The 55,567-nt window shown below is 46.7% G+C and carries 49 protein-coding genes; 22 read left to right on the top strand and 27 right to left on the bottom strand.

Translation table 11 applies throughout. The features are described 5' to 3' along the window. From AWU56_RS10480 to AWU56_RS10470, 3 genes are all read right to left on the bottom strand, one after another. A partial coding sequence (locus tag AWU56_RS10480) for a YifB family Mg chelatase-like AAA ATPase (RefSeq protein WP_286682491.1) occupies positions 1-950 on the bottom strand: 950 nt, incomplete at its 3' end. An 85-nt stretch (positions 951-1,035) separates the two neighbouring features. Next, positions 1,036-1,776 (bottom strand): ferredoxin--NADP reductase, encoded by a 741-nt coding sequence (locus AWU56_RS10475; RefSeq protein ID WP_286682490.1) that lies wholly within the window; start codon positions 1,774-1,776, stop codon positions 1,036-1,038. A 14-nt stretch (positions 1,777-1,790) separates the two neighbouring features. After that, on the bottom strand, positions 1,791-2,042 hold the full coding sequence (locus tag AWU56_RS10470; protein WP_006953950.1) for an accessory factor UbiK family protein: 252 nt from the start codon (positions 2,040-2,042) through the stop codon (positions 1,791-1,793). Between the two features lie 95 nt (positions 2,043-2,137). Here AWU56_RS10470 and rep point away from each other — a divergent pair, with 95 nt between their 5' ends. Next, entirely contained in the window at positions 2,138-4,159 is a 2,022-nt protein-coding gene (gene rep / locus AWU56_RS10465; protein ID WP_416361532.1) for a DNA helicase Rep, read from the top strand. On the opposite strand, the gene AWU56_RS10460 is transcribed toward rep, so the two are convergent. Both AWU56_RS10460 and AWU56_RS10455 read right to left on the bottom strand, forming a co-directional pair. Then, a complete protein-coding gene (locus AWU56_RS10460) occupies positions 4,156-6,756 on the bottom strand; it encodes a sensor domain-containing phosphodiesterase (protein WP_286682488.1) in 2,601 nt (866 codons plus the stop codon). The two genes, rep and AWU56_RS10460, sit on opposite strands and share 4 nt — an antisense overlap. A 194-nt stretch (positions 6,757-6,950) precedes the next feature. Then, entirely contained in the window at positions 6,951-7,322 is a 372-nt protein-coding gene (locus tag AWU56_RS10455; protein WP_083773210.1) for a c-type cytochrome, read from the bottom strand. Between the two features lie 143 nt (positions 7,323-7,465). Between AWU56_RS10455 and dinB the strand changes: the two genes are divergently transcribed. Further along, complete coding sequence (gene dinB, locus AWU56_RS10450; protein WP_242603635.1) at positions 7,466-8,527, top strand: DNA polymerase IV; 1,062 nt, start codon at positions 7,466-7,468, stop codon at positions 8,525-8,527. On the opposite strand, the gene AWU56_RS10445 is transcribed toward dinB, so the two are convergent. The 6 genes from AWU56_RS10445 to AWU56_RS10420 are packed head-to-tail and all read right to left on the bottom strand — an operon-like array spanning position 8,524 to position 16,659. Further along, positions 8,524-8,961 carry a DUF4399 domain-containing protein gene (locus AWU56_RS10445; protein WP_006953955.1) on the bottom strand — a complete coding sequence of 146 codons (438 nt, stop codon included), beginning with the start codon at positions 8,959-8,961 and terminating at the stop codon, positions 8,524-8,526. The genes dinB and AWU56_RS10445 overlap by 4 nt on opposite strands. A gap of 19 nt (positions 8,962-8,980) precedes the next feature. Beyond that, a complete protein-coding gene (locus AWU56_RS10440) occupies positions 8,981-10,873 on the bottom strand; it encodes a methyl-accepting chemotaxis protein (RefSeq protein WP_286682487.1) in 1,893 nt (630 codons plus the stop codon). Between the two features lie 29 nt (positions 10,874-10,902). After that, the gene (locus AWU56_RS10435) at positions 10,903-12,273 is read right to left on the bottom strand and encodes a TrkH family potassium uptake protein (RefSeq protein WP_286682486.1); all 1,371 of its coding nucleotides are present in this window, start codon (positions 12,271-12,273) and stop codon (positions 10,903-10,905) included. Position 12,274: 1 nt separating this feature from the next. Then, entirely contained in the window at positions 12,275-12,928 is a 654-nt protein-coding gene (locus AWU56_RS10430) for a potassium channel family protein (RefSeq protein ID WP_006953958.1), read from the bottom strand. Continuing rightward, positions 12,928-13,959, bottom strand: a complete 1,032-nt coding sequence (locus AWU56_RS10425; RefSeq protein WP_272978316.1) for a GGDEF domain-containing protein — start codon at positions 13,957-13,959, stop codon at positions 12,928-12,930. Before AWU56_RS10425 ends, AWU56_RS10430 begins: the two co-directional genes overlap by 1 nt. A gap of 18 nt (positions 13,960-13,977) precedes the next feature. Beyond that, entirely contained in the window at positions 13,978-16,659 is a 2,682-nt protein-coding gene (locus AWU56_RS10420; protein ID WP_286682485.1) for a M14 family zinc carboxypeptidase, read from the bottom strand. Positions 16,660-16,751: 92 nt separating this feature from the next. Between AWU56_RS10420 and AWU56_RS10415 the strand changes: the two genes are divergently transcribed. From AWU56_RS10415 to AWU56_RS10395, 5 genes are all read left to right on the top strand, one after another. Next, the gene (locus AWU56_RS10415) at positions 16,752-17,234 is read left to right on the top strand and encodes a magnetosome magnetite crystal formation protein family (RefSeq protein ID WP_286682484.1); all 483 of its coding nucleotides are present in this window, start codon (positions 16,752-16,754) and stop codon (positions 17,232-17,234) included. Positions 17,235-17,298: 64 nt separating this feature from the next. Beyond that, positions 17,299-17,685, top strand: a complete 387-nt coding sequence (locus tag AWU56_RS10410; RefSeq protein WP_006953962.1) for a YbaN family protein — start codon at positions 17,299-17,301, stop codon at positions 17,683-17,685. Between the two features lie 99 nt (positions 17,686-17,784). Beyond that, positions 17,785-19,140, top strand: coding sequence for an oxygen-independent coproporphyrinogen III oxidase (hemN, locus tag AWU56_RS10405; protein ID WP_272978314.1), 1,356 nt, complete (start codon positions 17,785-17,787; stop codon positions 19,138-19,140). A gap of 161 nt (positions 19,141-19,301) precedes the next feature. Then, on the top strand, positions 19,302-19,991 hold the full coding sequence (locus tag AWU56_RS10400; protein WP_242603632.1) for a helix-turn-helix domain-containing protein: 690 nt from the start codon (positions 19,302-19,304) through the stop codon (positions 19,989-19,991). 17 nt (positions 19,992-20,008) lie between these two features. Beyond that, on the top strand, positions 20,009-21,181 hold the full coding sequence (locus AWU56_RS10395) for an acyl-CoA dehydrogenase (protein WP_286682483.1): 1,173 nt from the start codon (positions 20,009-20,011) through the stop codon (positions 21,179-21,181). Between the two features lie 24 nt (positions 21,182-21,205). Here the strand turns inward: AWU56_RS10395 and AWU56_RS10390 are convergent, their stop codons facing one another. From AWU56_RS10390 to AWU56_RS10370, 5 genes are all read right to left on the bottom strand, one after another. Further along, a complete protein-coding gene (locus tag AWU56_RS10390) occupies positions 21,206-22,906 on the bottom strand; it encodes a bacteriohemerythrin (RefSeq protein WP_272978312.1) in 1,701 nt (566 codons plus the stop codon). A gap of 139 nt (positions 22,907-23,045) precedes the next feature. Then, positions 23,046-24,560: a Ppx/GppA phosphatase family protein gene (locus AWU56_RS10385; RefSeq protein ID WP_286682482.1), complete on the bottom strand. Its 1,515-nt coding sequence runs from the start codon at positions 24,558-24,560 to the stop codon at positions 23,046-23,048. Beyond that, positions 24,544-26,619, bottom strand: coding sequence for a polyphosphate kinase 1 (gene ppk1, locus AWU56_RS10380; protein ID WP_272978310.1), 2,076 nt, complete (start codon positions 26,617-26,619; stop codon positions 24,544-24,546). Before ppk1 ends, AWU56_RS10385 begins: the two co-directional genes overlap by 17 nt. A gap of 80 nt (positions 26,620-26,699) precedes the next feature. Beyond that, the gene (locus AWU56_RS10375; RefSeq protein WP_272978309.1) at positions 26,700-27,398 is read right to left on the bottom strand and encodes an OmpW/AlkL family protein; all 699 of its coding nucleotides are present in this window, start codon (positions 27,396-27,398) and stop codon (positions 26,700-26,702) included. An 81-nt stretch (positions 27,399-27,479) separates the two neighbouring features. Further along, on the bottom strand, positions 27,480-28,196 hold the full coding sequence (locus tag AWU56_RS10370; RefSeq protein ID WP_286682481.1) for a YebC/PmpR family DNA-binding transcriptional regulator: 717 nt from the start codon (positions 28,194-28,196) through the stop codon (positions 27,480-27,482). Positions 28,197-28,356: 160 nt separating this feature from the next. On the opposite strand from AWU56_RS10370, the gene AWU56_RS10365 reads away from it, so the two are divergent. Then, the gene (locus tag AWU56_RS10365; RefSeq protein ID WP_286682480.1) at positions 28,357-29,166 is read left to right on the top strand and encodes a UDP-2,3-diacylglucosamine diphosphatase; all 810 of its coding nucleotides are present in this window, start codon (positions 28,357-28,359) and stop codon (positions 29,164-29,166) included. Here the strand turns inward: AWU56_RS10365 and AWU56_RS10360 are convergent. Beyond that, the gene (locus tag AWU56_RS10360) at positions 29,163-30,809 is read right to left on the bottom strand and encodes a GGDEF domain-containing protein (RefSeq protein ID WP_286682479.1); all 1,647 of its coding nucleotides are present in this window, start codon (positions 30,807-30,809) and stop codon (positions 29,163-29,165) included. The genes AWU56_RS10365 and AWU56_RS10360 overlap by 4 nt on opposite strands. Before the next feature lie 163 nt (positions 30,810-30,972). Here AWU56_RS10360 and AWU56_RS10355 point away from each other — a divergent pair, with 163 nt between their 5' ends. From AWU56_RS10355 to AWU56_RS10315, 9 genes are all read left to right on the top strand, one after another. Continuing rightward, positions 30,973-32,022: an isopenicillin N synthase family dioxygenase gene (locus AWU56_RS10355; protein WP_286682478.1), complete on the top strand. Its 1,050-nt coding sequence runs from the start codon at positions 30,973-30,975 to the stop codon at positions 32,020-32,022. Between the two features lie 16 nt (positions 32,023-32,038). Beyond that, on the top strand, positions 32,039-32,671 hold the full coding sequence (locus tag AWU56_RS10350) for a peroxiredoxin (protein ID WP_272978304.1): 633 nt from the start codon (positions 32,039-32,041) through the stop codon (positions 32,669-32,671). 214 nt (positions 32,672-32,885) lie between these two features. Further along, positions 32,886-34,322 carry a Fe-S cluster assembly protein SufB gene (gene sufB, locus AWU56_RS10345; protein WP_006953975.1) on the top strand — a complete coding sequence of 479 codons (1,437 nt, stop codon included), beginning with the start codon at positions 32,886-32,888 and terminating at the stop codon, positions 34,320-34,322. 3 nt (positions 34,323-34,325) lie between these two features. After that, complete coding sequence (gene sufC / locus AWU56_RS10340; protein ID WP_006953976.1) at positions 34,326-35,087, top strand: Fe-S cluster assembly ATPase SufC; 762 nt, start codon at positions 34,326-34,328, stop codon at positions 35,085-35,087. Then, on the top strand, positions 35,084-36,331 hold the full coding sequence (gene sufD, locus AWU56_RS10335; RefSeq protein WP_286682477.1) for a Fe-S cluster assembly protein SufD: 1,248 nt from the start codon (positions 35,084-35,086) through the stop codon (positions 36,329-36,331). Before sufC ends, sufD begins: the two co-directional genes overlap by 4 nt. Next, positions 36,328-37,545: an aminotransferase class V-fold PLP-dependent enzyme gene (locus AWU56_RS10330; protein WP_006953978.1), complete on the top strand. Its 1,218-nt coding sequence runs from the start codon at positions 36,328-36,330 to the stop codon at positions 37,543-37,545. The genes sufD and AWU56_RS10330 overlap by 4 nt, the downstream gene beginning before the upstream one ends. A 16-nt stretch (positions 37,546-37,561) precedes the next feature. After that, positions 37,562-37,921, top strand: a complete 360-nt coding sequence (locus AWU56_RS10325) for a HesB/IscA family protein (protein WP_286682476.1) — start codon at positions 37,562-37,564, stop codon at positions 37,919-37,921. Between the two features lie 10 nt (positions 37,922-37,931). Beyond that, on the top strand, positions 37,932-38,465 hold the full coding sequence (gene sufT, locus AWU56_RS10320) for a putative Fe-S cluster assembly protein SufT (RefSeq protein ID WP_272978301.1): 534 nt from the start codon (positions 37,932-37,934) through the stop codon (positions 38,463-38,465). A 31-nt stretch (positions 38,466-38,496) separates the two neighbouring features. Continuing rightward, positions 38,497-38,904, top strand: a complete 408-nt coding sequence (locus AWU56_RS10315) for a SufE family protein (RefSeq protein WP_006953982.1) — start codon at positions 38,497-38,499, stop codon at positions 38,902-38,904. On the opposite strand, the gene AWU56_RS10310 is transcribed toward AWU56_RS10315, so the two are convergent. From AWU56_RS10310 to AWU56_RS10300, 3 genes are read right to left on the bottom strand one after another with little or no spacing between them, the layout of a single operon-like run. Continuing rightward, positions 38,901-39,407, bottom strand: a complete 507-nt coding sequence (locus AWU56_RS10310) for a cytochrome b/b6 domain-containing protein (protein WP_286682475.1) — start codon at positions 39,405-39,407, stop codon at positions 38,901-38,903. The genes AWU56_RS10315 and AWU56_RS10310 overlap by 4 nt on opposite strands. A gap of 15 nt (positions 39,408-39,422) precedes the next feature. Further along, the gene (locus AWU56_RS10305) at positions 39,423-39,710 is read right to left on the bottom strand and encodes a PepSY domain-containing protein (protein ID WP_286682474.1); all 288 of its coding nucleotides are present in this window, start codon (positions 39,708-39,710) and stop codon (positions 39,423-39,425) included. An 8-nt stretch (positions 39,711-39,718) separates the two neighbouring features. Further along, positions 39,719-41,896, bottom strand: coding sequence for a prolyl oligopeptidase family serine peptidase (locus AWU56_RS10300; RefSeq protein WP_286682473.1), 2,178 nt, complete (start codon positions 41,894-41,896; stop codon positions 39,719-39,721). A 115-nt stretch (positions 41,897-42,011) separates the two neighbouring features. On the opposite strand from AWU56_RS10300, the gene AWU56_RS10295 reads away from it, so the two are divergent. Continuing rightward, the gene (locus AWU56_RS10295) at positions 42,012-43,913 is read left to right on the top strand and encodes a metallophosphoesterase family protein (protein ID WP_286682472.1); all 1,902 of its coding nucleotides are present in this window, start codon (positions 42,012-42,014) and stop codon (positions 43,911-43,913) included. Continuing rightward, a complete protein-coding gene (locus AWU56_RS10290; RefSeq protein ID WP_286682471.1) occupies positions 43,910-44,875 on the top strand; it encodes a hypothetical protein in 966 nt (321 codons plus the stop codon). The genes AWU56_RS10295 and AWU56_RS10290 overlap by 4 nt, the downstream gene beginning before the upstream one ends. A 10-nt stretch (positions 44,876-44,885) precedes the next feature. On the opposite strand, the gene AWU56_RS10285 is transcribed toward AWU56_RS10290, so the two are convergent. The 7 genes from AWU56_RS10285 to AWU56_RS10255 all read right to left on the bottom strand — a co-directional run bounded on the left by AWU56_RS10285 (position 44,886) and on the right by AWU56_RS10255 (position 50,705). Beyond that, entirely contained in the window at positions 44,886-47,114 is a 2,229-nt protein-coding gene (locus AWU56_RS10285) for a glycosyltransferase (RefSeq protein WP_286682470.1), read from the bottom strand. Next, complete coding sequence (locus AWU56_RS10280) at positions 47,111-48,160, bottom strand: lysylphosphatidylglycerol synthase transmembrane domain-containing protein (protein WP_272978124.1); 1,050 nt, start codon at positions 48,158-48,160, stop codon at positions 47,111-47,113. The genes AWU56_RS10285 and AWU56_RS10280 overlap by 4 nt, the downstream gene beginning before the upstream one ends. Further along, positions 48,160-48,834 (bottom strand): SDR family oxidoreductase, encoded by a 675-nt coding sequence (locus AWU56_RS10275; RefSeq protein WP_006954000.1) that lies wholly within the window; start codon positions 48,832-48,834, stop codon positions 48,160-48,162. The genes AWU56_RS10280 and AWU56_RS10275 overlap by 1 nt, the downstream gene beginning before the upstream one ends. A 58-nt stretch (positions 48,835-48,892) precedes the next feature. Next, positions 48,893-49,261, bottom strand: coding sequence for a diacylglycerol kinase (locus tag AWU56_RS10270; protein WP_006954002.1), 369 nt, complete (start codon positions 49,259-49,261; stop codon positions 48,893-48,895). A 16-nt stretch (positions 49,262-49,277) separates the two neighbouring features. Continuing rightward, the gene (locus AWU56_RS10265; RefSeq protein ID WP_286682469.1) at positions 49,278-49,982 is read right to left on the bottom strand and encodes a ZIP family metal transporter; all 705 of its coding nucleotides are present in this window, start codon (positions 49,980-49,982) and stop codon (positions 49,278-49,280) included. A gap of 83 nt (positions 49,983-50,065) precedes the next feature. Then, a complete protein-coding gene (locus AWU56_RS10260) occupies positions 50,066-50,284 on the bottom strand; it encodes a helix-turn-helix transcriptional regulator (RefSeq protein WP_006954006.1) in 219 nt (72 codons plus the stop codon). Position 50,285: 1 nt separating this feature from the next. After that, positions 50,286-50,705: a hypothetical protein gene (locus AWU56_RS10255; protein WP_286682468.1), complete on the bottom strand. Its 420-nt coding sequence runs from the start codon at positions 50,703-50,705 to the stop codon at positions 50,286-50,288. 176 nt (positions 50,706-50,881) lie between these two features. Between AWU56_RS10255 and AWU56_RS10250 the strand changes: the two genes are divergently transcribed. The 3 genes from AWU56_RS10250 (at position 50,882) to AWU56_RS10240 (ending at position 55,508) form a co-directional block, all read left to right on the top strand. Beyond that, positions 50,882-51,529, top strand: coding sequence for a cupin domain-containing protein (locus tag AWU56_RS10250; RefSeq protein WP_286682467.1), 648 nt, complete (start codon positions 50,882-50,884; stop codon positions 51,527-51,529). A 73-nt stretch (positions 51,530-51,602) separates the two neighbouring features. Next, positions 51,603-53,195 carry an ABC-F family ATPase gene (locus AWU56_RS10245; protein ID WP_006954012.1) on the top strand — a complete coding sequence of 531 codons (1,593 nt, stop codon included), beginning with the start codon at positions 51,603-51,605 and terminating at the stop codon, positions 53,193-53,195. Between the two features lie 138 nt (positions 53,196-53,333). Next, positions 53,334-55,508 (top strand): S41 family peptidase, encoded by a 2,175-nt coding sequence (locus tag AWU56_RS10240; protein WP_286682466.1) that lies wholly within the window; start codon positions 53,334-53,336, stop codon positions 55,506-55,508. Positions 55,509-55,567 lie beyond the last annotated feature (59 nt).

The raw sequence follows: 55,567 nt of genomic DNA, 5'->3' as shown, positions 1-55,567 counted from the left end.
AATGAATCAAGCACATAGCGAGAGAACTCAGCCAGTTCATCAAGGAACAACACGCCCTGATGAGCGAGACTGACTTCACCGGGTTTAGGGGGTGAGCCACCACCGACCAATGCCGCTGCCGAGCATGTATGATGAGGCATACGCAAATTGCGTTGAGTCAGTTGTTGCGGCGCAAGATGTGTCTCAACCAATGACTTAATACATGCGATCTGCATACCTTCACTGTGAGTCGGGGTGGGTAGGATAGTTAGAAAACGTTGCGCGAGCATTGTTTTACCAGTCCCAGGCGGCCCGACAAAGAGCAAGTGATGGCGACCTGCTGCAGCAATAAGTAAAGCACGTTTCGCTTGTGTTTGTCCGATAATATCCGCGAGATCGCCAACATCGTTTTCTTGCGATAAATACGGTTTATCACTTTCTGCGGCGTTGAGTTGATTGTGTCCCTGCAAATGTTCGAACAGCGCAGCTAAATCGGGCACTAAAAAGTGATTTTGCTGCGCCGCATATCCCGCTTCGGCGACATTAGTAGAGGGAACGAAAACAGTGCGATCTGCACGCTTAGCCGCTATTAATGCCGGTATAAGGCCAGACACTGCTTGCGTGTTTCCTGCTAAAGCGAGCTCTCCATAAAATTCGAATTTAGCCAGTTGATCCGTATCAATCTGATCGGAGGCGGCAAGAATACCTACGGCTATCGCCAAGTCGAAACGAGCCCCCTGCTTGGGAATTTCAGCGGGAGCTAAGTTGACGATAATACGCGTTGCCGCGGGGAATTCGAGACCTACATTGAGAATCGCTGATTTAACACGATCCCTCGCTTCTCTTACCGATGTCGCAGGCATTCCAACAATCGTGAATGACGGTAATCCACGAGCGAGATCAACTTCTACGCGAACTTCAGGAGCCTCAATACCAATACTGGCGCGGGTGAAAACAGTTGCTGTGGCCATACTCTCTCTCGCAAATAGAGAGAGCATAGCCCTAAACAAGGTTCATCGATGTCAGCTTGTACCGACTTTCATGTCGGTGCAGCTATTACCAATAATTCTCGGAGGTTACTTGTCCGGGTTTACGGCGCGTATTTTTCTCTAAACCGAGCGCTTTTAACTGTTCACGCGATGCTTGTATCATATCGGGATTACCACATAGCATGACCTGACTACGTTCGTTAAAATGAACACCACAGGCCTCTTGTAATTCATTACTCGCGATTAAGTCCGGAATCCGACCGGCCAATGCTTCCGGAAGCGCCTCGCGAGATACGATCGGCTGGTACACGAGCTGCCCAGGATAACGTTGCTGACATTCATTAATAAATTCCCGATACGTCAGATCTTGCGCTTCGCGGACACCTTGCACTATTACGATGCGTTTAAACCGACGCCAAGGTTGCTCAGTACGCAACATTGAAATAAAAGGGCCAATGCCCGTGCCTGTTGAGAGCATCCACAGATCATCGCCATCGGGTACCTCATCCAGCGTAAAAAAGCCCCCTGCCGGCTGAGTGAGATTGACTTCATCGCCTGGCTTTAGCTCTGCTAATAGTGGGCTCAATAATCCACCTTCGACCTTTGCAATCACAAAATCGAGAATAGACTCTTGCGGTGCACTGGCGACCGAATACGCACGTAGAACCTGCTCGCCACCCACATTTAAGCCGAGTCGCACAAACTGACCGGCTTTAAAGTCAAATGATTCAGTGATTACGCGTAGGCTAAAAACACTGTCACTCCATTGAAAGTTCTCAACGACTTTACCGCTAATCCATTGAATCATCGTGCTCTTTACCCTTACTCTTGAGTGTCGTCTTGCTTATTCTGTTCAGCTAATTGCTGCTCTAACTGCTCTACACGCTCTCGCAGACGTAGCAACAATTGTTGCTGAACATCCATCTCTTCGCGAGTGACGAGATCGAGTTTAGAAAGTTGTGATTGCAAGGTTTGTTTAACACGCTGCTCAACATTACCGGCTAACTCTTTAACGCCAGATGGCATGCTTTCACTAATTTGTTTAGCAATGTTTTCAATGGTCTTGTTGTCCATAAGGGGTCCTTAATTAATTTAACCGTTTGGGCTCAGACAAAAGTACGCTAAAATCGCCGCTCTTGATTTATTGTACCACTCCTAACCGAGCCTTAATAATGTTAAACGATCGACAGCGACAAGCCGTTCACTATGTGCAAGGTCCTTTACTCGTTTTAGCGGGCGCAGGCAGTGGTAAAACGCGCGTAATTACAGAAAAAATCGCTTATCTTATTCGTGAAAATATTTACACTGCCCGTCAAATCGCTGCGGTTACGTTCACCAATAAAGCCGCGCGCGAAATGCGTGAGCGTGTCAACCAAACTATGGGGGCCGGTGGTGCACGCGGCTTAACAGTATCCACGTTTCACACGCTCGGTCTGAATATTATCCGACGCGAGCTCAGCGCACTCGGTCTCAAGCCCGGATTTTCTTTGTTCGATGATCAAGATACCTATGCACTGCTCAATGGTCTTACCGAAGATGCGTGGGAAGGCGATAAAGCCGTCATTCAAAAATGTCAGCACCGTATCGGTCAATGGAAAAACGCCATGATATCGCCAGAGCAAGCGTTGCAAGAGGCTTCGACGGAAGATGACCGACAATTTGCTACGGTCTTTGCGCAATACGAGAAACACTTGCTGGCATGCAATGCAGTAGATTTCGATGATCTAATTCGCTTACCGAGTCAATTATTACAACGCAACGAACACGTTCGCGCTCGCTGGCAAAAGAAATTTCGCTACTTACTCGTTGATGAGTACCAAGACACTAATACGAGCCAGTACCTTTTGGTCAAACTACTGGTCGGTGAGCGTGCGCGCTTTACTGTAGTTGGCGACGACGATCAATCAATTTACTCATGGCGCGGCGCACAACCACAAAACCTAGCGCTTTTGCAGCAAGACTTCCCTACTTTGAAGGTCGTTAAGTTGGAGCAAAATTACCGCTCTCACGGTCGTATTCTAAAAGCGGCGAATATTCTGATAGAAAATAACCCTCACGTATTTGAGAAAAAATTATTTTCAGATAAAGAGTACGGTGAATCCCTGCGGGTTATTTTTGGCCGCAACGAGGAACATGAGGCGGAGCGTGTAGTCGCCGAAATCGTAAAGCAACGCTTTTTAAGCAAAACACCTTATCATCATTTTGCGATTTTATATCGGGGCAACCATCAGTCTCGTTTGTTCGAAAAGGCACTGATGAACAACCGGATTCCTTACAAAATTACTGGTGGACAGTCGTTTTTTGCGCGGGTGGAAGTCAAAGATATTATGGCGTATCTACGCCTACTGGTTAACCCTGCTGATGATACTGCGTTCCTACGCATCATAAATGTGCCACGTCGAGGGATAGGTCCGCAGACGGTGCAACGCATCGGTGAGCTGTCTAAGCAGCTAGGCTGTAGCCTGCTAGAAGCCTGCGACTCGATTCACTTGAAGACCTTACTGAATACGCAGACCTTTAACGCGGTTGATACCTTTGCTCAGATGATTAAAAACGCTGCGCGGGAAGCCGATCATAACGACAGTGCTGCCGTCGCTGTGCGCACTCTGCTTGCGGAAATTGGCTACGATGACTGGTTATTCGAAACCAGCCCAAGCGCTAAGGCCGCGGAAATGCGCGTTAAAAACGTGTATGAGTTGCATAAGTGGGTGTCCGATATGTTAGCGGGCAACGACGAATACGAGCCAATATCACTGGAGCAAGCAGTCGCCAAGCTGTGTTTGCGCGACATGATGTCCCGCAATGAAGATGACGAGCAGTTTGATCAAGTACAGCTAATGACATTACACGCATCCAAGGGCTTGGAATTTCCTTTTGTTTTTCTGGTTGGCATGGAAGAAGGCTTGCTTCCCCATCAAAGTAGTATTGAGGGTGATGATATTGAGGAGGAACGTCGACTTGCGTATGTAGGAATTACCCGTGCTCAACATCGTTTAGTGTTTACTCTAGCAAAAGAGCGGCGTCAGTTTGGCGAGGTATTTCAACCTCAACCGAGCCGGTTTTTGTTGGAACTTCCGCAAGATGATATTTCTTGGGAGCACGACAAACATAAACCGAGCGAGGAAGAGCGTGAAACAACCCGGCAGCGCGGTTTAGAAATGCTTAAAAACGCACTCAACAAACCCTCTTAACTTAGCGTGCCGTTAGCCTTGCTAGGTGCCTTGGATTCCAGCGACCTGAGTCGTTTTGTGACATAGTTACCTTGGCCAAACTCTACGCCTAATTCACAGAGAATGTTCGCCAAAGATTCATTTTTTACGCCGGCTGCATAAAGTTCAATTTCTAACTCATCACACAGTGTGGCAACGTGACGCAACATTGCTCGAGCACGAGTACTCGTTTCAAGCCGCTGCACATAGTCTTGGTCGAGTTTAAGCTTAGAGAATGGGTAATTGTATAAAAATTGTAGTGGTCCGGCGCCCCGACCAAAGTGATCAATAACCAATTTGAAACCCGCCTGAGATAACCGTCGTAAACTCGCTACCGAGCGTTTATCGTTTTGGGTTAACGCTGTTTCTGAAAACTCTAAAACCAGCTGCGCTGGGTTGACCTTATAGCGCTCGACGATATTGAGCAACTGCCGTATGTAACCGGATTTAAGCAAGTGCCGCACAGAGAGATTTAAATGAATACGTTCAGCTTCAACCTCCGTATTCAATAAGTGCTCGCAGCAACGCTTTAACAGATATTGGTCTAACTTAACGATCAAACCTGTTTTTTCAGCGAGAGCGAGATAATCTGAAGTCTTTACTCGATTGTTTTCGATATTCCATCGCAGAAAAGCTTCTGATGCATGTTTGTGACGACCCGAAATATCTGCAATGGCTTCAAACTCAACGAAGAAATCTTGGTCGATTCGGGCATGACGCAACGCGCGCTCGCGTTTTACCGACTCAACCAATGTACGGTGCATGGTATTATCGAACACCACATAACGACCACGACCCTGTGATTTAGCTTCGTACATTGCCGCATCTGCATCTCTCAGCAAACGTTCAACAGAATCCTGAGAGTCATCGCAAATAGCAATGCCAATACTGGCGCCCGAATAATGTTCATGTCCGTTTAATATAAATGGAGCATTCAAACTCGAGATAATACGTTTAGCGATTTCACGCGCATCATCGACCGAAGACATCGTATCGAGTAAAATAACAAATTCGTCGCCCCCAAGTCGGGCAACTAAATCATTCTCTCGAACACAAGTTTGAATGCGTTTACTCACATCGAGTAAGAATTCATCACCTGCCGAGTGTCCCAGCGTATCATTGATATTTTTGAAGCGATCTAGGTCTAAAAATAAGACCGCAAAGAAGTGTTCTGGATGACGCCTCTGGTGAGCAAGCGCTTGTTGCAAACTCTCGGTAAATAAGGCGCGATTCGGTAATCCTGTTAAATTATCGTGGTGCGCATCATGAAACAGTCGGGCTTCGATTTTTTTACGGCGCTCGATCTCGGAAACAAGTTCTTCCGTGCGTTCCTCAACTTTTTTCTCGAGGAATTGATTAACCCGTTGGATTTCTTCGTTCGCTCGACGACGTTCGATTGCGACCGCGACATGTTGAGAGACAAAGTTAAGTAACTCAAGATCCTCGTGCTTATAGAAAAACTCCTCATCGTACGTTTGTACGGCAATCACGCCAAACACCTTGCCATCGAGGACTAACGGGCTTCCTAGCCACTGCTTTGCAACAATACCTGTATCTTCGGTTAAATTAATTTCGCCATTTTGGGTCAGCAGAGCACGTTGTTCTGCGTCAATGAATGCAGGCTCCGCCTTGCGCATGACGTACTCAGTCAGTCCTTTTCCGATTCGCCGCCGTTCGGCCTTATTGTCTCGTTCATCTTTATGGTAAGGAAAGCGAATATACTTTTTGTCTGTGGACACAAGCGCGACATAAAAATTGTCCGCATGAATCAGTGTCGCAATTTGCTTATGTAGCGCTTCGTAGAAAGTAACCATGTCTTCCGATGTGTTGGTCAGCTCTGAGATTGCAAATAACACTGAGGTTTGTTGCTCGACCTTTTCTCGAACGGTTATTTCTTTCATGAGGCTTTCATTGGCATGACGCAGCTCAGCCGTTTGATGGGCTATTTCCTTTTGTAAAATTTCCTTTTGTTTAAGCCGTTCAAGCGCATTAACAACATGTTGGGATACAAATGTAAGGAGATCTTTGTCACTCTCATCATAGCGGTGGTTATCGTGATAACTCTGTACAACCATCGCGCCAATCACGCTGTTACCGGATATCAGCGGGACGCCAAGCCAATCGATTGGGGCAGACCCCATTTCCTCAACTTCATTTTGCTGAATAAGTTCTTTAAATACTGCTGGAGGACAAAGAAGTGATTGACCCGTTCGCATTACATAGCCCGTTAAGCCGCGTGCCAAGGACTCCATAGGCATTTGTTCGATCACTTGCTTTTCGTCGAGTTCATCTACGAAGTAGGCAAAGTTGACAACCTTTTTATCGGGTTCATAAAAACAAACGTAGAAGTTGCGAGCGTACATTAGCTCGCCAATAATGGCATGCACAGATTGGTAGAAGTTATCCATGCTGCGTGCGGACGCAGCAAGCTCAGAAATACGAAAGAGCGCCTTCTGCACGACTTCTGCTGAGCGATAACTATACGTAAGCCGCTTTAGGCGTCCATTGACCTTAGTCAGCTTTTGATTTTCTTTAGCAAGCGCCGTTTGATTATCATTCGGGCTATTCGTTGCCGCCATGCTGCGGGGACTCCCTACCCATCACTTCTAATTATAGTTGTTTGTTGTTTTTCTTATTGGCTTGTTATAATTATTAACAAACGTAAAGTATAAACTATAACCAGTGGGTTGCAAGAAATTGCCGCTTATATATACAAAAAAGCCACCGCGACTTGCGATGGCTCATATTCTGCCTTTGAGGCACGCTGTAATAATCAGATTTCAGCTGTCATGTATTCAATAGCAGCTTTGATTTCATCTTCAGAACAATCAGCACACGTACCTTTCGGAGGCATCGCATTGTAACCATTAATCGCGTGTTTTAAGACAGTATCCATACCTTGCGCTAGACGCGGCTTCCAATCATCTGCGTTATTGATTTTTGGGGCGCCCATCACACCTGCCGTATGACACGCTGTGCAATACTGACCGAATACTGCTTCGCCTGAGCGAGGTCCACTCGCCGCGGCCTCGTTAGCTGCGCTTTCGCCTGCTACTCGGACTTTACCAATCGGCTCAATACGTTTTGCAATGGCGTCCTTAGACATGCCATCTTGAACAGCGGCAGAGGCACCAAAACTAATCATGGCGGCCAAGCCAAATGAAAGGCCTTTAAGTGCAAGTGTCGTCAATCGTTTCACGAGTGTCTCCTAAGAATCTGGCTGGTACACTATACCCAGTGCTAGGAGATTATACCCACAAAAGCTCAAAGGATAAACACTTGAAAGAAGTGACTCGTAAAATTGCGTTACTTGATCTTGACGCCTTCTTCGCGGCGGTTGAAGTGTTACGCGACCCAAGCCTACAAAATCGTCCCTTTGCTGTCGGTGGCGGGGGCGACCGTGGCGTGGTGGCTACGGCCAATTATATCGCCCGTCGCTTTGGCGTGCACAGCGCCATGTCGGGGCATCGAGCGCGCCAACTATGTCCTCAGCTTGTTTTTGTAAAACCCAACTTTGCCGAGTATAAAGCGCTATCCTATCAAGTCCGCGACATACTCGCTCGCTACACGCCGCTGGTTGAACCTGCATCAATCGATGAGTTTTATCTCGACCTGACTGAAAATGATGCTTTCAAGGGCAGCGCTAGTCTTACCGTTGAGGCGATTAGGAGAGAAATCAGTCAACTCGGAATTACCGGTTCTGCGGGCATTTCTAATCAAAAAATGGTTGCGAAAATTGCTAGTGACGACAATAAACCGAATGGGCAAAAGGTGGTGCCCCCAGAAAACGTATTTGATTATTTAGCCGTTTTGCCGCTTAAACGTGTCCCCGGCGTGGGACCGAAAAGCCAAGCAACCCTTGCGCGATATGGATTTACACACGGGCACCACATACAGGCCGCAAGCACTGAGCAGCTACAACAAATACTAGGGGAAAAAGCAGGTTGGTTGCTCTTTCAACGTTGCCAAGGTATCGACCCACGCCCTGTGACTGTCGACCGAATTCGTAAAAGCGTCGGCGTTGAACAAACGTTACCAGCCGATATACAGCAACTCCGTACTGTACAAGATTATATACAACAACAGTTACTGCCACAGTTAAAGAAACGACTCAAAATTGACCATTGGCGCGAACAGCCTATCAAGACTCAAACGCTGAAATTGAAGTTTTCAGATTTCAACCAGACGACCGTTTCAAAAGGGCACGGGTTTGTGTCACCCAGTTTGTATTATCAGTTGGCTGAAGAGGCATGGCAACGGGGCGCGGGAAAACATGTAAGGTTGATTGGAATCAGCGTAACGCTGCCTGATCCCAATCAACAAACTCAACTCGAGCTTGAGCTCGATTAGTCAGCTTTTACAGTGATGGTGATTTTTTTCGAAACAACAGCTGGGTTGTGGGGAACGTGATTCTTATCACCAAGAATAATTTGTAAAGTATGTTCACCCGGCTCAAGCGTTAGCGTTGTCTCTGTCTGACCGCCACCAAAATGGATGATATCACCGCCCATCGGCTGATCCATTGGTGGTAACGAATCCATATCCACTAACAAATGATGGTGTCCAGTATTCTTCACATCAACGCCAGCGGGCGCGACACCCATGCCTGATAAGCCAAATTTAACCTTAAAGGAAGAATTTACAACTTCTCCATCTTGTGGCGATATAATATAGGCGTGAGCATCTTTCGGTGCTTGGCTCTGCGCCATCTCTTGGGCTTGTGCCGTCGCAACGACAGTGCTACCGAACATTGCTAGAGCACCAATTAACCATGCGCGCTTCATAATCCTTCTCCTAAATTAGTTACGACAATTTAAACTTACTGACCAAGGACTCTAAACGATCAAATTCTCCTTTCAATGATTGACAAGCCTGATGCGTTTTCTTCAAGTTGTGCTGGCTACGCTCATTCATTTCATTGATATCAGTCACATCACGGTCCAGCGAGCGAATCACTTGGCTTTGCTGCTGTGTCGCAGAAGCAACAGAATGATTCATATCATCAATTTGTGCAATGACTTGATCAATTTCGCTCATGTGGCGTGTAGATTCATCGGCGCTTGCTACACAGGCCTCACTGGTTTCTTGACTATCATTAATGATATCGACCACTTTACGGGTACCCTCTCGGACTTGCGAGATCATCGTCTCAATTTCGCCAGCCGACTGCGACGTGCGCTGAGCTAAGCTACGTACTTCATCAGCAACAACAGCAAAGCCACGCCCTGCTTCTCCCGCTCGTGCAGCCTCTATGGCTGCATTCAGTGCAAGCAAATTGGTTTGCTCGGTTATACCCATGATAACTTCGACAATCTTACCAATATTTTGTGTGTTCTCGTCTAAGCTATGAATGGCATCAACCGACTCTTTCATCCGGCGCGAGAGCGTCGTAATCTGCTGCATATTAAACTTCAAAGCCTCTCGTGCCGAAACCGATATTTCTGTTGCTCTCGTTGCTTGCTCTGATGCACTGCCCGCGCTTGTGGATATTTCACTTGAACTGGCGCCTAATTCATTGATTGCAGTCACGACCGTATTGGTGCGCTCGGACTGTTCATCACCGAGTGATACTGAGTCTCTATTTGCTGACACCATTTGCTGAACATTAGTTTCCAGCTGATGGGACGCTTTACGAACATCCATAATCGCGTACTGAATTTTTTCGATAAATTCATTCATGCGAGACGCAACCACACCGAATTCATCGTGACTCGTCACCGAGATACGCTGGGTTAAATCACCCTCACCTCGTGCCAAGTCAGTTACTGCATAGTTGAGTTGACGTAACGGCTTCAGCAGAACCGATAACAACGCATTAAGAAGTAGGATGACGGCAACAATACCAATCACCAGATAGATCAGCGCTGACCATGCAAACGATTCAACGTCAGCGTACGCTTTCTCACTGTCTATTGCTACAGCAAGGTACCAATCTACGCCATCAATTCCTTCAACAGTCTGAAAAGTGAGCATGAATTCGCGATCGTTAATTTGATAATCAACGAGATCTTTAGTAATTCGCGCATCCTTACCTAAGTATTGCGTAATCGTCTTATCGACATTTTCAGTTACCGGATGACTTAAAATTTTACCCTCTTTATTCACCAAAAAGGCAAATCCCAAGCCCATAAAATCGGTGTTATTAACAATCCCAGATACAGTATCGAGCATCATATCGCCACCCGCTACCCCCACTAAACGCCCGTTCTCTTTCATTGGAACAACGGCAGAAATAGTCAGTTCGTTGGTGGTTACATCAATATAAGGTTGTGTATAAGTCGGCTGCTGTTGCTTAACCGCTAATTGATACCAAGGTCGTTGTCGCGCATCATAATCATCTGGTAAGTCAATTGTTGTGTCATCAAGAATAAACTGACCGTCCGTCAGACCATAATAAACATTTTTGAAATCGCCCGATCGCTTTGCTTGTTGGACTTTACGTAACGCTGCTTGCGTATCATCAGAAGCGTCATACGACTGCGCTGACGCTTGAATTATCCGCATGCGGTCATTCAGCCACTGAGCAATATTGTTTGATACCGAGTCGGACATTGCATTTATCTGGGTACGCAGGTCCTCGCGTATCTGACCTGACATCTGCCAAAAGTTTGTAGCCGTAAAAATACCGAGCACCAACACCAGTATTGCCGATGCAGCAATAATAACTTTTTGAGTAAACTTCAATGATTTCAACATGTTTTACTATCTCTCAACACCACTTCACGCTAACCGACCTGAATTGTGGTTTGTGGATAACGAATTCTTCTTTTATTTGGGGTCGTTAAAAAATAAACTAAAGTCAATGGTCCAACGCGTCCCGCAAACATCAAAAGCATAATAATGCATTGACTCAGCGGAGTTAGCTGATCAGTGACTCCTCTGGACAACCCAACGGTTGCAGAAGCCGATAAAACTTCAAACGCTATATCTATAAACGGCAGGTTGTTCAGAATCATTAGCACAAATATACCAATAAATAGCATTGCGATGGTTACCATCGTCACCGCGAGCGCTTTCATCACCGCTTCTTGAGCGATCGAACGTTCCATCAATGTGACATGCTCTCTACGGCGAATAAAGGTGTAGGTAGCAAGCATTAAAATAATGAAGGTCCCTAATTTTATGCCGCCCGCAGTACTCATGGAGCCGCCACCAATAAACATCAGCAAAAGCATATATACAGCGCTTGCATCAGTTAATGCACCAATATCCACACTATTAAAACCCGCGGTCCGTGGGGTCACGGCTTGAAACCAAGCAGCTGTCCACTGCCCAACGTTTGATAATCCCCCCAAGGTCTGAGGGTTATTATGTTCAAGCCCATAAATCACGAACATTGATACGAGGTTAATAACGAGCGTGGTAATCAGGATACTTTTTGTGTATACCGAAAAATTGCGCCAGCGTCTTCCTTCATACATGTTGGTAATGACCGAAAATCCGAGTCCGCCGACAATAAACAAGCATGAGATAATGAGGTTAATAGGCACATTGCTCGCATAAGGAATCAAGCTATCGGGTGAGAGCCCAAAACCCGCATTATTAAAGGCAGAGATCGCGTAGAAGAGACCATGCCCAAAGGCTTTCAAAAGTGGCATTTCAGGCCACCATAACAACGTCAAAGCAATAGCCGCTACCAACTCACAAATCACAGCGAGTATTAATACGGCTTTTGCCGTTTTAACGATATTCATAAGACTGGTTTGATTCATCGCTTCCTTGGCAAGCAAACGTTGCTGAATTGATATTTTTCCGCCGAGCGACGACACCGCCAGAATCGCAAAAGTCATAAAGCCAATGCCGCCTAATTGAATTAAGACTGCGATAACACTGGTACCGAAGAGCGTAAAATCGCCCCCCGTATCTGCTACAACCAAGCCTGTTACCGTTACCGCCGACGTTGCCGTAAACACCGCTTGTAACCAAGTAATAGGGACAACCGTAGCAAAGGGTAATTTGAGCGCAAGTGTGCCTAAGAGAATCAATACAGCAAAGCCCGAAGCAAGCACCACGGGCGGGCTTGCTTTAAACGCTTTGCTTTGGGTTCGCGCAGAAGTTTTATATAAAAAGGCGAGTGACGGCTTCCACAACTTCATATTATTTCAACTTCGGAGCCATTGATTTGAGCGCTTTTAAGCTACCCGCAATGACCATTGTCTCATTTCCCTGTAACTCACTCGTGAAGTCAGGACTTGCATGCACTTCATCACGACGTTTGAGTAGTAGGACATGAAAATTATCAACATCATCGGGTAGAATATCGTTGATTGTTTTACCCTCTAAGTTTTCGCTCACTGCGATCTCAACACAAAACCAGTTGTGACCCAGCGACATGTATTCGTTAACCATTGGATAGTTTAGCGATTGCGCGACACGAATACCCATTTCCTCTTCCGGGTGGACGATTCTTGAAACACCGAGCTTAGAAAGTATTTGGTGATGTTCTTTTGAGGTCGCTTTGGCCCAAATTGTCTCAACGCCGATGCTTTTCAAATGCAGGACGGTCAGCAAACTAGCTTGCAGATCTTCACCAATAGCAACCAATACCGTGTCACAGCTTTCCAGGTTTAATTCGCGCAACGCTTGTTCATCGGTGACATCGGCGATAGCGGCATGTGTTAATTGATCAGCCAACGCATCGACACGTTTCTCATCCGAATCAACACCGATGACTTCATGTCCTAAGTTAAGTAATTCTAAAGAGGTCCGTGCACCAAAACGCCCTAAACCGACCACACCAAACTGCGCCATTACGTTATCTCCTGCACCGTATTACGGACTTGGTTTCGTCCCATGTCTTTTGCATGATAAAGCAACTTATCAGCACGCTCTAGCCATGCCAGCCAATTCTCTTCACTCTCAAGTTCACTGACCCCAATCGATATCGTCATATTGACGGGGTCTTCTTTCAACTCAAAGTGATTTGCTGAAAATGTCGCACGCAACTTTTCCGCTGCTCGGGTGGCACCCTCGAGATCGGTATCTGGCATTAATATAACAAACTCCTCACCACCCACTCTGAATACTTTATCAGACGCCCTAAAACTTGATTTAATCAGCTGCGCTGCCTGGATTAGTAGCCTATCTCCATCAAAGTGACCGTATTTATCATTCACCTCTTTGAAGTAGTCAATATCACATAGTGCCGCTGAAATAGGTCGACCATGCCGCTTTTTTAGCGCCACGAGATGTTCAAGATCAGTTTGTAATTGCTTACGGTTATAGACTCCCGTTAAAGTATCCGTCACCGCCAACTCGGTAAAGTGACGTTGCATACGAGTCAATAATCTAACCAAGGTTAAGGTGAGGATCATCAGCACCAATAAAGAGACTAAAGCGCGCCAAGCAACATCAGGTTCTATGGTATAAATGCTGACAGCGGTCAACAGTGTGACGAATACCACGGTCACTACAATAGCTAATTTCCACGCAAGCAAAAAAGCAATCGAAGCCATCACCGGATACGCCCACAGTAGACCGTGGATACCATTAACGAGTGTCGAGTACATCACTGCGGCGCACAATAACGTAATAAAAATAATGTGGCGCCCACGGCGCTTACTCATTTTCTTTACACGCAATGCAGTAAAAGCTGTGTAACACAAGAAAGCACATAGCCATGCCAGCATGAGCCACTTACCCTCAAGTGCCTGAATAACCGTCAGTGGTAAAGTGACTAAGAACGCACCCCAATATATCCGATGGGCAACCTTCCCAGTAAATTGACTAACAACGTCCTCAGCTGAATCACTCGGCGTTTCACTGACCTTGTTTAAATCCATGCTAAAACATGTCCTCTATTAGTGCGTTTTTGCAGGCGCTAAAAACAAACTATTTGTCAAAATAGGTATCCAACCATCCATGTAAGCACGGTAAGTCGGTGATTGCGCATAGGCTATGAGCATTCCATCGCCCATGGGTTCAACCATTAACTGTGGCTTAAATGGAATCTGTCGCTTTATTTCCGGCCACAATAAACCGCTTGCAAGCACATCCTCTTGTTGAGCAAACCACGCTAAATTGCGTCCATCGTCGATACTCAAAGGAGCGAAGACCTGATCCCCAGTGAACGTTGCCACGAGATCGCGCTGAACGCCAGCGGTTAGCCAGTGATTCTGGTCAACCTTGACTCGCACCAGCGCACCGGGAACATAATCAGGGCGTTTATCGGACGCCTTCACTACTTCCTTCAGTTGGCTTTCTGATTCAATCAGCTGCGCTGCCTGCAGAGTCTCCTCTTCATTCATTGCTGGGGTAGCTGAGTCAGCCGCATACTCCATGTGGGTCGATAGTAAGTTCGCCTCTACCGCCCAGCCTGTGGCGCTCCCCAAGGTAATGAGAACACCTCCGTGCTCAACCCAACGACGTAATTTCTCCACACTAGCGGTTGAGAAGTAGCTTGAATAACTCGCTTGACTCTCCGGCATGACCAATACATCGATCCCGGCCAGATCAGACTGAACCAGTTGCGTTGTACGAATCGCCATCACGGGATAGCCGATTTGTCGCTCAATGACAAAGCGCGTGTGACCCGCGCTTAATGAAGAAACAGGCTCATCCCACGCCATAGCGATAGTTGGCGCTGCCAATGATTGCACATTCTCGGAGCCGAAATTGGGTCCCTTAACGATCCAGCTGCTATCGACTCCTACGATATCGACACCTGTCTCTCGAGCTAAACGCGTTAGCACCGACGGGAGATCGCTCCGCTGATTACCAGCGCGAGTTACAATCACACTGCCGGCAGCAAAAGTGCCTGCTTTTTCATGCGTAAATGACAATTCACTTTGTTTTAGGTTCACGCCTGCGCGGAGCGCTGAGGCGATAAATCGACTACTATTCGTATCTCCTGACCGCACCAAAAAGGCAACACGAGCCTCTAGATTATGGACAGTGCCCGGCTTAATCAGCTCAATTATTTCCTGAGCTGTTGGCACGCGCACGACCTCATCGCAAGCGCTGATATTGACGTTAAACATCAACGGCAACGACCAACCGGTGACATCATATATTTGATCAGCTAATAAGTTCGCCTTGCGCTGCTGTTGCTGCTCGATAAAATCGCCCGCCATATTAATCTGTTCGTCTAGCAAAACCCGAATGAGGCGATAATTCGGCTGTGCCATATCGATAAAGTAGCTTCCCTCTGGGTATTGATTACCACAGGCATCAATGGCGTTAGAGTTACGCGTGACCTCGATACCGTGCTCTTGCAATAATGACGCTAATCGCTGTTGTCCGGCAACGTTTTTGGAGTCTGCAATAATTAACGTACGTTGCTCACTTTCGCGCCCTTCATTCACGGCACTGACTCGATAGTCACGATATCTTCTTAACAATGCTTCACGACGCTCGCTCGCAGTTTGAATAGTAGCTAAGCTGCTTGTGAAATGGCGTTCAACACCGTCTAAATAAGTCAACGTAGTTCCGTCTTTGCGCGCGAACGTATGTCCTCGCGCTGATGCCATTTCGTAGGTCATCGCTACTGAACCGGAGTATAGCGGCCAACTCGCACCATACCCCGGATAAAAGGCATCAAAAATTTCTCGCGTGTAATAATCGTAACCAGCGTTATCAAACCAGTTCGCATTATTTCTTCCCACCCAATGTAAAATCTCACGTTGCGACTCGGTAATGTAGGGGTTGTAAGGTCGCGCCTCGGGCGTAAAGTAGTAGCTTGAGTCCCCCCCCATCTCATGCAAGTCGACAAAAAGTAGCGGTGGAAACTCTTTAAGCGCTGCAACTTGCCCTTTTATTTCTGGTTGCGTCAACGCAATCCAATCACGGTTGAGATCAAATAAGTAGTGGTTTGAGCGTCCTTGCGGCCAAGGTTCATTGTGTTCCGCGCTCCGTCGATCGGCATCATGAGTAAGCCCAACGGTGGCATAATAGCGACTCACAAAACGCGCTCTGCCGTCTGGGTTTTGTAGCGGATCGATAAATACCACAGTGTTCTCTAACCAATTTTTTGTTTCGTCTGATGTATCGGCTAAAAGATGATACAGCGTCATCATTGCGGCCTCAGGAGACGATATCTCGTTTCCATGTACGCCGTAAGATAACCAAACACTACTTGGGAGCTTATTCATTAACTGTTCTGCTTCACGAGCAGAGGTTTTGCGCGGATCACCGAACGCTGCCATTCGTTGGGAGTATTTATCTAACTGTGCAATATGGTGAGGTGCCGATACAGCAACGAAGTACAATGGACGATCTTCCCATGACCGGCCATATTCTATTAAGCGCACACGCTCGCTATAGCGCTCGCTTAGAGTTTGGAAATACTTATAAATAGCGTCAGGTGACGAAATTCTTGCGCCCATTTCGTAACCCAATGTGTCCTTGACAGTAGGCACAGACTGTTGATACTGATTGAACACTGGTTTTGCATTCAAAAACGCCGGCGTAGCGAATGAGCAGGCCCAAATTAGCGCGCATATTAAGGGTCGTTTAGGACGTGATAAGCGAATCAGTTTAAGCATTTTCCGTACCTTTTTTAAGCAATAAGCTTACCGACTTTTTTACGTATTGGATAGATATTTAATATCTCGTTTTCCAATCAGATGGACAAATTATGGATTATGAAAAATTAAGAGTGCTCAATCAGTTAAAAGACGAAGGTTCTATTTCAGAGGAAGAGTATCAGCGGCAACGTGAGAAGCTGAGTCGTGAGAGCGAACTCTCTTCCAAATCTGAATTCGATGATCTGCGAAAATTAACTGAAGATGAAAAAACCTACGCATTTTTTATGCACCTGTCTCAGTTCGCTACTTTTATTCTTCCACTAATCGGATTACTAGCCCCCATGATTATGTGGATAATGAAACGAGAAGATCCTTATATCGATGCTCACGGTAAGGTCATTTTCAACTGGCTGCTGAGTATTACTATATATACCAGCGCACTTTTAGTGCTTGCAGTGTTCACGTTAGGACTCACTTTTATTCCCATCGTCATTCTAGGGTTGCTTTCAATCATATTCGTCATTCTTGGCGCTAAAAATGCTAAAGAAGGCATTATCAAAGACTACCCATTGGCCATTCGTTTCATGAAGTAGCGCTACTGGTGTTAGTAGCCCCTTTTGCGTAAACTCGGGCTACCGTAAAAATAGAGCGTTTACCATGAAGTGGATGTACATCACAGTCTGGCGTTGTATTGCTATTTTATTTGTCTTGTTGGGCATCATCGGCCTTGCGTTGCCGGTCATGCCCACGGTGCCATTCCTTATTGTCGCTTTATGGGCCGCCAGTAAAGGCTGGCCACAACTGGAAACTTGGCTGTTAAACCATCCTAAATACGGCCCTGATCTGATTGCCTGGCGCGAACATCGACAAATACGGCGTCGCAATAAGATTATTGCCATCCTTATGATGGCAAGTGGATATCTTATTTCTTGGTTTATACCGTTACCCATGTGGCTACGCATTACTGTGGGAAGTATCTTACTTGTTGTTGCTGTATGGCTCGCGTGCCTTGATGAATATAAAGAGTCTAAAGAGCATGTTTGAACGTTTTTAAACCACCCTTGATGCAAATCAAGGGTGAGTCTAAACCCACCACACTTAACTGCTAAACTGCCATCGTATTGATAGAACGAGAGGTGCAGTATGCAACACTGGGAATGGAACTGGTTAAAAAAGTACAATATTAACGGACCGAGATATACGTCTTATCCAACCGCGTTAAGCTTTCATGAGTCCGTTAATACGGCGACTTGTCAAAACGTCGTTGCCGAGTATCAAAAGCCGATCTCGCTCTATATCCATCTACCGTTTTGTGCTTCACTTTGTTATTACTGTGGTTGTAATAAAGTGATTACTCGGCATCAATATAAAGCAGACGAATACCTTGATGCGCTTGGCACTGAGTTAGAATTATATCGCAGTGTGCTCGCTAAAAAGGATATCGCCAGTGTGCACTTGGGAGGCGGCACGCCAACCTTTTTGAACACGCCACAACTAAGACGTTTAATGGCGTTAATTAAAGACGTCAGTTCAAATCAAGCAATAGATGAACTGAGTATCGAAGTCGATCCACGCCAATGTGATAATGATAAGCTCAGTGTCTTAAGGGCGTTAGGTTTTAACCGCTTAAGCTTCGGCATTCAAGATTTCGATAATGATGTTCAAGTCGCTATCCATCGTACTCAGTCTTATGAGCTTGTTGCTGACCAAGTCAATCATGCTCGCTCACTCGGATTTGAGTCGATTAGCTTTGACCTAATCTATGGGCTGCCTCTGCAAACAGAAGCCCGTTTCGCACATACACTGGCTTTAGTTGAACGCCTAAGTCCCGACCGCATATCGCTTTTTAACTATGCTCACTTACCCGAGCGATTCGCAGCACAGCGCAAAATAAAAGAGAGCTGGTTACCCAAGGCAGCGCAAAAGTTAGGTTTATTTAAACAGGCCATCGAACACTTGACAGGACTGGATTATCAATTCATCGGTATGGACCATTTTGCAAAACCCAACGACAAACTGGCGATTGCGCAGCGAGAGGGAAGACTCACACGTAACTTCCAAGGGTATGTCACTAAGGATCAGAGTGCAGTACTTGGGCTCGGTGTATCTTCTATTTCTCATATTGATGGGCATTACTGGCAAAATGAAAAAGATTTAAAAAGCTACTATAATGCGCTTATCAAAAATAAGTTGCCCATCGTTAAAGGTTATCACTCGACCACTGAAGATAAAATTCGTGGTGATCTGATAAAACAATTACTGTGTGAGTTTGAAGTCAATCTTCAACAATTTTCGACTCGGTGGTCTTTAAATAGCTTTTCTCAACACTTTCACGACGAGCTTCAGCGCCTACAGCCATTTATTGATGACGGGCTAGTCAAGCTATCCGAAGAGCATTTGGTTATCACGAACCCAGGCAAATTACTTGTACGCACAATTGCTAGCTGCTTCGATGAGTATTTAAATATTCATCAAATGCGTTATTCTCGTGTAATATAATGATAGCGGATAATTTATAACCAACTTGATATAGATCAAGTTTTGCAAAGCAGGCTTTTGCTACGCTCTGCATCACGATTAATACTGATCTATATCAACACCAATAGGTGTTAAGGGGACGTCAGATGTGCCGCATGAATCACCGTCGAAGCGAGTTAGGTATGAGAAACCCAATCCAATGTAACCAATGCAGTATGCAATCTATATGCGTGCCTGCAGGTCTTGTCTCGAGCGAGATCGATAAATTGGATAAAAGCAGCCGTGAGCCTCACGTATATAGCAAGCGTGATATGGTATACAGCCCTGACCAACCGCTTAACTCACTATTTGCGGTAAAGAGTGGTTCCGTGAAATGCTACACCATCGATAGCGAAGGTAAGCAACAAATCACCAGTTTCCATTTAACCGGCGATATCATTGGCATGGAGTCTATTTCTAATGGTGCCGCGGTGACCTACTGCGAAGCGATGGAAACCTCGATGTTGTGCGAAATAAAGCTTAACCGGTTATTCGCACAAAACTTCACCGGTGTTGATAAAAATCTGTTGAGACTCCTCAGTCATCGCATTGGTCAACGTAACACGCATTATCTAAACGTGGTCAATACAACAGCTGAACAGCGGGTTGCTTCATTTATAATGGGTCTTTCAGACCACCTTTATGAACATGGCTTCTCCCGTCATGAGTTTAAACTTCCCATGACACGTACTGACATTGCGAACTACCTTGGTTTAGCAGTAGAAACTGTGAGCCGCGTATTTTCCTCGTTAAAACAAAAGGATATCATCGACACCAAACAGTCGATTCTATTTATCCAAGCGCCAGCTGAACTTAAACAAATGGCGAACTAAAACTTAAGAGAGGTATCATGCCACAACCTGCGTTTGATTGGTCAGATCCACTGAACTTACGCCATCAACTGACTGAAGAAGAGCTGTTAATACAGAAAACAGCTCATCAATATGCGCAGGCGAGGCTGATGCCTCGCGTTCAATCTGCATTTCGCGAAGAACGCTTTGATCGTGAGATCATGCAAGAACTCGGTCAGTTAGGCTTGCTCGGTGCGACCATTCCAGAAGCATACGGTGGTGCCGGTGTAAATCACGTCAGTTATGGCTTAATTGCTCGGGAAATCGAACGCGTCGATAGTGGTTACCGCAGTGCGATGAGCGTTCAATCCTCGCTCGTCATGCATCCTATTTACGCCTTCGGGAACGAACAACAACGTAAAAGATACCTCCCTAAACTGGCAACCGGCGAATGGATCGGAAGCTTTGGTTTGACGGAGCCTGACGCGGGCTCTGATCCTGCGAGTATGCGAACTAAGGCGATAAAAACCGAGGCGGGTTATCGCATAACGGGTTCAAAAATGTGGATTACTAATTCACCTATCGCTGATGTGTTTGTTATCTGGGCTAAACTCGAAAACGATATTGTCGGCTTCATTTTAGAACGAGGCATGAAAGGCTTATCTACACCGGAAATCGAGGGTAAGTTTTCATTACGCGCATCGATTACCGGTGAAATTGTAATGGATGAGGTCGAAGTCAGCGAAGAACAACGACTTCCTAATGTGCGCGGGCTGAAGGGACCGTTCAGCTGTCTCAATAAAGCACGATACGGTATCGCTTGGGGAGCCATGGGTGCTGCCGAATTTTGTTGGCATGCAGCGCGTCAATACACCTTGGACCGTGAGCAGTTTGGACGTCCGTTGGCAGCAAACCAACTTATCCAAAAAAAGTTAGCCGATATGCAAACGGAGATAAGCTTGGGCTTGCTTGCAGCGCTTCAGGCGGGTCGTCAACTCGATTTAGACGCACTTAACCCAACGGCTATTTCGCTTATTAAACGCAATAACTGTGGCAAAGCGCTGGATATCGCTCGACAAGCGCGTGATATGCATGGCGGGAACGGTATTTCCGATGAGTATCATGTGATACGTCACGTTATGAATCTCGAATCGGTTAATACCTACGAGGGAACCCACGATGTGCATGCACTGATCTTAGGTCGCAGTCAAACGGGTATCAGCGCTTTTTAACCACGTAGATAGATTGACGAGGGGTTAATGAACCCCTCGATCATTCAGGTGGGCTTGATAGGCTTTATCACTATGCTGAATGTGCTGCAATAGCCAACGCTTCACAAATTCGAGCAACTCACCGACCACTTGGTCGCCCCGCTCGATACGGTTACGAAAATCAACGACTTGCTGCACCAACTGCTGATGCTTGTGTTTATGTGCATCCAGGTCGGGGTAGTCGTGGCGCTCCATCAACAGTTCTTCGTAACTAAAATGAGTCGCAGTGTAGTTAATCAACGAGCTCAATAGCCGTTCGACCGCCTGACGGTCGCCACCTCGCTGCTGTATTCGGTACAACTCATTAGCAATGTAAATCAACCGCTGGTGCTGACGATTAATCTCCTCAATGCCTACGTCAAATTGCGACGACCATTCAATTAGCTTTTCCTGCTGCGCCAGACGTGATTCGATTATTTGCGCGTCGACTGAATAGCGGTCGCCTAATGATTGTATCTCACCGCCGAGCGTTGTTAACTGCGCAGCGCTTTCAAGCGCATGTTGAGAGTAGCTGTCGACCTCTTTCGCTGCATCGGTTGCAGTAGTAATCGCTTCTTTGATCGTCGCCGTCGTCATTGCCTGCTGCTCAGTCGCAGAAGCAACTTGAGTATTAAGGTCAGTAATCTGATGAGTGAAAGTGACTATCGTATCGAGTGCAGCTTCCGCCTCTTCAGCTGATAACTTAGCTCGCTCTGCTTGTTGCGCATTATTGTTGAGACTGCTCACCGCTTGCTGAGTATTTTGCTCCAAACGCTCCACCACACTTTGGATCTCGCCAGTTGATGTTTGTACTCGATGAGCAAGCTTACGCACTTCATCAGCGACTACCGCAAAGCCACGTCCTGTCTCCCCTGCTCGCGCTGCTTCGATAGCGGCGTTAAGAGCCAGTAAATTGGTTTGCTCGGCAATGTCATTGATAGTGGTTAAGATCGTGCCGATGGCTTTGCTATCCTCAGAGAGACTCTTGATAACCGATTGAGAATGAAGAATATCTTCGCTTAACGTAATGTTGTGTTGCGCTAACTGTTGAACACGTTCACGTCCTCCGCTAGCAGCATTAAGGCTCTCATGTGCACTGGTTGCTGCACGTTGTGTCGACTCTGATACCTCATTAATAGCAGCCGTCATTTGTTCTGCCGCTGCCGACACCTGATACATCGTGTCTGCCTGTTGCTTCGTTTTTTCTGCCAGCGCCTTGTTTGCATCGTAATTGGCCGTCCCGAGACGGTTTAAACCATCACTTGCAGTCCGGATCGCGTGTACGGAATAGCTTGTCTCAACAGAAATCGTGTTGAGTCGCTCGGTGAGTCGTGCTAGCTCGTCGCTCCCCTTGAGCTGGGCAGTATTATTAAGATCGCCGTTTGCCAGGGCATTTGAAATTCGATTCGCTTCAGCCAGAGAGCGCTTGATACCAGTATACATTGCTGTAAAGACAACCAACTGCACCAAGACCATCCCGGCCAGCATAACCGCGTTCCAAAGAATTACCTGCTTTGGGTCGCTGATATCCATTGCCTGTCCACTGATCGCCGCTTGTTGACGCTGATAAGAGTCCCACATCATGAGCAGGCTCAGCACGATCACGGGTAGAAATAATAATATTCCGGTAATGATAAACTTATTTCTAAAGCGCAGACTGTTAAAAAACAATTGAATTGGTTTAGTGACTGAGACAAGTACCTGCACAAGTCCTCCGCAAATTGACTCAAATAGCTGCCCGGACGGCAGTATTTCAGAAGGCACGTTATCCAATTTGCGTCGGAAATGATTTGATCCCGATCAAAAGTTAACCAAAGATTTGATCTGAACCCGTGGCTTGGGTTAGTTAAGCGATGATCAATTGGTACCCTAAAACACTCAGGTGCTTGTTTTCGCGAGCAATGTCGGCCTCTAAAATAGCACTTTTTGCCAATGGCCCTTGTAGGGTAAGAATCAGTTTTGCTCCCTTCAACGAGACCGAACGTAACGCCTCGTGAGTTTGCCGACTCGCATTAAGCAATACAGCTAAGCGTATCACCACTATCATGCGCGCTACCGTGAAATGCTCGAACTGAGCAAAATCGGTCAATTCTTCAGCGATGATTTTTTTACGATAATAACGACACAACATCGCCAACACACGCTGTTCATCGGAGCTAAATCCAGGCATATAGGCATTCGCTAGAATATAACCTGAATGCTTTTGAATGCCGCTTGAGCTAATGTTCATACCTACTTCATGTAGGCTACACGCACCGGCCAATAATAATCGGATATCGGGTGTATTAAGTTGCCATGTATTGCCTACGCCTTCCAGTATTAGCTCTGCCGAGGAAAGGACCCGCTTGGCTTGTGCTTCATCGACTTGATAACGAACCGCCATGCTTTGAATCGTCTTATACCGTATATCTTTGTGAAATACAGCCTGTTCAGCAAGTTCAAATAGCACACCCTCGCGCAAGGCTGCATCAACAGAACTGAGCTCATCAATACCGATCTCTTCACAGACAGCGATAAGCACTGCTAACCCGCCGACTATCGAGGGGATACGCTGCTGTTCAACATCACTCGAGTTAATCTCCGATATATGCCTTAAAGTTAAAAGCCTATCGCGTAATTGATGCAATGCTTTGAGCGTAATCGTGAGATCACCGTCTGTGCTACCGTGAATCCACCTAGCCAGCGCCTTGATCGTTCCTGAGGTACCTAATACCTGTTCGGCTCGTGCTTTCTTAAGCTGTTTACTAAACGGCTCAAGCTCCTGCTTCACACTCAATACGGCTTTATTAAAACGCTTGGGAGTGACTTTTCCTTTTGCAAAAAAGCGCTCAGAAACCACTAAACTACCAAAACTTTTTGATAATAATAATTCTGGTTCCTCAGCGTGGCCCACGGCAAATTCAGTACTACCACCGCCAATGTCGATAATCAGTCGTACACCACGAAACGGAACTGCTTGTGCCACACCCAAGTATATGAGTCGCGCCTCCTCTCGACCCGAAATGACCTCAATTGGAAACGGCAGTAACTGGCGAGCCGCCTGGATAAACTCCTTGCGATTATTGGCTTCTCGCAACGTATGAGTCGCCACGACACGGACGCGTTCAGGCGCAAAATCTCGTAAATGCATAGCAAATTGGGATAACGCATCTAAGCCTCGATCAAAGGCCTCAACACTAATCCCCTTATTGACTAACCCTTCCGCCAACGATACTCGCTGCTTAAATTTATGTATGGGTTGAATTTGCCCCTCAATGACTCGACCAATGATCAAGTGAAAGCTATTGGAGCCTAAATCAAGCGCCGCCAAGTGTTCTCGACTGTCAGACGTTAGCCGCTGCGTGTCATTTGTTTGAGTCATAGGCTCTGCTTTTAAAGTAGTCATGTATTTTTAACTGTGACCTCAAGCGCTTGCGACGAGGGATTTTGCCACGCTCAGACACTGGAGTGACATACTCATTCACTTGTTCCGCATCGATGCGGCGTGCTTTGATGTTATCGCGCCACTGCATGTCCATAATCGTCAGTATATCTTGTTGTGCCGTGTGATCGTATATGGGACATGCGACCTCAACACGATGATCGACATTACGTGTCATCAAATCAGCCGACGAAATAAAAACCTTTGTATCACCATCGTTACCAAAGATATAGACACGCGCATGCTCTAAAAACCGATCAATAATACTAATGATTTCGATATTTTCGCTGAGCTTAGGCACATTCGGTCGCAGCGTACACATTCCGCGCACAATACACCGAATTTTTACGCCAGCGCGACTCGCTCGGTAGAGTTGTACGATCAGCGCATTATCAACTAGGTTGTTCAGCTTTAGAAAAATTTCCGCGGGCTTGCCATTCTTTGCGTGGTTAATTTCCCGCTCAATAAGTTCGTTAATTCGGGTGCGCAGATTATTCGGTGCCACCAACAACTGGTGCCAAGGGTAAAAACGATAGGGTTGCTCGAGATAATTAAACACATTCTCAATGTCTGAGCAGATCTCAGGATGACAAGTAAACAAGCTAAAGTCGGTATAGAGTTTTGCTGTTTTTTCATGAAAGTTCCCCGTTCCAATAACACCATAACGACGAATAGCATGATCCTCTTGCCGATGTATCAATAATAACTTCGAGTGCACTTTGAGCCCTTGCAGACCAAAAATCACTTTCACACCCGATTCAGTCAGTTCCTTCGCCCACTCTATATTAGCCTCCTCGTCAAACCGCGCTTGCAGCTCGACCATCACAGTGACTTTCTTTCCATTTTGCACAGCCTCCATGAGCGAATGAATAATCCGAGAATTAGGCGCAACACGGTAAATACACATGTGAATTTTTAATACATGAGGGTCATAACAGGCCTGGCGAATTACCTCAGTAAAATGTGCAAACCGGTGATACGGGTAGTAGAGTAAAATGTCATTACGCTTAATCGCATCAAATACATTGTCAGCCTGCTCAAAACGCGGGTGCTTCAGTGCGGGAATCGGTGGGTGTTCGAGCTTTTTGCCACCTAAGTTTTCAAAACTTAGAAAGTCTTTCGTATTACGATAGCGCCCGCCCGCAACCATGGCATCGTACTGATTGAGATGCAGTTTCTTACTCAACAGGTTCAACATATGAATTGGCATTGCACGATCATAGACAAGCCTGACCGGGTCCGCTTTTTCGCGCTGTTTTAAGCCTTCTTCCATACGTTCAAGTAAACTCTGCTCAATATCATCAGAGGGGCGGTACTCTGCATCACGGGTCATTTTGAAAGAAAAGGCAATGATAGACTGAAACGGCACGATGCCTTTAAATAAACTGGCCAAATTGAGTAAAACAACATCATCTAAAAATAGTACTTTACGCAACTTACTATCACGCTTTTTAGGCAAAATAACAAAACGCGATAACTCATGAGAGGGGATCTGCACCGCAGCGTACTTACGTTGCCCAGATTGCTGCAATTGCGCCAGTAAATAAGTTTTGTCTTCGTTTATGACTTTAACTAAATCAGTCGTGTCGTTGATAAGGATGGGAACAATTTGTGGCTTTATTTTGTTATCAAAATATTCCCGTAAGCCTGCCTTTTCGTCTTCTGTAACCTGCTCACCAGAGGCCCAAATAATATTTTCAGCCCGCAACGCTTTTATCACTTTACGGTGAATCAGCTCGAACTGTTCCTGTAACTGCACTACCTTTTGTTGGATAAGATGCAGTAGACGTTCGCTGTCTTTACGCTGTGCATCGGTTTGAGCAAAGAAAATTCGTCGACGCACGTCGGCGACGCGGACCTGAAAAAACTCGTCCATGTTAGAGGAAAATATACCAAGGAATCTTACCCGTTCGATAACGGGCACTTCCTCGTCATTGGCTTCTTGAAGCACGCGCTCGTTAAACGAAAGCCAACTCAACTCTTTAAAATAGAACTTCATACAAAAACGCCTGGCCGCTTATCTATTTAATATACAGAATAGCGCGACCAAGCGATTACAGTATGACAGTAAAATGACAACTAGAAGGTATAACGTAGAGCAATCATCGCTACGTAAGGGTCAATTGCTACATCCGTCTGCTCAATTGTACTACCATTTAAACGAACCGACGCTGTGGTATCAATATCGATATGGCTTACCATTAACTGCGCGCCCCATTGTTCTGATAGCTTCCAGTTGACACCCGCTTGTATTGCGGCTCCCCAAGAGTTCGACAACGCCAAATCTACGGAGTCATCAGCGCCCGCTACACCGAGTGTTTGTAACGTTTGGGTTAGCTCGCTCGATGCCTGGTCATCGAAAAACGTGGTGTAGTTAACACCTACGCCAACAAAGGGCTCAAGTCCTTGTACGCCAGTATCCCAATGGTATTGCACGAATAAGGTCGGCGGTAAATGTTTGGTCTTACCAATCGATAAGCCACTCAACGTACCCGAACCGTAGATGTCGTGCGCGAATGGCGTCGCTGCTACCAATTCAAGACCCCAACCATTTTCCCACTGATAGTCAAAAGTCAGACCGAGCTGGGTGTTAGTGTTTACGGCGACACCGGTTGAATTAGCAGGTAGTCCTGCCACTTGCTCTACGGTGTTTAATGAGCTGCTGCTATCATCAGGAATCACTGAAATAGCGCCCACATTAATTGAAAAGTCTTGCGCTTGAGCGAAAGATGCGGCGAAAAGTGTTGCAAGTGCAACGGCGGAAGTTAAACGCTTCATGGGTCACTCCTACTTTTAGATGACCCATGAAGCATAACGAGTTTGAGATCAGCGAGGCTTGACCTGTATCAACAGAGCCTTTTATACCTCAGCATTGTGATAGATGTTTTGCACATCATCACAATCGTTCAGCATATCCATCAAACGCTCAAACATCGGCATGTCATCTTCCGCAATTTCGGTCGTGACATGAGGAACAAATTGAATTTCGTCCGTGTCAAAGTCAATATTGGCGAAAGCAGCGGTTAATGCTTGGCGCGTAGCTGCATATTCGGTATGGGGAGCAAATACAGTAACAACACCGTCATCAAACTCCACGTCGCCCACATCCACATCGGCTTCCATCAATGCCTCTAGCACGTCATCTTCGTTGTCATGTTTGAACGCAAAAATCGCACAATGTTCGAACGAGTGCATGACACTGCCCTGCTCACCAATCTTACATTTGCTTTTCGTGAAGCAGTTGCGCACCTCACCAAACGTGCGGTTTGGATTATCCGTAAGACACTCGACGATAACCATACAGTTACTGGGTCCATAACCCTCGTAACGAGCCGGTGAAAAATCTTCACCCGCACCGCCCTGAGCTTTATCAAGCGCTTTATCAATTACATGAGACGGCACTTGCTCTTTTTTAGCCCGGTCAATCAAGCTCCGTAATGCCAAGTTCGCATCAGGGTCGGGCCCACTTTGTTTTGCACAGACATAAATTTCGCGACCAAAGCGACTGTAAACACGGCTTTTTGCGGTCGCTGTTTTTGCAATGGATTCTTTTCGGTTTTGATAGGCGCGGCCCATAATAGTCTCTCTTACCTTACAAATCAGTTCATAAAACGCACCAGATTTTACACAGCCAGGGCTGAACGGTCTATTTTATTCACAGATTTGTCATGCGCTATTAAACGGGCTGTCATCTTTACGAGCTATTTTTTCAGCGTTCATCATCGGGAGGCTGAACATGAGCAAACACAAGCTATCGGTTAATACGCTGTTTCTTTCTGATATTCACCTCGGTTCATCCACCAGTCATTGTGAACTGCTACTTGAGTTTTTAAAGCATATTCGCTTTAAAAAATTAGTATTGGTGGGCGATATCATTGATTTATGGGCGATCCGTAGCAAAGGCCAAGGGCTGGATGAGTCGCATATTAAAGTGATCCGCAAACTGCTCAAGCAGGCGCAAGAAGGCGTACAGGTAATTTATATTACAGGCAATCACGATGGTGGCTTACGCCAGCTACTCGACGACTACCCCTTTGATAAGGGTATCGTCAATATCCAGTTGACCAACACCTATGATTATCACGCGTTAAATGGTCGCCGTTATATCGTAATGCACGGGGATCAATTTGATAATCAAGTAAGAGGACACCGCCTGCTCAATTGGGTTGGCGATAACATCTATGAAGGGTTGCTTAAAATTAACCGTTGCTTTAATCGTTGGCGCTCTCGAAAGGGTTATGTCTATTGGAGCCTAGCCAAAGCGGTAAAGTCGCGTTCTTCGCAAGCATTAAAATATGTTCACCGTTACCAACATGCTGCGACCGCCTACGCAGAGCGTAAAGGTTATGATGGCGTGATATGCGGACATATTCATGTGCCTGCTGAGCGTCATTTTAATAACACGCACTACTTAAATACCGGTGATTGGCAAGACTCCTGCAGCGCTATCATTGAACACGAAAATGGCGATTGGGAACTATTAGATGTGCCTTCATGGCTCAACAGCCAAGCGAGCATCAAACAACTCAAACCTCGCGTAGCTTAGCTCACCACACAATTACGTCCGCGACTTTTCGCGGCATACAGTGCCTTGTCAGCGTGACGTAGTACTTCATTATGCGTCGCGCCGTTGCGATGGATGGCAACGCCAAACGACGCTGTCACTTGAATTTCATGACCCTCAGATCGAATCACTAACGTCTCTAAGGCGGCGCGGAATCGCTCAGCGGTACGGGTTGCTTGTTGCAGCGTCTGATTGGGTAACAAAAGCGAAAACTCTTCACCGCCAGTACGCGCAAAGATATCGCTTTCTCGTACCAGTCGACCGAGTGTCTGCACCAAATCAATTAATACGCGATCACCCGCTTCGTGTCCAAAATTATCATTAATGCGCTTAAAATGATCGATATCAAACGTGACTATCGCCAAAGATTCTTGATAGCGCTCACTTCGATACACTAGTGTTTCTAAAGCCTCGGTAAAGAAACGTCGATTGTAAGCCCCCGTTAACGGGTCACGTTCAGCTTGTTCTTTCAGTTTCAACTCGAGTTCTTTTTCCTCGGTAATATCCCTGAGTGTACCCAACACCATTTCACCGTCAGCTTCCATTTCCACGATCTGCCTCACCCATAGATAATGCCCATCGGTGTGTTGGATGCGATGCTGAATATCAACCGTGTGACCCGGCTTTAATTCACGTTCGGCTTTTATAATTTGATCGAGGTCATCGGGGTGGGTTCTGTCTCGAAAAAAGTGAAAGTCGCCACTGTCTGGCTTTTCGCGCCAACCTAAGATGGTATAGATCATATCTGACCAATAGATTGTTTTTTCTTTAAGGTTGGCTTCCCAGTGGCCGAGTTTGGTTAACGCTTGCGCTTGTTTTAAATTCCGCCGACTGCGTTCGAGCTCGAGTTCCATCATTTTACGCTCAGAGATATCGACAATCATGCCGTACCAGCTAATCGAGTCGTTCGTTTTATAAACCGGTCGAGCTTGCCCGAATACCCAGCGCTCTTTACCATCCACGACCACGCGATATTCACAGATCCAATCAGTCATATTGGCACGCGATTCTGCGATAGTTTCTGTGATGTGAGGCATATCATCCGGGTGAAGGGTTTCAAAAACCGCCGATGCATCCTCAATGACGTGCTCCGGTTCGACACCGTAAATTTCTTTAATGCCTGCGCTCGCGTATGGGAATCGTGTGCGACCATCTTTAAACTGCTGAAACTCATAGACGACACCTGGAATTAACGAAGCAATCGTCGAAAAGCGATGACGCAACTCGACCAGATGGGTAATTTCAATATGACTTCCAATGACCCATTCAGGTTTGCCGTCGTCGGTCCACGTCTCACATCGTCCCGAATCGCGTACCCACACCCAATGTCCGTCTTTGTGACGCATACGCGCTTCACATTCATAAAACGGTGATCGACCCGCAAAATGATCCTGTAAGCGCTGATTCGATAGCACCAAATCTTCGGGGTGTGAATGTTGCAGCCAACTATCAATGGTCGGCGCTAGCTCATCTAGTTGATAGCCAATGATTTCAGCCCAGCGTTTGTTAAAACGACACTCGCCGGTTTGTACGTTCCATTCCCATGTGCCTGCTTGAGTCGCCTCAATCATCGATAAAAGCTTTTTTACATACAATGATTCAGGCGGAGTTAAGGATGTAAACATCAGAACGCAGGTTCCTTTTGCTCAATGGTTTTTGATTCAATATTCAGCAAAACAGAATATAGCAGTGAATATAGCGTTTCAATCTAATATAGAAACATTCGTTCGTTTATAAAGTATACCGTGCGTCATATATTGAGCGTCATTAAATTTAAGGGAGGCGCTTATGAATGCACCGACATTACCCGTCATCTCAATGACTGCGCTTGAATCTGAGTCAGGATTAGCTGAACTTCGTCGCGCTGCCAGTGATGTAGGCTTCTTTTATTTAGTTGATCACGGTATCAGTCACGAGAGTCAGCAAGACTATTTGCGGCTAAGCCGTGAGTTTTTTCAACTCTCTGCACAACAAAAACAGTCAGTCGATATGATTCACTCACCACACTTTCGTGGCTATAACGCGATGGGTAGTGAGATGACTGCAGGTCGACTCGATGCGCGTGAGCAGTTTGACTGGATGAACGAAGAACAGGCAATTCCTGACTCAGCATTGTCGCAACCTTGGCAAAAGCTGATTGGGCCTAATCTATGGCCAACCAGTATGCCGGCGTTAAAGCCGTCGTTAACGAAGCTACAAGATCAGTTGAGCGACATCACCGTTAATCTATTACAAAGATTATGTGCGTCGTTAGGTGTTGAAGCGCATGCCCTCGATCACACAATAGGTAAGCAACCTTATACCCACGCCAAATTGATTCGCTACCCTGGTCAAAATAGGCCACAGCAAGGAGTCGGAGCGCACAAGGATCCAGGTTACTTAACGTTGGTCATGCAAGATGAGCAAAGCGGGCTTAAGGTTGAACGCAACGGTCAATGGATAGCTGTGGAGCCTATTCCCGGCGCTTTTGTTGTCAATATTGGTGAACTGCTAGAACTTGCATCAAATGGCTTTTTAAAGGCAACTAATCACAAAGTTGAAAGTCCAAAGCAAGGTGTCGAACGCTATTCGATCGCTTTTTTTATGGCGGCTCAGCTCTCTGCGACAGTGCCTGTGCTCGCGTTACCTGAGGAGCTCAAGGCTCGTGCATTAGGGCCAACTACCGATCCCGATAATCCGTTACTAACCGATGTCGGTAATAATGTACTCAAAGGTCGTTTACGTTCACACACACATGTGACACGTCGGTATTACTGTCAGCAACAAGCACGGACATTGTTGGCAAGAAGTTTTGCATACATGCCGATCACCGATATTTGTAATGAATGCAGTATTTAATGTAAGGAGAACAGCAATGGGTTTACGAATTGGCGATACAGCACCAAACTTTGAAATTGAAACCACTCAAGGCAAAATCGACTTCCATGATTGGGCAAAAGGCTCTTGGGTCTTCTTTTTTAGCCATCCAGCCGATTATACCCCCGTGTGTACCACCGAGATGGGCCGAACAGCTCAGCTAGCGCCTGAATTTGAAAAGCGTAATGTGAAGCCACTGGGCTTATCCACGGATACAGTCGACGCACACAAAGGCTGGATTAATGACGTCAACGACACTCAAAACACATTACTTGAGTTCCCGATCGTTGCCGACCAAGAGCGCAAAGTAGCTGAACTCTACGATATGATCCACCCGGGTGAAAGCCAAACGGCAACGGTACGTTCAGTATTTATTATCGATCCCGACCAGAAAATTCGTTTAACCATGACTTACCCGATGACAGTCGGTCGTAACTTTGCAGAAATTCTACGTGTGATCGACGCACTACAAACTACGGATTCACAAGAAGTGGCTTGTCCCGCTGATTGGGTGCCGGGCGATCGTGTGATAATCCGCCCGACGGTATCGGAAGAAGATGCACAGAAGAAGTTCCCGCAAGGCTATGAAACATTGCGTCCATATCTACGCTTAACGGATATCAACAAGTAACTTAAACGAACCTGTTTAATTGAGCCGGCACTTTCGCCGGCTTTTTTGTTTCCTCTCTTGCCACAATCGATCCTTTCATGATCATCCACCGATCCCAGCAAAGACTTGTGCATTAAAAAAGCATATAATACGCGCCCGAAGGGCGGTTTAAAGTTGAGTGTTTTACTCGGGTATTTTATAATGAAAGTATCTTAAGTTCAGCAAGGTGGTAAGCATGAGCGAACAAATTGATCAGGCACTCGCACGTAAATATGATGCGGGTTTTGTCTCAGAAATCGAATCAGAAACCTTTCCCAAGGGGTTAGATGAGGATGTCATCCGCCGCCTGTCGGCCATTAAAGGTGAACCTGAGTGGATGCTTGAATGGCGATTAAAAGCCTACCGAACTTGGCTCAAGCAAACCGAGCCTGAGTGGGCGCACGTGGATTATCCAAAGATCGACTATCAAGATATTTCCTATTACTCTGCGCCGAAGTCGATGAAAGACAAGCCGAAGTCATTGGACGAAGTAGACCCTGAGTTATTGCGCACCTACGAAAAGCTTGGGATTCCTTTGCATGAGCAAGAAATGCTTGCGGGCGTGGCGGTTGATGCTGTGTTTGATTCTGTTTCCGTGGTCACCACCTTCCGCGAGAAACTCGAGGAAGCCGGTGTTATCTTCTGCCCAATTTCTGAAGCACTGCACAAGTACCCCGACTTGGTAAAAAAATATCTTGGCACGGTAGTGCCGCGCGGCGATAACTACTTCGCTGCACTCAACAGCGCTGTATTTACTGATGGTTCTTTCGTGTACATCCCGAAAGGCGTTCGTTGCCCGATGGAGCTCTCAACGTATTTCCGCATCAACGAGCAAAATACAGGTCAATTTGAGCGTACATTAATCGTTGCCGAAGAAGGCAGTTATGTAAGCTACCTCGAAGGTTGCACGGCACCGCAACGTGACGAGAATCAGTTGCACGCTGCGGTAGTAGAGCTCGTCGCCTTAGACGATGCAGAAATCAAATATTCAACGGTACAAAACTGGTATCCAGGCGATGAAAACGGTAAAGGCGGCATCTACAACTTCGTTACCAAGCGTGGTCTGTGCGAGAAAAACGCCAAGATCTCTTGGACGCAAGTTGAAACAGGTTCTGCTGTGACGTGGAAGTATCCAAGCTGTATTCTTAAAGGTGATAACAGTGTCGGTGAATTCTATTCAGTGGCGCTCACCCGTGGTAAACAACAAGCCGATACCGGCACTAAGATGATTCACTTGGGTAAAAACACCAAATCGACCATCATCTCTAAGGGTATTTCAGCGGGCTACAGTAATAATGCCTATCGTGGTTTGGTACGGATGGGGCCAGGTGCCGAAGGCGCGCGTAACTTCACTGAGTGTGACTCGCTACTCATTGGCGATAAGTGTGGCGCGCATACATTCCCGTATATCGAAAGTAGCAATCCGAGTGCGATTGTTGAACACGAAGCAACAACATCTAAGGTCAGCGATGACCAGCTCTTTTTATGTCAGCAACGAGGCCTTGACCCTGAGAAAGCAGTCTCAATGATTGTGAATGGCTTCTGTAAAGAAGTATTCCGCGAGCTTCCTATGGAGTTCGCCGTGGAAGCCGGTAAGTTGCTTGAAATCAGTCTTGAAGGTTCAGTGGGGTAATAAATGCTTACGATCAAAGATCTACATGCACGCGTCGAAGAAAAAACCATTATCAAAGGGCTTAACTTGGAAATTAAGCCCGGTGAAGTGCACGCAATCATGGGCCCCAACGGTGCTGGTAAAAGTACCTTAGGATACGTATTGTCGGGTCGTGATGGCTATGAAGTGGAACAAGGTGAAGTCAACTTCAACGGCGCTAATCTGCTCGATATGGAAGTCGAAGAACGTGCTCAAGCCGGACTGTTCTTAGCATTCCAGTATCCTGTCGAGATTCCTGGCGTGAGCAACATGGAGTTCATGAAAGAGTCTGTTAACGCAATGCGCAAAGCACGTGGCGAAGACGAGCTGAGTTCTGCTGAATTCTTGAAAATGGCGAAAGAAGCGTGCAAACAAGTGAACTTGCCGCTTGACTTCCTCAAGCGTGGTGTCAACGAAGGCTTCTCGGGCGGCGAGAAAAAGCGCAACGAAATCATGCAGTTAATTATGCTAAAACCGAAGTTGGCGATTCTTGATGAATCAGACTCGGGACTCGACGTTGACGCATTACAAGTGGTCGCTAACGGCGTTAATAGCCAACGTGACGGCGAACGTAGCTTTATCGTTGTAACTCACTATCAGCGCCTACTTGATTTCATCGAGCCAGACTACGTGCATATCTTGGCACAGGGTAAAATCGTCAAGAGTGGTGGTCCAGAGCTTGCGAAAGAAGTTGAAGCATCCGGTTACGCTTGGTTAGGTCAAGCAGACGAGGGAGAAAAAGCATGAGTCAATGGTTAGCCCACGTAATTGAGCGTGCCGCCGCCGTTGATGATTGGTTATCACCAGTACGTGCGGAGGCACTGGCCAAGCTGAAAGAACAATCTTGGCCTGGACGTCGCACCGAAGCGTGGCGATACACGTCGCTGCACGCGGTCGAAGATTTATCGTTGCCGACCGAGAGTAATGCGCAAGCAGAAGCGCCCGCGATTAAAGGGCTCGATGCCATCGACTTAGTATTTGTTGATGGACGCCTAACCAGCGATTTGGCGGCACTCAACCTGCCCGAAGGCTTAACAATTCGTTCTTTGACGGATAAATCGGACATCGCTGAACAAGTCTTTACTCAGGTAAAACCAAGTCACCATTTATTTGGACTGGTTAATGACGTACTCGCGACACAGGGGATCGTTATCGAGGTAGCGGCTAACGCAACCATTGAGCGCCCTATCCGGGTCGTGAACTTTGCGACCGACAACGTCGAATCGCACACGCGTGTGCTGGTAAGCTTAGGCGACAATGCTAAAGCAACGGTAATCGAGCACGGTAGCGGTACGGGTCATAGCTTGAATACCGCCTTTGCTGAGTATGATATTGCTGATAATGCACGTTTAGAACATTATCGTTTTGCACTGCATCAGGGTGAAGCGATCCATGTCGGCGGTAGTCACTTTAAGCTCGCTAATAAAAGTCGTTTAAATAGCACGTTAATCGGTTACGGCTCACAATTAACGCGTTTAGACGTGGATATTATTCACGCAGGTGAGCATGCGCACGCGAAATTTAATAACGCGTACTTATTAGCACCCAAAGAGCATTTTGATCTACACAGTACGATTGAGCACGCGATGCCTAATGGTACCACTGAAGAAAATGCGCGCGGTATCATCGGCGATAAAGCGAAAGCTGTATTTAACGGTCGTATCCACATTCATCGCGATGCGCAAAAAACATTAGCAGAGCTGAATAACCGCAACCTACTGCTATCGCGCGGAGCGCAAATTAATACCAAGCCCGAGCTAGAAATCTACGCCGATGACGTGCAATGTGCTCACGGTGCAACCGTCGCAGAAATAGATGAAGAAGCACTGTACTACTTGTTAACGCGTGGTATTGATAAGCAAAAAGCGTTGGTGATGCTCAACTTTGGTTTCGTCCAAGAGATGGTTTTCGACATGCCAAATGAAGCGTTAGCCGAATGGTTACAGCCTATTCTGAAGCAGCGCTTTGAAGACATGATGGAGCGCTCATGAGCCTGAATGTGGAGCAAATTCGTGCCCAGTTTCCGGTGCTGCAAGAACAAGCTAATGGTCAGCCGTTAGTGTATCTCGATAACGCAGCGACCACGCAAAAGCCGCAGGCGGTTATCGATGCATTGGTTGAATACTATTCGACCTATAATTCGAATGTTCACCGTGGCGCGCATTTTTTATCGGATAAAGCGACGCGTCGTTATGAGGAAGCGCGTCAAGTGGTTGCACACTATCTTAACGCTTCACGCACCGAAGAAGTGATTTGGACTTCAGGCACCACCGAAAGTATTAATTTGATTGCTAACGGTGTTGCACAGCGCTTAGAAGCCGGCGATGAAGTTGTGGTGACCGAAATGGAACACCATGCAAACCTGGTCACCTGGCAGCAAGCTTGTAAAAAGGCAGGAGCCACACTTAAGGTTGCACCAATTAATGATGCAGGCGAGCTTGATATCACGGCATTTGAGGGCCTCGTCACTGAGCGCACAGCGTTCGTGGCATTCCCTCATATCTCTAATGCGTTGGGCACCATTAATCCTGTTCAAGAGCTGACCCAAATCGCCAAGGCGGTAGACGCATTGGTTTTAGTTGATGGGGCTCAAGGGGTTGCTCATGGCGCCGTTGACGTGCAGGCAATAGGCTGCGATTTTTACGTATTCTCAGGTCATAAAGTATTTGGTCCAACCGGTGTTGGCGCGCTGTGGGGCCGTTACGAATTACTACAAGACTGGCCTGTGTGGTTGGTCGGTGGCGAGATGATTGCCACAGTCACCTATCAAGATGCAACCTGGGGTGAATTACCCAACCGGTTGGAAGCTGGCACACCTAATATCGCTGGTGTTATCGGTCTTGCTGCTGCTTTGCGTTGGTTACAGCAGTTCGATGCTGATGCAATTTTAGCGCATGAGCAAGATTTGCTGACCTATGCCACCGAGTGTGCGAGTACCATTGAGGGTATGCGCTTAATCGGTACCGCGAAAAATAAAATTGGCGTGATGAGTTTTGTGCTCGAAGGCACTCATCCAGCGGATGTTGGTTTTATCCTCGATAAACAAGGCGTGGCGATCCGTACCGGTGATCACTGTGCACAGCCTTTGATGAAACGGCTAGGCGTGCCAGGCACCGCGCGGGCATCGTTCTCAATATATAATACGCGAGCTGACATCGATCGCTTGTTTAGTGCAATCAAAAAAGCACAAATGATGTTAGCGTAACGACAGGAGGTAAATTATGTCTGTCGAATCTTTTGTACCTAATCAACAACTCATTAGCATGACCCCAACCGCTATTAAGCATTTTGAGGGCAAACTAGCTGATCAACCTGGCGCGATACTGCGCTTATCGACCAAAATGAGCGGCTGTACTGGCTATGCATACGTGTTGAATGCGGTTCCTGAAGCTGAGGCTGATGATGAGCTGGTGCACGTTAATGACACACTCACCGTGGCGATTGCTAAAGATGCCGTTGATGTCCTGCGTAATACCGAAATTGATTACGTCAAAGAAGGCATCAATGGTGTGGTAAAATTTAATAACCCTAACGTGGTTAATGAGTGTGGCTGTGGTGAAAGCTTCAGCGTGCAGGAATAGGTACTGATTCATGCAACAAAAAATGGTCACCACCCAACGCGAAGTTAAGTGTCGTAAAGTACCCTCGGGCGAAGTTAAGATTATCCCTAAAGGCGAATTCGTCAACATAACCCAAGACTTAGGTGGCAACTACACCGTGACTTGGATGGGTAATATGTTGCGCATTGATGGCACAGACGCCGATGCGATTGGTCGTAAGCCGCAGACGCTTGACTTCGAGCCGCCTGTTGATGGCCAGATTAGTGAGTCCCAAGTATGGGAAGCACTCGAGACTATTTTCGATCCAGAGATCCCTATCAACTTAGTCTCTTTAGGACTGATTTATGCCGTCAACATCGATCAAGATGCGCAACGCATTGATATTGATATGACGCTAACGGCTCCCGGTTGCGGTATGGGCCCCGTACTCGTAGGTGATGTCGAGTATCGCTTGAGCTTAGTGCCCCATGTGAAGGACGTCCAAGTCAATTTGGTATTCGATCCACCGTGGTCGCGCGACATGATGTCCGAAGAAGCTCAGCTTGAAGCAGGCGTATTCTTTTAATTGTTAGCAGTCAATAAAGGTCGACGTGAAGATGAATCTACCCAGCACTGATGAAATCATTGAAGATCTCGAGTTTTTAGATGATTGGGAGCAACGCTACCAGTATATTATCGACCTCGGTAAGGGCTTACCGGGTCTCCCTGAGGCGCTTCGTAAAGACGAATTTATCGTGCGGGGTTGTCAAAGTAATGTGTGGCTCATTGCTGAGCAAAAAGACGGCCGTTTATTGTTTCAAGTGGACAGTGACGCAGTCATCGTACAAGGCTTACTGACACTCGTATTAGCGGCATTTCACAATAAGACACCTGAACAAATTTTAGCGTTTGATATTGATGGTTACTTCAAAGAACTGGATTTAGAAAATCACATTACGCCGACCCGTGGTAATGGGCTTAAAGCGATTGTCGCTAAAATTCAGTCAATAGCACAGAACGCTTAGTCGCGCCGACCTGTGATCATTGGGCGCATTAATTGAATGCGCCCCCACCATTGCACAAAGATAACGGCAACAATGTGCAGGCAGACTAAAGCAAACAAAGTGTGCGCACCGAGTTCATGTAAATCCTCTAGCATGCTGCTACCATAAAAGGCATCCACTTCCTCAAGCATGAATCCAGTCGTTGCTTGATACGCCAATAGCACCATCATCAGTAAGATAACGACTCCACCTAACGGATTGTGCCCGGCATCTCGAGGTAACTGACGTTGTTTTAACTGCGTGATGTGAGTCTTAATGCGCGAAGGCGTTGGAAAAAAGTCACTGAACCTCGCCCGTTGAGGTCCTAAAAAGCCCCAGACAACGCGGAAAATAAGCCAAGCAAAGGCATAATAACCAGCAATTTGATGCGCTGTCTCACCCGGCTCGAGTAAGAAATAATTCAGTACAAAAGCGAGCGCTATGCTCCAATGAAACAAACGAATGCCGATGTCCCAAATTTGCATAGCGCTCTCTTTACCTTATTCCATTTCTTGTTTAACGATACTGCCATCAACCGGATTAAAGTAAATTTCTACTTTTTGGTCGTCAGCATTAAAGCCATAGATCTCATAACACTGACCTTCGGTGACTTTAAACTCGTTAATTTTATAGCCTTGCTCTTCCAGGCCTTGCTGAAACTCAGCTTGGTCCATCCATTCACTCTGTGGCGCAGAAGTACACTGAGTATGTGACTCTTCTGCACTACAGGCACTTAATAATAAAGTGCCCGATGCGACAGCGATTGAAGCTAACAATGTTGCTCTCATTACGCCTCCTATTCGTTTGGTAGCGACTGATAACCCATGTGATATAGGGTAAAGCCGAAAATATCCGAATACTGCTCAATGGTCTTCGATACAGGCGTGCCTGCACCATGTCCTGCATTTGTTTCGATACGGATCAGCTGCGGTGCATCACCACCTGCTTTATCCTGCAACTCTGCGGCAAACTTAAATGAGTGCGCAGGCACCACACGGTCATCGTGATCACCGGTAGTAATCAATGTTGCTGGATACTCCACACCTTGTTCTACGTTATGAACGGGCGAGTAGTTCAGCAGGTATTGGAACATCTCTTTGCTGTCCTCTGCTGTACCGTAGTCGTAGGCCCAGCCTGCGCCAGCAGTGAAGGTATGGTAACGCAACATATCCAAAACGCCGACGGCAGGTAAGGCAACCGCAAACAAGTCAGGACGTTGTGTCATCGTTGCCCCGACCAACAGACCGCCATTGGAACCGCCACGGATAGCAAGCTTTTCTTTTGACGTGTAATCTTCATCAATCAAGTACTCTGCAGCGGCAATAAAGTCGTCAAAGACGTTCTGCTTTTGCATCTTCGTACCGGCATCGTGCCACGCCTTACCATACTCACCACCACCACGTAGGTTAGCAACGGCATAAACACCGCCCATTTCCAACCACGCCGCATTTGCGATGCTGAACGAAGGCGTTAAGCTGATATTAAAGCCACCATAGCCATATAGAATCGTTGGATTACTACCGTCGAGCTCCGTACCTTTTTTATAGGTAATGATCATGGGCACCTGAGTACCGTCTTTAGACGTGTAGAACACCTGCTTCGACTCATAGTTACTGGAATCGAAATCCGCGCCGGACTCTTCGTAAACGGTTGATTCGCCAGTATCCGGATTCAAAGCATAAATAGTTTGTGGCGTGCTGTAATTAGTAAATGAGTAGTACAACGTTTCAGCGTCGTCTTTACCGCCAAAACCACCTGCACTCCCGACACCTGGTAAGTCGATTTGTCGAATTTCTTTACCTTGGTAGTCAAACTGCTTCACTTGCGAGACCGCATCGACCATATATTCCGCGAAAATATAGCCTGCCCCGGTGGTTGGGTTGAGTACGTGCTCAGTCTCAGGGATCAAGTCGCTCCAATTCGCTTCTTGTGGCGCTCCAGCATCAACGACTACGACACGGCCGTTAGGCGCTTCACGGTTGGTCTCGATATAGAGTTTACCGTCTTCACTGTCTAACACCGATACATCTGAGTCATAGTCATCGACCACAGTGACCAGAGACGCATCCTCTTTGCTCAAATCTTTGATAAAGAGTTTATTGCCTGATGTTGAATTAGCGGCAGAGATCACCAAAAACTGATTGTCGTCTGTCACGTAGCCGCCCACATAGCGGTGCTTCTGCGCGTCCGTGCCACCAAATACCAATTCGTCATCGCTCTGCGACGTGCCTAACTCATGGTAATACAGCTTATGTTGATCAGTTTTTGCCGAGAGCTCACTACCTTCCGGCTTATCATAGCTTGAATAGTAGAACCCTTCGTTACCTTTCCAAGAGATACCACTGAACTTCACATCAACCAGTGGGTCCTCAAGACGCTCTTTCGTTTCAGCATCAATGACAATAATTTTACGCCAGTCACTCCCGCCCTCAGAAATCGAATAAGCTGCTAGTTTTCCATCTTCACTAAAGGTCAGTTGTGCTAATGACGTTGTTCCATCTTCGCTGAAGGTATTCGGATCCAAGAACACTTCTTCTGCGTCACTATCGTTCTTCTTACGATAGACCACATACTGGTTCTGCAAACCATCGTTCTTGTAATAATAGGTGTAGTCGCCCTCTTTAAATGGTGCACTGACTTTCTCGTAATTCCACAACTCCGTCAGGCGCTTTTCAATTTTGTCGCGGAACGGGATTTTTTCTAAATGATTGAAGGTGACCTCATTTTGCGCTTCTACCCACGCTTCGGTTTCGGCACTCCGATCATCTTCTAACCAACGATACGGATCTTTCACTTTTGTATCGAAATAAGTATCGACGGTATCCCCTTTGCGTGTTTCTGGGTACTTCACTTGCATCGACTCCGCTTGTTGCTTTTCCACTTGCTGAGTTTCGGCTGTTTGCGACGAATCGTTTTGTGCTGGAGAGCACGCGACAAGTACGCTAACAGCGACAGCACTGAGTACGTATTTCATAGATAGTTCCTTTGTTGTTATTTTGTAACTATTAAGTTAACAGACTGTCCTGAATTGCGAAACTTTGATAGAACAGTATTTCGACCGAACATGCCTAACTTGAGACAAAGCCAAAATGAAGAATGAATCGACTTTAAAAGACTTACCGCAACTGCTCTGCGGTCCCTTAGTTCGGCATGTTGAGTCTGATCATTTTTACTTGTGGCTGGTCACGAAAAGCGACCATGTTCCTCAGGTGGAATGTAGTATCGATGAGACGCCGGTCGATATCAAACAAACAGACCGAGTCATTGCTATTGGCAAGCATGCTTATGTGATGTTGATAAGGGTCGAGCCTGCTCAACCGCTTGCCCACAACCAACGAATCGGTTACGACCTGGTTTGGCCTACCGAAAACGAACGTTTATCAGAACAACACGACTTCTTGCTTTATTCAGGACAAACATGTCCGCAGTTTGTTTATAAAGAGACGATTGACCAACTGCTTCATGGCTCATGTCGCCGCCCTCGTCATCCCGCTGATGATGGGTTATCACGTGCTGATAAAGAGATTGAGGCACACCTCGATCGCCCCTCGAAACGAGCGGGTATTCTTCTGCACACAGGGGATCAAGTCTACGTCGATGATGTCGCTGGCCCGATGTTGGCATCCATACACGCATTAATTGAAGTACTAAAGCTATCTGATGAGACTTTGCCCGATGATCAACTGAATCAACTGGATGACTTAATTCAACACCCAAATGGCTATTACAGCCGCCAATCCTTGCTACCGGATACTAAAGCGAATGAAGCGCTGACTGAGAAATTTTTTGGTGGCGTGAAAAAACCGATTTTTACCTCAGCACACGCGGGTAACCACCTGATTACTGCCGCTGAAGTCTTCGCCATGTATCTGCTCTGTTGGTCACCCACGCCTTGGCGTTTAATCAAGGTGCAACAACCGTCGCAGTTAAACCAAGAACAACAAAAGCGCTTTACCGATGAACAGGCAACCGTTGATAAATTCGTTAAAACATTGCCTCAAGCAGCGCGTGCCATGGCACACAGCATCAGCTATATGATGTTTGACGATCACGATGTGACCGATGACTGGAACTTATCAGCCGCTTGGGAGCTCACGGCCTACCACCATCCTTTTTCAAAACGTATTGTCGGCAACGCGCTGTGGGGCTATTTAATTTTTCAAGGTTGGGGCAACCAGCCCGAAGTGGTAACCCCCCTTATGGATGCCACTGCACAATTACTTGAAAAGCCATTAACTGAGCAACCGGAAGAGCACGATCAACTTATTGAGCAACTGCTGGATTGGGAGCAATGGCAGTTCACCCTAGACACGCAACCCAAAATTCTTGTGCTCGATACCCGTACCCGCCGCTGGCGAAGTGAACGTAGCATCCGCAAGCCATCGGGATTAATGGACTGGGAATCTCTAATGGAGATGCAGCACCAAATTATGGATCAAGAGGCTGTGATTTTAGTGTCCCCGGCGCCGATTTTTGGCGTGAAACTAATAGAAGCAATCCAAACGGTGTTTACCGCGTTGGGTAAGCCACTCGTTGTCGATGCTGAAAACTGGATGGCGCACAACGGTGCCGCCAATACCTTACTTAATATCTTTTCCCACAAACGCACACCGCAAAAGTTCACGATTCTGTCGGGTGACGTGCACTATTCATTTGTATACGACGTGCAGTTGCGACGCGAAAAGGCTGAATCGTCGATTTGGCAAATTACCAGTAGTGGCGTTAAAAACGAGTTTCCGAACACTTTATTAGAGTGGCTCGATCGTATGAACCGCTGGCTATACTCCCCACGATCACCTCTCAACTGGCTAACTAAACGACGCCGTTTCGCCGTGTCTCCACGGCTGCCGACCGGCCGTGATGCCGGCGAGCGACTCTGGAACCACTCCGGTATCGGCTGGGTCAGTTTTGATCAGGACGGCGCTCCGTCGCGTATCCGACAATTAAATGCAGACGGTAACGAAACCGAGTTTCTAAAGGAGGAGTCATGAGTCAACCTAAGGCCTCAGAATGGCAACGTTTCGAACGATACAGCGATAAGCAGACTCATTATCAAGTTGCAATTATTACCGATGAGGACCAATCGTCTAAAATTCAATTAGACGGTGGTCAATCGGCTTGGCACTCACGTTTACGGATTGATGAAGTGGCTCGTCAAGTCGACTCAGCTACAGGTGATGTGCAGTATCATTTCCATGACCTTCCGCCAGACGATACCCATGAATATTCTTTAGTTTCACTGATCGCTGAAGGTGACCGGGGGGCGGAGTTCTCTGAACTTGTTCAGTTTGGTAAGCACTTACTTACTTTTGATGATCGAACGGGACTTGTATGTGAGGTCCGCAACTATAGTCAATTAGTTCCTCGTCAGATATTGATGACTGGCAGTGGGGACGAAGAGTTCAAGGGCTTTAAAAGCGAGTGGGCTACCTTAAAAGACAATCACCTCTTCATCGGAAGTCATGGTAAACGTCCACAAGAAGAGTGGATTAAGGTGATTGGCCGTCACTACGGTTTGCAAAGTGTCGACTGGCACGAAAACTATCAAAAAATACGCGAAGCAGCAGGAGTCTCTGGCGAAGGTTATATTATTCACGAGGCGGCGGAGTGGCACCCCGTTCTAAAAAAATGGCTATTTTTTCCACGTAAGTTATCCAACCAACCGTTTGACCCCGAACATGATGAGCGTGAATGTGGTAACAACCGATTGTTTATTTGCAGTGAGGACTTTTCCCATATTCAAGTCATTGAGGTCGGTCAACGTCATCCTGAGCGCGGCGTATCTTCTATCAAACTTGTTCCCGGCCGACAGAACGAGTGTATCGGGCTAAAAAGCGTGGAAATTGGCGACCGTACCGAAACCTATTTTTTCGCGTTTGATCTAACTGGCCGCGTGCTGCAACAAGACACGTTAATTGGCCACTACAAATGCGAAGGTATAGAGATTCTGTAGTGTTTTATCGTTAGTCGCGCTTATCCTTATTATTGAATCGCGCTAAAGTTTCACCGTAGACACACTCAACATGGCGAGTAAACGCCTCCACAGAGTAGTCCGCAGCGAACCTAAGTGCTTGTTTACCGAGTCGCTCACGAAGCTCATCGTCATTGATGAGCTTAACCACTTGCTCACTCCAACGGTCTTGTTTTGCAGGCGTTTTATAGCCGTTAATATCATCTTCGACGACATCTTCTATACCGCTCGAGCGCACAGCAACAACGGGCATACCCGCAGCCATCGCCTCAAGAATAACCATACCTTGAGTTTCAGACTGCGAGGCAAACACAAATAAGTCACCCAACGCATACCATTCAGGCATGTCCTTGGGCGGTACCGCACCCACTAACTGAACACAGTCAGTGAGTCCATTGTCATCAATCCGCTGTTGCAGATAGTCGCGCTGATGTCCTTCACCGATTTGCAGCAAGCGCACAGGCTTATTTGCACGCTTACGAATATCGACCATCGCGTCTATCATGAAATCGATATTTTTTTCGTCAGAGAGACGCGCCACACTTACCAATATACATTCGTCGTCACTCATAGACTGTGACGCTTTTATTGACTTAATCTTATCGTGGCTGACTTTTTGAAAGCGCTGATACTCAATGCCCGTTGGTTGTACGTAGATAGGTCGCGTCACACCAATCATACGCAAATACTCTTCAACCGACTGGGTGGGCACAATCACACTATCGCATTTGTTGGCAAAACGACGCACCATAATATGCGCAATGATATTTCTAAATAGATGGCCCGGCAGCATGACATAGTGCGCGTAATGCTCTAACCGTGTGTGGTAGGTGTAAACGACGGGTACTTTCAAACGCTTAGCCATATAAACACCAAGCGAACCTATCCAGAACGGATGATGCACGTGAATAATATCAGGCTTGAGTGCTTTCACCTTTTGTCTCACTACGCGTGAAAATAAATGCGCGAACTGGAATTCACTGTTTTCACCAAATGAAAACCAATTGGGCATACGAATAACATGCGCTTCATCGGTACGCGCATTCGCGTATTTGGGTGCTACGATCGAGATCTTATGACCTAGATGCTTTAGACCGACTCTTAAGCGCTCGATAGAAATAGGTACACCGCCGATGAACGGCAAATAGTTGTTAGTGAACATCACGATGTTTAGTGGCTTACTTAACCATGGCTTCGGGTCGATATCATAATCAGGATAATAAGACTTGCCCACGAACACCATTTGATACAGCTTTACGCTCACAAGTAGCAGTGCGCTTACGATAAGAATAAAGTTGATGTAGCCTGCATAAAGCAAAGAGTAGATAAAGAACCAGAGGCTTTCGAGTATTTTGAGCACCGGATGTTGACCGACTTCAAGCTCATTCACATTCACCTCGATACCGGCATCTGTTACACGCACCATCAAGTAATGGTAGAAGCTGTTATCGTGATTAAGTACTAAGCCACCTGCACCACCCGTGATATAAAATGGCGTACCTTTGTACATGACTTTATCGTAAATCGATAAATGACTGGAAAATACCGCGTCAACTGAATGCTGCTCGACCAGTTGCAATAGCCCAGAGCGAAAACCCAATGGTTGTAAAAAGTCATCCTCCGTCGCAAACAAGGTCTCGTTTTTCGGCTGCACCGGGGGGTGAGATACAAAAATAAAGCGGTGCTTAGACTCATCAGCGCGCAAAATATCCGTCAACCAACGCAACTGCCACTGCCATGGCGTTTTACCCGTACTATCCAAAAAGATAAAACGCGTGCTGTCTGCTACAAAGCTAAAAAAGTGAGGGCCAAAATGTTCGTAGTAGCGAAAACTACCAAACTCGTCGTATTCATTGTCACCAAAGGTGAGCAAATAAGGTTTATTCAAGTGTGAAAGACTGCCATAGAGCGCGCGATATTTATCCTCTCCACCACCGCTGACCGCATTACCAGCAGATACGACAAAGTCGATATCAGCTTGATTTAATTCAGGAATGATCCGCTGCTCAAAGATACCAATCGAATTGTTAATATTGCCGAGTACCGCAAACTGATAATCTGAATCTCCTTGTAAGCGACTACTGATGCTGGCGACCTGTTCACTGTGTACTACCTCAAATTCTGGTTGGCTAAAATTCAAATAAATCTTATAGCCGATAACCAGCCCCACAATGACGACATTGACGTAAAACAGTATCTTCAGCCATTGATTTTTATTCATGCGCCCTTCCTGCGACTTGCCAACATCTCATACTGCAACGTCACCATGCCAATCAGCATGCCCAAATAAATAGTGATAAAGCGCCAGCTAAAGATAATTAATAATAAATGATGACTTTGCACAAACTGTGCGAAAAACGAACCGAAAACTCCCTCAGAAACGCCTGATGCTCCGGGGGTTGGTGCAAAATACATGACAAAGGTAGTCACCACCAAAAGACCAACGGACTGCCAATAAGGAACCGTATAGTCGAGTCCCCATAATAGAATAGCGGGGAAGCTGAAGAGGCTTAATAAAAAGACAACCGTGAAAAACACAGAGCCCCACACATAGAGCGGTTTGCCCTTACAATAATCTCGAAAACTGCCAGCAAAACGGAGCATTTCACGTTTGCTCCAAAAGCCAAGTACACGGCATTTATGTGCACTAATTAAATTGACTGTCGCAAGTACTCTAAGCACGCCGTTGATTGGCGCAATCAGCCAGTGGGTTTTAAACAGCACCATCGCAAAGAATGCTAAGTAAGCCGTGACCAATATAGCAAGCGAGCCGCCAATGCCTTTAGACAAAGTTGAGTCAGAAAGTGCAGGCAGTGTCAGCAATAACACCGGCGTAAATGTGAAGATAAAAATCACCGCTAACACAGTCCGAATCGTTGTGGCTGCCGTCGCACGTCCCACCGGCACGCCCTGCTTCGCCAAATACCACACTTGCGCAAAGCCTCCACCGGTCGCCATCGGAGTAACATTGGAAAAAAACATATTAATAAAAATCAGCCGAGTCATTGGCGCTGCCGGCACACGATACCCCAGTGCCCGTAAAGTAAAATAGAGGCGCAATCCGTCACTGGCGAAATAAACAATTAGTAGCGCCAGTAAACTGAGCAACACCGCAGGTTGCAATAACTGGCTATCAAATTGTAGCTCGGCACCTTGGAAAAACTGCTGAATGCTGTAAAAACCGAGAGCCGTTAATACAACAAAGAGGCCACTGAAAATCAGCAGCCTCTTCCACGCGATAGGTTGTTTCTCTGTGTTGATAGGCATTAGTAGCCAGGCATTAAAAACACTTCGCGAACACAGTTACGCGGGTGCGCATTAAGCGCATGTAAGACCGCGTCGGCGACATCTTGAGGGTCTAATTTATCCGGTTTGGGCTCATCAAAGAACGGCGTATTGACCATACCCGGTGCAATCACCGTGCAGCGTCCGCTCCATTCGCGCATCTCTTCCGCTAAGTTTTGGGCAAAACCATGCACAAACCACTTGCTTGCCCCGTAGACAGAGCCCTTAATCGCTGTGCGACCGGCTGCCGAACCGGTCATAATAAAGTGACCCGTGGATTTCTTTAAGTGTGGCAAAGTAAGCTTGGCGGTATAAAGTAATGCATTGATATTAAGATCAATCATTTCGCGCCACTCGTTAGGGTCGCCATTTTCAGTGCCTGCAGCGTTTAATCCTTTGCCCGCATTAGCGAACACGGCATCCAGTTGACCAAACTGATCAACGGTTTGCTGCACCACGCGCTCCAGTTGCTGATAGTCCGTTACATCGGCCGCAATGGGTAATACGTGCTCAGCGCCCAAATCATTTGCCAATGCTTGCAGCTTATCTTCACTGCGAGCGGTTGCCACAACCTTGTAACCTTGCTTTACTGCTTCTTTCGCGGTGGCTTCGCCAATACCCGAAGAGGCGCCTGTAATCAACAATACTTTGGCCATGGAAACTACTCCTTTCGGTTTGTTAAAGTCGTTCTTACGATAAATTCGATTAAACGGTTTAGCTCGGCGCTAAAAACAAGATACTCACCCATGTGATTAACATCAGCAGAATCGAAATGAAAACCGCTGCCGAGGCAATATCCTTTGCTTTACCACTCAGCTCATGAAAGTCAGGGCCAATACGATCAACGACCGCTTCAATAGCAGAGTTCAATAATTCAGTGATCAACACAATCCCGTAAGTGATGATCAATAGCAGTTTGGCAATCAAACCTGTCTGAACAAATAGCAGTGTGGGGACAATAATAATAAGCAACGCACATTCTTGTCTAAATGCAGCTTCACTTCGGAGTGCGGCGACTAAACCACGGAAAGAATAACGGTTCGCATTAATGATTCTGCGTAAACCTTTTTGACTTGGCTTCACTTAACGTTTCCTTGTTTTAACCGAGTAGTTGATTACCTAATAAACCAATAATAAATCCAAATACAGCGCCTAGCGGCGGCGTCCAATAACGTGGCATGGTCGATTGCGGCGCAATATCTTGAAAAATAAGATAGAGAATACCACCTGAAGCAGTCGCCATGATAGCGGCTGTCGCCTCGGTGTAGTCAGCGAGCACCCAGTGCCCAGTGAGTGCCGCCAGAGGGCCGATAAACGCCACCAGAAAAAAGCCCACTAAACGCTTTTTCTCAGACAACTTAGAACCTTGGAGTTCCCTAAAGGCATTAAAACCTTCAGGTAGATTTTGCAAACCGATAAATAGCGCCAGTAACATGCCAAACTCGGGCTTGATTGCAAACATCGCACCCAAACTCAAAGCTTCTGGAATAAAATCCAACAACATTGCCAGTAGTTGGGAGGCTTGGCTTGCCTGCTTTGCTAGCCATTGGTCAACTAAACAGAACAGGACACCGCCAGCCATAAATGCCAACGCGACAGCCCAGACGGGCAAGTTATTGTTGGCCTCCGGTAACAATGCAAACATAACCGCGGAAAGTAGGATCCCTCCACCGATGGCGACAACGCCATGCACTAATTTCTGTTTATTCGCAGATTCGGCCGACCCCTCCCACTTGGCTAACAAAGCGCCTAAGAACGCCGTAAAACCGGCTAGCCAGGTTAAGGCAATCATGTTCAAAATCATACAGTGCTCCCTTGCACAATGATTCAAGCCATCTTAAAACAAGCGGCCTATGTTAAAAAGCTCGATGCGTGATTAAAAACACATTAGGAAGTCGCACTCTCGTCAAACCAGAATACATCTTCAAGGCGTTGCCCAAAAACGCGCGCTATCAGAAATGCAGTTTCAAGTGAGGGTGAATAACGTCGTTGTTCAATTGCCGCAATGGTCTGACGCGTTAAATTAACCTTGTCGCCGAGTTCAGCCTGGGTCATTCCACCGTGTTGTTCGCGCAAAGCACGCACACAGTTATCAATGGGCAACATATTAATAACCCCGTCGATAGCCGATAATTTCTACAACGTACTCCGCAGCTTGCGCCACCACTAAACTCAACAATGCCATCAAAAACAGAAGATCTCCGTGTTGATGCACCAGATACGTCATTAAACTAGAAACAATGAGTACACCCAACAAGATACCAGAATAGGCATCCGCACGTTGTTGAATGGTTTTCTCGCGTTCATCTGCGGAGCGATTCGCCGACTTGCGGTCAACAAGCGCTAACGCGATCTGACCGACAATACTCAGCACAATGAGCCCCACCGTTAAACGTGTAAAGACCGAAACCGCTGGCGGCCACTGGCTTGTTGAATTAAAGCCCTGCACAACCTCGAAAGTAAGACCGCCACCGACCAATAAAGTAATGATTAACATCAGCCATGCTGATTTTTCACGAAATGCCATAACCCACCCACCATGTTAAAAATAGTTAACACTTGAAGATTAGATTCATCGCCTTATGATATCAAATATTTTTAACACCGCAGAAAAAAAGATTATAATTATCCATCAAAGTGAGCCATATATTATGTTTTTTACGTAATTGTAGTCAGTTCCGTTAGTCAGCCGGCAGAGTCATTGTGTTAAATTTAGATTTTCAGCAACGTGTTGTCATTAATACTTCCGAACAAGATTGGATCGATAGCCCCTCAGCAGGCGTGAAGCGTAAACTACTCGAGCGAGAAGAGGCTGAGCGTGGTCGCGCAACCAGTATCGTTGAATATAAGCCCGGCGCATCGTTTAATACCCACTCACACCCTTTGGGTGAAGAAATACTGGTGCTTTCGGGTGTTTTTTCTGACGAATATGGTGACTATCCAACGGGTACCTATCTCAGAAATCCGCCCGGCAGTAGCCATGCCCCTTTTAGTAAAGAGGGTTGCGTATTATTGGTAAAACTCCACCAGTTCCAACACGATGATACCGCCACAGTCAGAGTTAATACTCAGCAGACGGACTGGCTAGCAGGTCAAGGCCGACTCCAGGTGATGCCGTTACATAGTCACGGCACCGAACACGTCGCACTCGTAAAATGGCCACACAATGAAAGATTTAAGCCTCATAGACACCTCGGTGGCGAAGAAATATTTGTGTTGTCCGGCGAATTTTGCGATGAACACGGTCGCTATCCTAGAGGAACCTGGCTCCGTAACCCACATATGAGCGTTCACCACCCGTTCGTGGATGAAGAAACCGTTATCTGGGTCAAAACAGGACATTTAGGATAAATGCAATCTTCCTTTGTCATTTGCGCCCAAAACGCGTAGATTACGCGCCTATTTTTTATTCAGGTGCGTAAACGTGATTTCTGCTTCAAACATCACCATGCAATTTGGTGCAAAACCTCTATTCGAAAACATATCAGTGAAATTTGGCGAAGGTAACCGCTACGGTCTGATCGGCGCCAACGGCTGCGGTAAATCGACGTTTATGCGCATCCTCAGCGGCGACCAAGAGCCCTCGTCTGGCAATGTATCCACTGATCCAAACATGCGCGTCGGTAAATTGAGGCAGGATCAGTTCGCTTATGAGCAATTCAGTGTCGTTGATACCGTTATCATGGGTCACGAGGAACTGTGGCAAGTAAAATCAGAACGCGATCGTATTTATAGCTTACCTGAAATGAGCGAAGAAGACGGCATGCGTGTTGCTGATCTTGAAGTCGCATTTGCCGAAATGGACGGTTACACAGCAGAGTCACGCGCAGGCGAACTATTACTCGGTGTTGGTATTCCGCTCGAAGCGCACTTTGGCTTGATGAGCGAACTTGCACCGGGTCTGAAATTGCGGGTTTTGCTCGCACAGGTCTTGTTTTCAGAACCTGATATTATGTTACTGGACGAACCGACCAACAACTTGGATATCAATACGATTCGTTGGCTAGAAACGGTACTCAATGAACGCCAAGCGACGATGATCATTATTTCGCACGATCGGCACTTCCTAAACAGCGTGTGCACCCACATGGCTGACATCGATTACGGCGAGTTACGCGTGTATCCAGGTAACTACGACCAGTACATGTTCGCCGCAACACAGGCACGCGAACAACTGCTGAATGAGAATGCGCGTAAAAAGGATAAAATCGCCGAACTGCAACAGTTTGTCAGCCGATTCTCTGCTAACGCATCAAAAGCCAAACAAGCGACCTCGCGGGCAAAACAGATTGAGAAGATTCAATTAGCCGAAGTCAAAGCATCGAGCCGAGTGAGCCCATACATTCGTTTCGAGCAAGAAAAGAAACTTTATCGCTTAGCACTCGAGATCGAGGGACTCAATAAGTCCTTTGGTGACTTACACGTATTAAAAGATTTGAACGCCATGGTCGAAGTCGGCGAAAAGGTCGCCATACTCGGCGCTAACGGTATCGGCAAAACCACGCTGCTGAAGTGTTTGGTCGATCAATACGCAGCTGACGATGGCATCATTAAGTGGTCTGAAAACGTTAATATTGGTTATTATGCACAAGACCATGCCGACTGGTTCAAACAGGAAATGACCGTATTTGATTGGATGAGCCAGTGGAAGCAACCACACCATGATGAGCAGGCAATTCGCGGCGTATTGGGTCGCATGTTGTTCTCTCAGGACGATATCAAAAAGCCGGTGTCGATTTTATCGGGTGGGGAAAAAGGACGTATGATCTTCGGCAAGCTCATTATGCAGCGTCCCAACGTATTAGTGATGGATGAGCCGACCAACCACTTGGATATGGAATCAATTGAAGCACTCAACCTAGCTCTCGAAAATTACGATGGAACAGTGCTCTTCGTCAGTCATGACCGCGAGTTTGTATCGTCACTGGCATCTCGTATTATTGAATTAACCGACAAAGGCATGCGTGACTTCTCGGGAAGTTACGACGACTATTTGAAACAACTTCAATCCGCTTAAGTTAATTAGTTAAAAAATGGTACGTCGCGCAAAATGCGCGACCTACCGAGTAATGAGCTGAACCTCCGTACCCGACCTCATATTTTTGCTACCATCAACAAAATTTTAATAATTCTAACTAAAATAGGTAGTTAAACTATGAAACGACTGGTAACCAGCCTGCTTGTTTCTGCGGCCTTTGGCGCCTCTGCGTCAAACGGAGCTCCAGAACGACCGCTAATCATGCAACCCGAAATCAGCCCCGATGGCACCCAAATCGCCTTCAGTTATCAAGGTGATATCTGGACCATGTCAACGTCGGGTACCCATCCCAACCGTTTAACCATCCACGAGGGCTATGAGAGCTCACCAAAGTGGTCGAAAGACGGTAAAACCATCGCATTCAGTAGTGACCGATTTGGTAATGACGATGTGTTTGTGATGCCTAGCCAAGGCGGTCGACCCGATCGTTTGACCTATCATAGTGCGCCTGATCGTGTGCTTGGGTTTGGTCACGACAACCAAGTGCTATTTAATACGCGTCGTTTATACGCTGAAGTTGAGCGTGAGTGGGAAGTTTACGGCGTTGCGCCCAGTGGCGATGCAACCGAAGCACGGTTTATGGATGCGCTCGGTTTTGACGCGGTGGTATCGCCTGACGGCAAAAAAATTGCTTTTGTTCGAGGCACATGCCGCATTTCACGCGAAGATTATCGCGGTCCGGCAAACCGCAATATCTGGATTTACGATACCGAAACGGGTGAATACGAGCAATTGACCGACTTTGATGGCAACGACTTTATGCCACAATGGTCTAGTAACAACGAGCTGTATTTTATTTCATCGCGCGCGGGCAAATACAACGTGTTTAGGCAGAAGTTGGGTTCAAACCGCGCCGAGCAAATTACTGATGAGCGCGAGTTTGGCGTCGAGCACTTCAGCATCGATAAACAGGCCAATCACCTTGTTTATCAAGCCGCCGATAAAGTGCAATTAATAGCCGGTAGCAAGCGTCAATCACTCAACCTATCGATTCCTACAGACTTTCGTTTTGACCCGGTCACCAACAAGTCAACCACCAACGCTTTGGATGAGTACAGTGTCTCACCCAACGGTAAGTTGATTTCTTATGTTGTGCGGGGCGACGTATTTGTTAAGCGCAACGATAAAGAAGATAAGCGCTCGGTCAGACTCACCACGGGTGCCGCACGCGACAGAGATGTTGCTTGGTTAGACGACAACACCGTGTTGTTTGTTTCGGACCGCGATGGTCAAAATGATATTTTTGCAGTGACATCAGCGGATTCTGAAGAGCCAAACCTATTTAGGTCGTTAAAGCATTCAGTTAAACCGGTAACGCGCACAGATGCCGAAGAACATGAGCCTTTGGTCTCGCCAGATGGTAAAAAAGTGGCTTACCGTGAAGGTCGTGGAAAACTCATTGTCGCGGATGTAGCCGATGATCAGTCACTGACCAACCCCGTGGTGCTATTAGACGGCTGGGCAACACCGAGCGGTGTCAGCTGGTCGCCAGACAGCCAGTGGTTAGCCTACGCTAAATCTGACTTATCATTTAACAGCGAAATCTTTATTCATGCGGCGGATAACTCTCAAGAACCCGTTAACGTCAGCATGCATCCAAAAGGCGATTACAGCCCAGTCTGGTCTCCGGATGGCAGCAAGTTAGGCTTTAGTTCCATGCGGAACAATGGCGATTACGACATTTGGTTTGCATGGTTAAAAGAAAGCGATTGGCAACGCTCGCAAGAGGAGTGGAAACGCGACGAGTTTGTTGAGGAAACTGCGGATGCCAAAGAATCTGAAGACGATTCGGACGCTGCGGAAGACGCCGTTGAGCCTATGCAGATTGATTTGGACGGCATCTATAAACGGCTTGTTCAAGTAACACGTTTTGCAGGTAACGAATCCGGTTTAGCGTTCGACAAAGAAGGCGAGCACGTTTATTACACCATTGGTGGTGCCGGTCGCCAGAACTTCGAGATGGACCAAGACCTGTTCAAAATTAAGTGGAATGGCGAAGACAAAGAGCACATTATTAAAGGCGACCAAAGCCCTCGCAGCTTATCGCTAAGTACCGATGGCAAAAGCCTTTTTGCACTTGTCGAACGCGGCACTTTAGTGAAGGTAGATACCAAAAAGGACGAACCAGAAACCTTATCGACGGTATCTCAACAAACCATCGAGCATATGGCCGAACGGGCGCAGATCTTTGATGAGGCGTGGCAAGCGCTGAACGCAGGTTTCTATGACCCTGAATTTCACGGTAACGACTGGTGTCAACAACGGGTGAAAACTGATCCACTTTTGTCCTAAAATCAACGGAGTAAAAGTGATCCACCCTTAGCTAATTTTATACTTCAGACGCCGGCTAC

Origin of the sequence: Idiomarina sp. T82-3 (assembly GCF_001577655.1) — a bacterium.
GTDB classification, from domain to species: domain Bacteria; phylum Pseudomonadota; class Gammaproteobacteria; order Enterobacterales; family Alteromonadaceae; genus Idiomarina; species Idiomarina baltica.
Note: the sequence above shows the minus strand (reverse complement) of the source record. Positions and strands in the feature narration are given on the sequence as shown.

Coding starts and splice junctions, on each gene's coding strand:
- AWU56_RS10475 (WP_286682490.1), bottom strand. CDS start 1,776: ATGATTCAATGGATTAGCGGTAAAGTCGTTGAGAACTTTCAATGGAGT.
- AWU56_RS10470 (WP_006953950.1), bottom strand. CDS start 2,042: ATGGACAACAAGACCATTGAAAACATTGCTAAACAAATTAGTGAAAGC.
- AWU56_RS10460 (WP_286682488.1), bottom strand. CDS start 6,756: ATGGCGGCAACGAATAGCCCGAATGATAATCAAACGGCGCTTGCTAAA.
- AWU56_RS10455 (WP_083773210.1), bottom strand. CDS start 7,322: ATGATTAGTTTTGGTGCCTCTGCCGCTGTTCAAGATGGCATGTCTAAG.
- AWU56_RS10445 (WP_006953955.1), bottom strand. CDS start 8,961: ATGAAGCGCGCATGGTTAATTGGTGCTCTAGCAATGTTCGGTAGCACT.
- AWU56_RS10440 (WP_286682487.1), bottom strand. CDS start 10,873: ATGTTGAAATCATTGAAGTTTACTCAAAAAGTTATTATTGCTGCATCG.
- AWU56_RS10435 (WP_286682486.1), bottom strand. CDS start 12,273: ATGAAGTTGTGGAAGCCGTCACTCGCCTTTTTATATAAAACTTCTGCG.
- AWU56_RS10430 (WP_006953958.1), bottom strand. CDS start 12,928: ATGGCGCAGTTTGGTGTGGTCGGTTTAGGGCGTTTTGGTGCACGGACC.
- AWU56_RS10425 (WP_272978316.1), bottom strand. CDS start 13,959: ATGGATTTAAACAAGGTCAGTGAAACGCCGAGTGATTCAGCTGAGGAC.
- AWU56_RS10420 (WP_286682485.1), bottom strand. CDS start 16,659: ATGCTTAAACTGATTCGCTTATCACGTCCTAAACGACCCTTAATATGC.
- AWU56_RS10415 (WP_286682484.1), top strand. CDS start 16,752: ATGGATTATGAAAAATTAAGAGTGCTCAATCAGTTAAAAGACGAAGGT.
- AWU56_RS10410 (WP_006953962.1), top strand. CDS start 17,299: ATGAAGTGGATGTACATCACAGTCTGGCGTTGTATTGCTATTTTATTT.
- hemN (WP_272978314.1), top strand. CDS start 17,785: ATGCAACACTGGGAATGGAACTGGTTAAAAAAGTACAATATTAACGGA.
- AWU56_RS10400 (WP_242603632.1), top strand. CDS start 19,302: ATGAGAAACCCAATCCAATGTAACCAATGCAGTATGCAATCTATATGC.
- AWU56_RS10395 (WP_286682483.1), top strand. CDS start 20,009: ATGCCACAACCTGCGTTTGATTGGTCAGATCCACTGAACTTACGCCAT.
- AWU56_RS10385 (WP_286682482.1), bottom strand. CDS start 24,560: ATGACTCAAACAAATGACACGCAGCGGCTAACGTCTGACAGTCGAGAA.
- ppk1 (WP_272978310.1), bottom strand. CDS start 26,619: ATGAAGTTCTATTTTAAAGAGTTGAGTTGGCTTTCGTTTAACGAGCGC.
- AWU56_RS10375 (WP_272978309.1), bottom strand. CDS start 27,398: ATGAAGCGTTTAACTTCCGCCGTTGCACTTGCAACACTTTTCGCCGCA.
- AWU56_RS10370 (WP_286682481.1), bottom strand. CDS start 28,196: ATGGGCCGCGCCTATCAAAACCGAAAAGAATCCATTGCAAAAACAGCG.
- AWU56_RS10365 (WP_286682480.1), top strand. CDS start 28,357: ATGAGCAAACACAAGCTATCGGTTAATACGCTGTTTCTTTCTGATATT.
- AWU56_RS10360 (WP_286682479.1), bottom strand. CDS start 30,809: ATGTTTACATCCTTAACTCCGCCTGAATCATTGTATGTAAAAAAGCTT.
- AWU56_RS10355 (WP_286682478.1), top strand. CDS start 30,973: ATGAATGCACCGACATTACCCGTCATCTCAATGACTGCGCTTGAATCT.
- AWU56_RS10350 (WP_272978304.1), top strand. CDS start 32,039: ATGGGTTTACGAATTGGCGATACAGCACCAAACTTTGAAATTGAAACC.
- sufB (WP_006953975.1), top strand. CDS start 32,886: ATGAGCGAACAAATTGATCAGGCACTCGCACGTAAATATGATGCGGGT.
- sufC (WP_006953976.1), top strand. CDS start 34,326: ATGCTTACGATCAAAGATCTACATGCACGCGTCGAAGAAAAAACCATT.
- sufD (WP_286682477.1), top strand. CDS start 35,084: ATGAGTCAATGGTTAGCCCACGTAATTGAGCGTGCCGCCGCCGTTGAT.
- AWU56_RS10330 (WP_006953978.1), top strand. CDS start 36,328: ATGAGCCTGAATGTGGAGCAAATTCGTGCCCAGTTTCCGGTGCTGCAA.
- AWU56_RS10325 (WP_286682476.1), top strand. CDS start 37,562: ATGTCTGTCGAATCTTTTGTACCTAATCAACAACTCATTAGCATGACC.
- sufT (WP_272978301.1), top strand. CDS start 37,932: ATGCAACAAAAAATGGTCACCACCCAACGCGAAGTTAAGTGTCGTAAA.
- AWU56_RS10315 (WP_006953982.1), top strand. CDS start 38,497: ATGAATCTACCCAGCACTGATGAAATCATTGAAGATCTCGAGTTTTTA.
- AWU56_RS10310 (WP_286682475.1), bottom strand. CDS start 39,407: ATGCAAATTTGGGACATCGGCATTCGTTTGTTTCATTGGAGCATAGCG.
- AWU56_RS10305 (WP_286682474.1), bottom strand. CDS start 39,710: ATGAGAGCAACATTGTTAGCTTCAATCGCTGTCGCATCGGGCACTTTA.
- AWU56_RS10300 (WP_286682473.1), bottom strand. CDS start 41,896: ATGAAATACGTACTCAGTGCTGTCGCTGTTAGCGTACTTGTCGCGTGC.
- AWU56_RS10295 (WP_286682472.1), top strand. CDS start 42,012: ATGAAGAATGAATCGACTTTAAAAGACTTACCGCAACTGCTCTGCGGT.
- AWU56_RS10290 (WP_286682471.1), top strand. CDS start 43,910: ATGAGTCAACCTAAGGCCTCAGAATGGCAACGTTTCGAACGATACAGC.
- AWU56_RS10285 (WP_286682470.1), bottom strand. CDS start 47,114: ATGAATAAAAATCAATGGCTGAAGATACTGTTTTACGTCAATGTCGTC.
- AWU56_RS10280 (WP_272978124.1), bottom strand. CDS start 48,160: ATGCCTATCAACACAGAGAAACAACCTATCGCGTGGAAGAGGCTGCTG.
- AWU56_RS10275 (WP_006954000.1), bottom strand. CDS start 48,834: ATGGCCAAAGTATTGTTGATTACAGGCGCCTCTTCGGGTATTGGCGAA.
- AWU56_RS10265 (WP_286682469.1), bottom strand. CDS start 49,982: ATGATTTTGAACATGATTGCCTTAACCTGGCTAGCCGGTTTTACGGCG.
- AWU56_RS10260 (WP_006954006.1), bottom strand. CDS start 50,284: ATGTTGCCCATTGATAACTGTGTGCGTGCTTTGCGCGAACAACACGGT.
- AWU56_RS10255 (WP_286682468.1), bottom strand. CDS start 50,705: ATGGCATTTCGTGAAAAATCAGCATGGCTGATGTTAATCATTACTTTA.
- AWU56_RS10240 (WP_286682466.1), top strand. CDS start 53,334: ATGAAACGACTGGTAACCAGCCTGCTTGTTTCTGCGGCCTTTGGCGCC.